The 57,671-nt window shown below is 60.1% G+C and carries 48 protein-coding genes and 1 pseudogene (1 of these 49 running past the window's edge); 31 read left to right on the top strand and 18 right to left on the bottom strand.

Annotated features, from left to right (window positions below):
* Positions 1–1,297, bottom strand: partial view of a heterodisulfide reductase-related iron-sulfur binding cluster gene (locus U9R81_RS03815; protein ID WP_322494192.1) — the 5' portion only. 854 nt of this gene lie to the left of the window's left edge; the window shows 1,297 of its 2,151 coding nt (coding positions 1–1,297); its start codon is at positions 1,295–1,297; its stop codon lies off the left edge, out of view.
* A 93-nt stretch (positions 1,298–1,390) separates the two neighbouring features.
* On the bottom strand, positions 1,391–2,425 hold the full coding sequence (locus U9R81_RS03810) for an ABC transporter ATP-binding protein (protein ID WP_322494191.1): 1,035 nt from the start codon (positions 2,423–2,425) through the stop codon (positions 1,391–1,393).
* A gap of 219 nt (positions 2,426–2,644) precedes the next feature.
* Between U9R81_RS03810 and U9R81_RS03805 the strand changes: the two genes are divergently transcribed.
* Entirely contained in the window at positions 2,645–3,292 is a 648-nt protein-coding gene (locus tag U9R81_RS03805) for a CBS and ACT domain-containing protein (RefSeq protein WP_322494190.1), read from the top strand.
* Between the two features lie 67 nt (positions 3,293–3,359).
* Here the strand turns inward: U9R81_RS03805 and U9R81_RS03800 are convergent, their stop codons facing one another.
* On the bottom strand, positions 3,360–6,206 hold the full coding sequence (locus U9R81_RS03800; protein WP_322494189.1) for an N-acetylmuramoyl-L-alanine amidase: 2,847 nt from the start codon (positions 6,204–6,206) through the stop codon (positions 3,360–3,362).
* A 229-nt stretch (positions 6,207–6,435) separates the two neighbouring features.
* Here U9R81_RS03800 and U9R81_RS03795 point away from each other — a divergent pair, with 229 nt between their 5' ends.
* Together U9R81_RS03795 and U9R81_RS03790 are read left to right on the top strand one after the other, a co-directional pair.
* Positions 6,436–9,063, top strand: coding sequence for an ATP-binding protein (locus tag U9R81_RS03795; RefSeq protein WP_322494188.1), 2,628 nt, complete (start codon positions 6,436–6,438; stop codon positions 9,061–9,063).
* On the top strand, positions 9,060–10,247 hold the full coding sequence (locus U9R81_RS03790; protein WP_322494187.1) for a hybrid sensor histidine kinase/response regulator: 1,188 nt from the start codon (positions 9,060–9,062) through the stop codon (positions 10,245–10,247). The genes U9R81_RS03795 and U9R81_RS03790 overlap by 4 nt, the downstream gene beginning before the upstream one ends.
* A 5-nt stretch (positions 10,248–10,252) precedes the next feature.
* Here U9R81_RS03790 and U9R81_RS03785 read toward each other — a convergent pair whose 3' ends face one another.
* Together U9R81_RS03785 and U9R81_RS03780 are read right to left on the bottom strand one after the other, a co-directional pair.
* On the bottom strand, positions 10,253–12,037 hold the full coding sequence (locus tag U9R81_RS03785; RefSeq protein WP_322494186.1) for an ABC transporter ATP-binding protein: 1,785 nt from the start codon (positions 12,035–12,037) through the stop codon (positions 10,253–10,255).
* Positions 12,038–12,090: 53 nt separating this feature from the next.
* On the bottom strand, positions 12,091–13,839 hold the full coding sequence (locus U9R81_RS03780) for an ABC transporter ATP-binding protein (RefSeq protein WP_322494185.1): 1,749 nt from the start codon (positions 13,837–13,839) through the stop codon (positions 12,091–12,093).
* Positions 13,840–14,143: 304 nt separating this feature from the next.
* Between U9R81_RS03780 and pufB the strand changes: the two genes are divergently transcribed.
* The 5 genes from pufB to U9R81_RS03755 all read left to right on the top strand — a co-directional run bounded on the left by pufB (position 14,144) and on the right by U9R81_RS03755 (position 18,400).
* Positions 14,144–14,305, top strand: a complete 162-nt coding sequence (gene pufB / locus U9R81_RS03775) for a light-harvesting antenna LH1, beta subunit (protein ID WP_298400567.1) — start codon at positions 14,144–14,146, stop codon at positions 14,303–14,305.
* 33 nt (positions 14,306–14,338) lie between these two features.
* Positions 14,339–14,512: a light-harvesting antenna LH1, alpha subunit gene (pufA, locus tag U9R81_RS03770; RefSeq protein ID WP_322494184.1), complete on the top strand. Its 174-nt coding sequence runs from the start codon at positions 14,339–14,341 to the stop codon at positions 14,510–14,512.
* A 249-nt stretch (positions 14,513–14,761) separates the two neighbouring features.
* Positions 14,762–16,006 carry a cytochrome c-554 Puf2C gene (puf2C, locus tag U9R81_RS03765; RefSeq protein WP_322494183.1) on the top strand — a complete coding sequence of 415 codons (1,245 nt, stop codon included), beginning with the start codon at positions 14,762–14,764 and terminating at the stop codon, positions 16,004–16,006.
* Positions 16,007–16,186: 180 nt separating this feature from the next.
* Positions 16,187–17,110, top strand: coding sequence for a chlorophyll synthase ChlG (gene chlG / locus U9R81_RS03760; RefSeq protein ID WP_322494182.1), 924 nt, complete (start codon positions 16,187–16,189; stop codon positions 17,108–17,110).
* A gap of 30 nt (positions 17,111–17,140) precedes the next feature.
* A complete protein-coding gene (locus U9R81_RS03755; RefSeq protein ID WP_322494181.1) occupies positions 17,141–18,400 on the top strand; it encodes a geranylgeranyl diphosphate reductase in 1,260 nt (419 codons plus the stop codon).
* A gap of 883 nt (positions 18,401–19,283) precedes the next feature.
* Here the strand turns inward: U9R81_RS03755 and U9R81_RS03750 are convergent.
* Both U9R81_RS03750 and nifJ read right to left on the bottom strand, forming a co-directional pair.
* A complete protein-coding gene (locus U9R81_RS03750; protein WP_322494180.1) occupies positions 19,284–20,351 on the bottom strand; it encodes a dihydroorotate dehydrogenase-like protein in 1,068 nt (355 codons plus the stop codon).
* Positions 20,348–23,926, bottom strand: a complete 3,579-nt coding sequence (gene nifJ, locus U9R81_RS03745; protein ID WP_322494179.1) for a pyruvate:ferredoxin (flavodoxin) oxidoreductase — start codon at positions 23,924–23,926, stop codon at positions 20,348–20,350. Before nifJ ends, U9R81_RS03750 begins: the two co-directional genes overlap by 4 nt.
* Before the next feature lie 240 nt (positions 23,927–24,166).
* Here nifJ and U9R81_RS03740 point away from each other — a divergent pair, with 240 nt between their 5' ends.
* The 11 genes from U9R81_RS03740 to U9R81_RS03690 all read left to right on the top strand — a co-directional run bounded on the left by U9R81_RS03740 (position 24,167) and on the right by U9R81_RS03690 (position 34,045).
* On the top strand, positions 24,167–24,724 hold the full coding sequence (locus U9R81_RS03740; RefSeq protein ID WP_322494178.1) for a DUF2064 domain-containing protein: 558 nt from the start codon (positions 24,167–24,169) through the stop codon (positions 24,722–24,724).
* A 136-nt stretch (positions 24,725–24,860) separates the two neighbouring features.
* Positions 24,861–25,991, top strand: coding sequence for a heat-inducible transcriptional repressor HrcA (gene hrcA / locus U9R81_RS03735; RefSeq protein WP_322494177.1), 1,131 nt, complete (start codon positions 24,861–24,863; stop codon positions 25,989–25,991).
* A 25-nt stretch (positions 25,992–26,016) separates the two neighbouring features.
* Entirely contained in the window at positions 26,017–26,592 is a 576-nt protein-coding gene (gene grpE / locus U9R81_RS03730) for a nucleotide exchange factor GrpE (protein ID WP_322494176.1), read from the top strand.
* Positions 26,593–26,786: 194 nt separating this feature from the next.
* Positions 26,787–28,628, top strand: a complete 1,842-nt coding sequence (dnaK, locus tag U9R81_RS03725; RefSeq protein WP_322494175.1) for a molecular chaperone DnaK — start codon at positions 26,787–26,789, stop codon at positions 28,626–28,628.
* Positions 28,629–28,691: 63 nt separating this feature from the next.
* Complete coding sequence (dnaJ, locus tag U9R81_RS03720; RefSeq protein ID WP_322494174.1) at positions 28,692–29,810, top strand: molecular chaperone DnaJ; 1,119 nt, start codon at positions 28,692–28,694, stop codon at positions 29,808–29,810.
* Between the two features lie 58 nt (positions 29,811–29,868).
* Positions 29,869–30,627, top strand: a complete 759-nt coding sequence (gene rlmB, locus U9R81_RS03715; protein WP_322494173.1) for a 23S rRNA (guanosine(2251)-2'-O)-methyltransferase RlmB — start codon at positions 29,869–29,871, stop codon at positions 30,625–30,627.
* A 103-nt stretch (positions 30,628–30,730) separates the two neighbouring features.
* Positions 30,731–30,883: a hypothetical protein gene (locus tag U9R81_RS03710; protein ID WP_172812265.1), complete on the top strand. Its 153-nt coding sequence runs from the start codon at positions 30,731–30,733 to the stop codon at positions 30,881–30,883.
* A 13-nt stretch (positions 30,884–30,896) separates the two neighbouring features.
* Positions 30,897–31,547 (top strand): GNAT family N-acetyltransferase, encoded by a 651-nt coding sequence (locus U9R81_RS03705; RefSeq protein ID WP_322494172.1) that lies wholly within the window; start codon positions 30,897–30,899, stop codon positions 31,545–31,547.
* Between the two features lie 44 nt (positions 31,548–31,591).
* A complete protein-coding gene (locus U9R81_RS03700; RefSeq protein ID WP_322494206.1) occupies positions 31,592–32,857 on the top strand; it encodes a Glu/Leu/Phe/Val dehydrogenase in 1,266 nt (421 codons plus the stop codon).
* A gap of 109 nt (positions 32,858–32,966) precedes the next feature.
* On the top strand, positions 32,967–33,335 hold the full coding sequence (locus U9R81_RS03695; protein ID WP_322494171.1) for a response regulator: 369 nt from the start codon (positions 32,967–32,969) through the stop codon (positions 33,333–33,335).
* Between the two features lie 23 nt (positions 33,336–33,358).
* On the top strand, positions 33,359–34,045 hold the full coding sequence (locus tag U9R81_RS03690) for an HAD family hydrolase (RefSeq protein ID WP_322494170.1): 687 nt from the start codon (positions 33,359–33,361) through the stop codon (positions 34,043–34,045).
* An 84-nt stretch (positions 34,046–34,129) separates the two neighbouring features.
* Here U9R81_RS03690 and U9R81_RS03685 read toward each other — a convergent pair whose 3' ends face one another.
* From U9R81_RS03685 to U9R81_RS03670, 4 genes are all read right to left on the bottom strand, one after another.
* Positions 34,130–34,387, bottom strand: a complete 258-nt coding sequence (locus tag U9R81_RS03685) for a hypothetical protein (RefSeq protein ID WP_322494169.1) — start codon at positions 34,385–34,387, stop codon at positions 34,130–34,132.
* Positions 34,388–34,515: 128 nt separating this feature from the next.
* A complete protein-coding gene (gene trxB / locus U9R81_RS03680) occupies positions 34,516–35,472 on the bottom strand; it encodes a thioredoxin-disulfide reductase (RefSeq protein ID WP_066782366.1) in 957 nt (318 codons plus the stop codon).
* 508 nt (positions 35,473–35,980) lie between these two features.
* Complete coding sequence (locus tag U9R81_RS03675) at positions 35,981–37,165, bottom strand: DUF58 domain-containing protein (RefSeq protein WP_322494168.1); 1,185 nt, start codon at positions 37,163–37,165, stop codon at positions 35,981–35,983.
* A 165-nt stretch (positions 37,166–37,330) separates the two neighbouring features.
* Positions 37,331–38,893, bottom strand: coding sequence for an ATP-binding protein (locus U9R81_RS03670; RefSeq protein WP_322494167.1), 1,563 nt, complete (start codon positions 38,891–38,893; stop codon positions 37,331–37,333).
* Between the two features lie 454 nt (positions 38,894–39,347).
* Here U9R81_RS03670 and U9R81_RS03665 point away from each other — a divergent pair, with 454 nt between their 5' ends.
* The 8 genes from U9R81_RS03665 (at position 39,348) to U9R81_RS03630 (ending at position 46,585) form a co-directional block, all read left to right on the top strand.
* A complete protein-coding gene (locus tag U9R81_RS03665) occupies positions 39,348–39,635 on the top strand; it encodes a helix-turn-helix domain-containing protein (protein WP_322494166.1) in 288 nt (95 codons plus the stop codon).
* A gap of 90 nt (positions 39,636–39,725) precedes the next feature.
* Entirely contained in the window at positions 39,726–40,091 is a 366-nt protein-coding gene (locus tag U9R81_RS03660; RefSeq protein ID WP_322494165.1) for a roadblock/LC7 domain-containing protein, read from the top strand.
* Positions 40,092–40,163: 72 nt separating this feature from the next.
* Complete coding sequence (locus tag U9R81_RS03655) at positions 40,164–40,658, top strand: roadblock/LC7 domain-containing protein (protein WP_015941405.1); 495 nt, start codon at positions 40,164–40,166, stop codon at positions 40,656–40,658.
* A gap of 66 nt (positions 40,659–40,724) precedes the next feature.
* A complete protein-coding gene (locus tag U9R81_RS03650) occupies positions 40,725–41,312 on the top strand; it encodes a GTP-binding protein (RefSeq protein WP_066782374.1) in 588 nt (195 codons plus the stop codon).
* Positions 41,313–41,360: 48 nt separating this feature from the next.
* Positions 41,361–42,161, top strand: coding sequence for a DUF4388 domain-containing protein (locus tag U9R81_RS03645; protein WP_322494164.1), 801 nt, complete (start codon positions 41,361–41,363; stop codon positions 42,159–42,161).
* 91 nt (positions 42,162–42,252) lie between these two features.
* Complete coding sequence (gene purH / locus U9R81_RS03640) at positions 42,253–43,770, top strand: bifunctional phosphoribosylaminoimidazolecarboxamide formyltransferase/IMP cyclohydrolase (RefSeq protein WP_322494163.1); 1,518 nt, start codon at positions 42,253–42,255, stop codon at positions 43,768–43,770.
* Between the two features lie 171 nt (positions 43,771–43,941).
* On the top strand, positions 43,942–44,559 hold the full coding sequence (gene hisIE, locus U9R81_RS03635) for a bifunctional phosphoribosyl-AMP cyclohydrolase/phosphoribosyl-ATP diphosphatase HisIE (RefSeq protein WP_322494162.1): 618 nt from the start codon (positions 43,942–43,944) through the stop codon (positions 44,557–44,559).
* A gap of 25 nt (positions 44,560–44,584) precedes the next feature.
* A complete protein-coding gene (locus tag U9R81_RS03630; RefSeq protein WP_322494161.1) occupies positions 44,585–46,585 on the top strand; it encodes a response regulator in 2,001 nt (666 codons plus the stop codon).
* Between the two features lie 7 nt (positions 46,586–46,592).
* Here the strand turns inward: U9R81_RS03630 and rimM are convergent, their stop codons facing one another.
* From rimM to ffh, 4 genes are all read right to left on the bottom strand, one after another.
* Positions 46,593–47,102 (bottom strand): ribosome maturation factor RimM, encoded by a 510-nt coding sequence (gene rimM / locus U9R81_RS03625; RefSeq protein ID WP_322494160.1) that lies wholly within the window; start codon positions 47,100–47,102, stop codon positions 46,593–46,595.
* A gap of 62 nt (positions 47,103–47,164) precedes the next feature.
* Positions 47,165–47,392 carry a KH domain-containing protein gene (locus U9R81_RS03620; RefSeq protein ID WP_066782385.1) on the bottom strand — a complete coding sequence of 76 codons (228 nt, stop codon included), beginning with the start codon at positions 47,390–47,392 and terminating at the stop codon, positions 47,165–47,167.
* A 21-nt stretch (positions 47,393–47,413) separates the two neighbouring features.
* The gene (rpsP, locus tag U9R81_RS03615) at positions 47,414–47,683 is read right to left on the bottom strand and encodes a 30S ribosomal protein S16 (protein ID WP_322494159.1); all 270 of its coding nucleotides are present in this window, start codon (positions 47,681–47,683) and stop codon (positions 47,414–47,416) included.
* 108 nt (positions 47,684–47,791) lie between these two features.
* Entirely contained in the window at positions 47,792–49,144 is a 1,353-nt protein-coding gene (gene ffh, locus U9R81_RS03610; protein WP_322494158.1) for a signal recognition particle protein, read from the bottom strand.
* Between the two features lie 180 nt (positions 49,145–49,324).
* On the opposite strand from ffh, the pseudogene U9R81_RS03605 reads away from it, so the two are divergent.
* From U9R81_RS03605 to U9R81_RS03590, 4 genes and pseudogenes are all read left to right on the top strand, one after another.
* Positions 49,325–49,738: pseudogene (locus U9R81_RS03605) on the top strand (PAS domain-containing protein); the annotation flags it as partial.
* A 49-nt stretch (positions 49,739–49,787) separates the two neighbouring features.
* Positions 49,788–51,386 carry a PAS domain S-box protein gene (locus tag U9R81_RS03600; RefSeq protein ID WP_322494157.1) on the top strand — a complete coding sequence of 533 codons (1,599 nt, stop codon included), beginning with the start codon at positions 49,788–49,790 and terminating at the stop codon, positions 51,384–51,386.
* A 58-nt stretch (positions 51,387–51,444) separates the two neighbouring features.
* Positions 51,445–53,892 (top strand): hypothetical protein, encoded by a 2,448-nt coding sequence (locus U9R81_RS03595; RefSeq protein ID WP_322494156.1) that lies wholly within the window; start codon positions 51,445–51,447, stop codon positions 53,890–53,892.
* A gap of 41 nt (positions 53,893–53,933) precedes the next feature.
* Entirely contained in the window at positions 53,934–54,494 is a 561-nt protein-coding gene (locus U9R81_RS03590; protein WP_322494155.1) for a hypothetical protein, read from the top strand.
* A gap of 85 nt (positions 54,495–54,579) precedes the next feature.
* Here U9R81_RS03590 and ftsH read toward each other — a convergent pair whose 3' ends face one another.
* The 3 genes from ftsH to tilS form a co-directional block, all read right to left on the bottom strand.
* Positions 54,580–56,550, bottom strand: coding sequence for an ATP-dependent zinc metalloprotease FtsH (gene ftsH, locus U9R81_RS03585; RefSeq protein ID WP_322494154.1), 1,971 nt, complete (start codon positions 56,548–56,550; stop codon positions 54,580–54,582).
* Between the two features lie 350 nt (positions 56,551–56,900).
* Positions 56,901–57,443, bottom strand: coding sequence for a hypoxanthine phosphoribosyltransferase (gene hpt, locus U9R81_RS03580; protein ID WP_322494153.1), 543 nt, complete (start codon positions 57,441–57,443; stop codon positions 56,901–56,903).
* A gap of 2 nt (positions 57,444–57,445) precedes the next feature.
* On the bottom strand, positions 57,446–57,671 hold a 226-nt coding region (gene tilS, locus U9R81_RS03575), incomplete at its 5' end, for a tRNA lysidine(34) synthetase TilS (RefSeq protein ID WP_322494152.1).

The raw sequence follows: 57,671 nt of genomic DNA, 5'->3' as shown, positions 1-57,671 counted from the left end.
TCCCCTCGAGCACCCGCTTGACGCCTTGCGGCACCTCGCTGGCGATCATGGTCAAGTGGCGGCGCATGTCAACGATGTCATCAACGTGCTCGATCATCGCCGGGCATTCATGGACGCAGGCATTGCAGGTGGTGCAAGCCCACAGCTCTTCGGCCTCGATCACCGTGCCGATCAGCGGCAATGTCTCGGCAGTTGCGCTGTCGCCGTTTAATTCGGCCAGCGTGCGCACCGTGCCATCTTTGAAATAGACCGGATCGCCGCGCTGCAAGTCGGCCAGCTTAGTAATGATGTACTTCGGTGAGAGCAACGCGCCGCTGGCATGGGCCGGGCAGACGCTCTGGCAGCGACCGCAGCGCATGCAGGCGTCGAGATCCATCCGCCGCTTCCACGTCAGATCGGCCAGCGCCGCCACGCCGAGACGCGGTTCGTCTTTCTCGATCTCAGCCTCAAGGTTGGGGATCGGATCAAGCGCACCTTTCGGTTGCAAATCGCGGAAGAACGTATTTAGCGGCGTGTAGACAATATGGCGGAACTTGCTGAATGGCAGCGAGGCCATAAACAGGCCGGTCGCGGCAGCGTGGGTATACCAGAGCACCGGATGGATGGCGAGCGCGACCGGATTGCCATCGCCGAGACCAATGGCGCGGAAGATGGTGGCCAGCGCAAAGCCAACATAAGCCAGCTTGGCCCACTCTTGCTCGTAGACCGGCACGCCGCCGATGGTCTGATTCGCGATCCGCAATCCCTCGATGAGAAAGCCGCCAATCCCCAAAAATAGCAGCACCCCTAACACCCAGCCATCGGTGCGCCGGTTATCGAGCCGGTCGGGCTTGGTGCGGTAGCGCCGCCACGTTGCCCACAGCAAGCCGGCGGCAAAGGCCAACCCCAGCGTATCGAGAATGAACTCGTAGCTCTTGTAAAAATCGCCGACCAAAATCTTGCCGGCCTGCTCACCCATGAGCGGAATGGTGAAATCTTCTTCGACCGCGATAATATCGGTGCCGATAAACAGGGTGAGAAAGCCAAAGAAGATCAAGGCATGCATCACGCCAGCCCGGCGGTCGCGCAGCACCTTCTTTTGGCCGAGACTCTGGCGGGTAAACTCAAGCAAGCGGGTGATCGGATTGCCGATCCGGTTGGCGGGCCGCCCACGCCGCCAACGGGCAATGTCGCGCAGGATGCCCCATGCCATCACCGCAGTGGTGATCAGTACCGTCAAGTAGAGGAACGTTGCGCCAATCGTATGGTCGATGTTCCAGTAGATCTCGCGGATCGCGATAATCTGCTCTTGCTCCATTGCTTTTCTCCGCACAAATGCCGGCGACCGGAACTGGGCCGATCATAGCATTCGTGCTGCGAAGCGTCAATGCGACAAGGATGGCATACGAACTTAATCGGCAAAGGCCACCAACGCACCCCGCACCACGACATTGACGCGCGCACCAACCGGCATATCGCGCCACGGGGCAAGGCGCGCAGTGAGCATCGTGCCGTCGCTCAGGAGCACTTCGTACCGCACATCGGCGCCGAAATAGTTTCGCTCGACGATCTGGTGCGGCGATTCATCATCGACCTCCAGTTCGATCGCTTCGGGCCGGATCATCACGCTGACCGGCCCGTGGTGCGGGGCCAGCAACGGTAAGCGCCCGATCACACTCTGCGCAACCAGACCGTGCGCTTCCGCCGGAATGAAATCGGCAGCGCCGACAAAGGCGGCGACGGCGCGGGTGGCTGGACGCTCGTACAATTCGCGCGGCGGCGCGACCTGCACAATCCGACCGTTAATCATCACCCCGACCAAATCGGCAATACTCAGCGCCTCTTCCTGATCGTGGGTGACGAAGAGGGCCGTCGCGCCTTCGCGGCGCAAAATCTGGCGCACTTCGTTGCGCACCGCCATGCGCAGACCGGCATCAAGGTTCGAGAAGGGTTCATCGAGTAAGATCAGAGCCGGACGGGGAGCCAAGGCGCGGGCCAGCGCGACCCGTTGCTGCTGCCCGCCCGACAATTCGTGCGGCATGCGCCGGCCAGCATCGGCCAACCCTACCAATGCCAACAACTCTTGCACCCGCGGCTCGCGTTCGGAACTGCGCGGCAAGCCGTAAGCGACGTTTTGCGCCACACTGAGGTGGGGGAAGAGAGCGTAATCTTGAAACACCATCCCGACCCGGCGCTGTTCAGGCGGGATGCCAGCGCCGCATGGCCCTACCACTGTGCGCCCGCCGATCATAATCACCCCGCTATCGGGTTGCTCGAAACCGGCAATCAGGCGCAACAGGGTAGTCTTGCCGCAACCTGACGGGCCGAGCAAGGCCATAAACTTGCCGGCAGCCAGATCGAGGCTGACTTCATTGACCGCCGTGAGCGATCCGTACCGGCAGCTGAGACGTTGGATAGTGAGCGCAGTTGTTTCGATAGAGATCATGGTTTACGGATGGCGTAGAAGGCAGAGCGTCGCCCTGCCCGTACGATAATGACGTAGGGGGCAAACCGACGCCCTGCCCGTACCGGTCTTCGATTCGGATTGTAACATACCCGTGAAAGTTGTTACCCATTTACTTCGTAAAATGCAGGCGCATGGTATAGTTGAAAATAGAGGGCAGCGAAGGCGCTGCTCGTGACGAGGCGTCAGGGAGGTAGCTTTATGTTTGTTGGCGAGCGGATGTCGCATCCTCCGATTACGGTAACTCCGGAAACATCGATCCACGATGCTATGCACCTGATGCGCACCGAACATATCCGGCGCGCGCCAGTGGTTTCCCATGGTCATCTGGTCGGTATTGTCTCGCTGAAAGACCTGATCAACGCCTCGCCTTCGCCGGCAACGACGCTGAGCGTGTGGGAACTGAACTACTTGCTAAGCAAGCTGACAGTTGACCGCGTGATGACCCGCAATGTCTATACGGTTTCAGTTGATACGCCGATTGAGGAAGCGGCGCGGATTATGGCCGACCGGCGGGTCGGCGGATTGCCGGTGATGCGCGGGAATGAGCTGGTCGGGATTATTACCGAGACCGATCTGTTCAAGATCTTCCTTGAGTTGATGGGGGCGCGCAATCCCGGCATCCGGGTGACGGTGAGCATGGCCGATGAGCCGGGATCGCTCGCCAAACTCACGGCGGCGATTGCCAATAGCGGCGGCAATATCATTGCGCTCGGCACCTTCGCCGGTGAAACGGCGTCCATGTCGGAAGTGACGTTCAAGGTGAGCGGGATGACAATGGATCAGGTGCGCGAAGTGATCACGCCGGTGGTGGCGAAGGTCATTGATGTGCGCGAGAGCCATCCGTAGCAGCACAGCAACGCTGTGCTGCGAGGGGCACAGCGTTGCAAAGGGCAAAGCAGCGCTGCGCCCGTATTTATCTTGTTAGCAGCGGCAACATTGTGCGATAAATCGTCATCTCGCTATCGACCCGCAATGGCAACGAGAGGATTTCGCTCTTGTTGCCGTTGCTGTCTATGGCCTGATAGCGTAAGCGGTATTCGCCATCGGCCAGCGCCCCGATCTCGATCACGTTATCGGTCGTGGTGATCCACGTCTCGCCATCCCACGAGTAGCGCAGCCGCGCGCTGCCGCCGCCCAAATCCGATGCGCTCAGCCGCAGACCGGCCAGCGTGCGGAAATGTGATCCAACCCCCTCGCCTTGGGCCAAGCCATCGCGCACCAGCTCGAAATCGTCAGCCTCCGGCGCTTTGACCCGGTAGCCCGCAGCCGCGCCGCCTTCCAATTCAAAATACTTGATCGCCAGCGTATGCAAACCGGCAGTGAGCGAGATCGTTCCGGTCACGGTCGTAAAGGGGTGGATACCGGCATTCGCAACCACCAGTTGCTCGTTCACCCACAGCCATGCCCCGTCGTCGCTGCTCAGCTCGAAGGTATATTCGCCACTGACTGGCGCGATAAAGGTACGGGTCTGTTCGATCAGGAAATGGTTGCTCAGGCCGGGCAGCGGCCCGCCGCTACCCCAATCGCGCAGGTCGCCGTGCCAGACGAAGCTGCCGAGCAAGGCGCCGCGCCGGATGCTGAGCGGGTTTTGGGTGCGGGCAAGCAGCCGCTCAGGAGTGTTGGCGAGTTCGTAAACCATGGCCAGCGGTTGCAAGCCCTCATTGTAGCGGGCCGGTTGCGGCGGTTGCCGTTCCGGCGTGATCGTGATCTGCTGCTCGGCCTGCGCAGTGGCAACGTATGCCACATACTCGTGGATCGCGCCGGCCCGCAGCGTCACCGTTCCCGGCGTCCGGAACCGCACATAGCCGACGATCGTCTGGGTTTGGCCGGGGTCGAGCCGCCCGCTGATTCCCCACCGCCACGGGTAGCCGCCAGTGGCGCCAGCGCAGCTTACCTCACGATCCGCCGGCCCCAACATGACCCGGAAGCGTCCGGCTTCTTTGGGAAAGGTCGGGTAACTCTGATTAACGGCGCCAAGGAAACACTCGCCTTCATCGTAAACGTACCCTTCGCGCTCGAACGTGCCGGCGCTGAGATCAAAGACGCTGCCTCCCGGCGGGTCTTGACCGTAGATCGGCGCGGCGCCGGCATTGCGCACCGTGAAGCGCACCGGTAATACCTCACCGGCGGCAACGGTTGTGGCACCATACTCCACCGATACCAGTTCAAGGCGCTGGTTAGCGGTATCAACCGGCTGCCATTGCACGGCGTCAAACAGCACGGCTCGCCGTGTATTTAACGGCTCGCCGGTCAGATCGGAAAGAGCTATGCTCGCAGTGCTGGCGGCAATGTTGTACGAACCGAGATCGACCCAACCTTGTTGGGTCGCTTGATTAACCACCCGTTCGACTACCCCGCCAGTAGTGGTAATCCGGTAGCGTGCTTGCCGGCTGGGGTTGAGATTGGCGCAATTGGCCGGGATATGCACCAGCACCCGGTAGACGCCGGAAGCCGGCAGATTGGGCCGCCACGTTGCCCAGTTGGTGCTTTTGGATGGTTGATCGGTAGCGTAGGTATAGAGCGCGCTGCCGCCATAGCCGCAGGCGCTCGGATACCACGTGGCGTTGCTGCGGGTAAAGCCGCTCTCGTGCTCTTCGATCACCAGATCGCCGTTGTCGGGTTGGCTTTCGCCGGCAAGACGGGCCTGCACTCGTTGGCGAACCAGCGGCAACAGGTTAAATAACCGGTCGCCGGGGCAGGTGGTGTAGCCGTTGGGAGTGACCTGCCGGTGGCCGCTGATGTGATCAATCACAGCGCCGGGATTGAAGGGAGCGCAGTAGCGCGAGATCGAGCAGCCGTAGTAGAAGCTGCGCCCCATCGGATCGATCCGCTTCTGGTCGGCTTTCCACGCTAACAGCGCTACGAGCGAGTCAAGCGCAGCCGCGGTCGGCTCCACCGTGCTGTAGGTGCCGATCAGTGATACCCCCATCGAACCGTAATTGGCCGTATCGTGAAAGCCGGCCACATCGTCGCCGCCGGCTCGCCCTTCGTAGATCACGCCGTTGGGGTCGATCAGATAGTTATAGCCAATATCGCCCCAGCCGCGGGTGTAGGTGTGAAACGACCAGATCGAACGCACCACATCGGCCCATGTCTGGCCTTCGGCCAAGGTATTTGAGCCGGCAGTATGGTGAACCACCAAATGACGCACCGGGTAATAGGCCGGCGGCGCTTGCGGGCTAGTCTGGCCTTGCGGATTGCCCCACGCTGTGCGGCTCACCACCGGCGGGCGCTCGATGGCGGCGACTCCCGCGGCTGGCGTTGCCACCGGAACGGCCGGGCCAAACCGGCTATCGACCGTGTTGATCGTAACCGAGCGGAACGTGGCAGGATCACTGGTTGCAACCCGCACCTGATACCAGTTCCGGTCTTCACCGGCGTAGATAATCTCGCTCCAGCGCCGATCATCACCCTCACCGGCCTGCCAGCGTTCCTCGTCCGCGGCCACAATGGCCCAATCGCTCCACGTCACGCCATCGCTGCTCACCCGCACCGCCACGACCGGCGCCGTAGCCGGATCAGCCGTCCAGTTCAGCAGCACATGGGTAAACGGGCGCGGCGCGCGGGTAGGAGCGGTTTGATAACCGGCAACAGCAGCCAACAGGGGCAGAGCGCCTGCCGGTGCGGTGGTCATATCGGCAGCAAAGAGCTGGGAATCGGGCCGGCCATCGGCAGTGGCAGCCGGAGCTGCCGGCGCCGGCGTCAACGGCAGAAGCAGCGCCCAGAGGATGCCGATGGAGATGAGAAGACGAATGCGCATAATCATCGCACACCTCGGCGACTATGATTCGGTATTTGCCCTGATTCTAACGATATGGTGTCGTACAGTCGATAGGCGGGGGTGACGAATCGATGACAGCCACCCTGTAAGCCATCCGTCATCTACGCCCAATTGCTGATTAGGGAAACTTCTGTTACCATACATAAAGGTTTAATAACCAGTCAACCAAACCGTGCTCTGAGCTTCGTCGCCATACTTGCCAGCGTTTATGAACGCCATTCGCTCAAGCATCCAACTCAAAATCCTGCTGTTGCTGCTCGGTCTTGCTTTACCCCCGCTGATTATCGTCGGCTGGCTCGGACTGAGCAGTTTGAATATTGCCCGCGAAACGGCGGTGGTCGAAGGGACGAACGGGCTCCGCCAGCAAGCCACCGCCAGCTTGCGCCAGCGCGCCGCCGACAAAGCGCAGTTGTACGATACGGCGTTGATGAGCGTGCAGCAACAAGTCGAGACGGTGGCAGGGTATGCGCTCGATCGCTACAATATGCCGGTTATGGTCTTCAGCAGCGACCGGGTGTGGATCGCGCCGCGGCCTACCGATGACCTGCTGCGCCAATACGCCAATCAAGCGGCCTACGTGCGCCAGATGATCCCCATCTTGCGCGAAATGGTCGCGAAGAATCCGCTCGTCAACATTGGGTACATTGCGCTAGAAGAGGGCGGAATCTTGGCGTTTGACAACGAAGCGGTCATTGACCAATTACTGACGCTCGAAGCCTTTGATCCGCGGGTGCGCCCGTGGTATCTCAAAGCGCGTGACGCCGGCGCAACAGTGTGGACGGAACCATACGTTGATGCCAATACCGGCTTGCTCGCCACAACCTGCGCCAGCCCGCTCTACGACCGGCAGGGCCGGTTTATCGGCGTCGTCGCGTTTGACCTCTTGCTCAAGACTATCCAGCAAGACCTGCTCACCGTTGATGTAGGTTCGAGCGGATATGCGCTGCTGATCAATGCCAATGGCGATGTGATTGTGCGCCCGGATATGCAGGCTGATGTGCGGTGGGATCAACCATACCGCACCGAGAACCTGCTCGAGTCGACCAATGCCGATCTGCGCGCTGTGGCGGAAAAGATGGTTGGCCGCCAATCAGGGGTGCAGTTGATCCAAGAGCAGAATCAGGCGAGCTACGTTGCTTTTGCACCGATCACCACTGCTGGCTGGAGCGTAGCCCTGATCGTTCCGGCGAATGAAATTGACGCCCCTGCGATCGCCACCGGCCAGCGCCTTAGCGAGAGCCAGAGCCGGCTGTGGAACCAATTGGTAGCTGTGCTGCTGATGATCATCGTCACCATCAGCATGCTTGGCCTCTTGCTTTCGCTCTCGTTCACCAACCGGATCAGCGTCCTGCGCGAGGGTGTGCAAGCGGTCGCTGGCGGCGATCTGACGCAACGCCTGCCCGCTGCCGGCAGCGACGAGATTGGGCAGTTGGTCGATGCCTTTAACCGCATGACCGACACGTTGCAAAGCAAGATTGCCGAACTCGAAGAAAACGCGCGCCAATTGGCCACCCTGAATGCCGTCTCGAACGAATTGAAAGGCATTCTCTCGTGGCCGGTCTTGCTCGAAACGATCCCCAAGGCCGTCTGCGAACGATTTGGCTTCGATCGAGCCGTGCTCTATCTGGTTGACGGCGATGTCTTGCGCGCGGTCAGCGCCTCGTTCGGCCCCGGCAACGAGTTGCAAGCGCAGCAGTTTCTGGCGGTAGCAAACGCCCAACAGCTGCGGCTCGATGGCAGCAGCGTCGAAGCGGATGTGGTGCGCAGCCGGAAGGCGATAATCGTTGATAATCCATGGGGGAATCCACGAGTTGATAAGACCAAGCAAGCTGCTTCGGCCAGCCGTTCGTATGTGCAAGCGCCGATTTTCGGGCGCAACGATACGGTGATTGGGATTATTTCCGCCGATTACAAACTGAGCCAGTGTCCGGTGCAGGCCCGCGACGCCGCCCAATTGTTGACGTTTGCCAGCATGGTCGGTCTGACGATTGAGAACGTGCAACTGTACAACGAGCTCGAACAACAAGTAGCGCAGCGTACCGAAGAGCTGCGCGCTGCGCTTGAACGGGCCCAATTCGCCGACCGGCGCAAGAGCGATTTCCTCGCCAGCATCAGCCATGAATTGCGCACGCCGCTGAACGCGATCATCGGCTTTTCGACCGTTTTGCTCGACGATACCGACCAGCCATTGACACCGACCCAGCGCGAAGACGTGCAGAGCATTAATCGCAACGGGCGCTTCTTGCTCCACTTGATCAATGAATTGCTCGATCTAGCCCGGATTGAGGCCGGTCACCTGAATCTTGAGATTAGTACTGTTGATCTGCAACAGGTGGCTGGCGAAGTGTGCGACACCGTGCAGACGCTGTTGCGCAACCGTCCGGTCACGCTGCGCAATGCCTTACCAGCGACGCTGCCCATGGTAGCGGCTGATAGTGACCGGTTGCGCCAAATCCTGTTTAATTTGCTCTCGAATGCGATCAAATTTACCGAACGTGGTACTATTACGGTAAGCGCGCAAATGTATGATGAGGTCAACGGCGATGGTAAAATTGAGCGGTACGTGGCGGTGAGCGTCTCTGACACCGGGATCGGCATTCCGCTCGAACGGCAACAAGATATCTTTGGCGAGTTCGTGCAGATCCATGGCCGGCGTTCACGCCTCGGCGGCACAGGGCTTGGGTTAGCGATTACCCGCAAGCTGGTGTTGGCGCAAGGCGGACGGATCTGGGTTGATAGCACACCGGGCATTGGGTCAACATTCACCTTTACCTTACCTGTCACCCAATCAGCGTTGCTTGCTGCGCCAGTTGGAACCAATGTCGTAATGCCATGAGCCAGCCAGCACAGATTTTATACATCGAAGATAATCCAGATAATCAACGTTTGGTGCAGCGAGTGCTCAGCGCTCGCGGCTATCAGGTGGTGATTGCTGAAGACGGGCCGAACGGGTTGGCGCTCGCCCGCACGAGCCATCCGTCGCTCGTGTTAGTCGATCTCGGCATTCCCGGCCTCGATGGCTACGAAACGACGACGCGCCTGCGCTCGCTGCCGCATATGCACGGCGTGCCGATTATTGCCTTGACCGCCGATGCGTCGCCGGGGTCGCGCGAGCGGGCCTTGGTGGCAGGGTGTGACGGGTATTTGAGCAAGCCGATCGATGCGCGTGCGCTGCCGGCCCAAATCGCCGAATTTATCGGTGGCAGACGTGAGCGGTTGCCGGAAACGATGGAGACGGTGCTGCTGCGGTCGTATAACCAAAAACTGGTTGAGCGGCTAGAAGCGCGGGTACGGGAGTTGACGATCGCCAATGCCCAACTGCAAGACCTCGACCGGCTCAAAGATCAGTTCCTCGCCACCCTCTCGCACGAATTACGCACCCCCCTCACCTCGCTGCTTGGCTATCTCGAACTCTTTGATCGCGGCCTGCTCGGCCCGCTTAACTCGCAACAAGAAGAAGCGGTGCGCGTCATGCGGCGCAGCGGCGAGATTTTGGCGCGCCAGCTCAACAATTTGCTCTATTTTCAAGAGATCCGCAGCCGCGCACTTAACTTTGTTGCCTTGCAGCCGCTTGATGTGTTACGGCCACTGATCGCGATGTTCCGCGAGCGTGCCGCGCAAGCGCAGTTGCAGTTCGATGTAGTGCTGCCGGACATCCAACCGATTGAGGTTGATCGATCAGCATTTGAGCATTTAGTGCGCAACTTGCTCGATAATGCCTTCCAGTACAACAAACCGGGCGGGAAGGTGCGCTTAATTGTGCGCGATGAGCCGACCCGCTTGATTATGCGGATAGAGGATACCGGGATCGGGATCGCGCCCGCCGAACACGAAAAGATCTTTCTCCCCTTCTATCAGGTTGACCATTCGCTGGCCCGCGGCCACCCCGGCAGCGGGCTTGGGTTGGCGATTGTGCGCCATATCGTCGAGGCGCACGGCGGCCAAATCGCGTTGCGCAGCGCACCGGGAGAGGGCAGCGCGTTCACCATCGCCATCCCGCGCCGGTCGGTCGGGGCATAGCGCCGCTATGCCCCTACGTCAGCAAATTGCAGTTGGTAGAGCCGGTAGTAGTAGCCGCGCCGGGCCAATAGCTCGTCGTGGGCGCCGTCTTCGACTACCCGCCCCTTGTGCAGCACGATGATCCGATCGACGTGGCGGATGGTGCTGAGGCGGTGAGCAATGATGATGCTGGTGCGGTTGCGCATCAAGCGGGCCAAGGCCTCTTGGATCAACGCCTCGGTTTCGGTATCAACACTGCTGGTCGCCTCATCGAGAATCAGCAACACTTCAGGGTTAAACGCAATCGCGCGGGCAAAGGCGAGCAACTGGCGCTGGCCGATTGAAAGATTCGCGCCGCGTTCGCGCACTTCGTGCTCGTACCCGCCGGGCAGCCGCTCGATGAAACGGTGCGCGCCGACCAGCTCGGCGGCGGCGCGTACCTGCTCATCGCTGATCGCATTGTTGTGCAGGCGAATATTGCTGGCAATCGTCCCGCTGAAACAGATCGGGTCTTGGGGCACAGCGGCGATATGGCGGCGCAACTCGGCTTGCGCAATTTCGCGGATGTCGATGCCGTCGAGCGTAATGCTCCCGGCTTGCACATCGTAGAAACGCGCCAACAGGCCGACTAACGAACTCTTGCCGGCGCCGGTCGCGCCGACGATTGCGACCGATTGACCGGCAGGAATATGTAAGTTGATCCCACGCAGCACCGGTTCTGCCGGATCGTAGCTGAACACCACATTGCGCAGCTCGATTTCGCCGCGCACCGGCGTAGGCAACGTGCGGGGATGGACCGGATCACGCACTTCGGCTTGGGTGTCGAGCACGGCAAAGATCCGCTCGGCGGAAGCCATCGCCGATTGCAAGACGGTATACCGCTCGGCGAGGTTGCGGATCGGCTGAAACGCCCGCTCAAGGTACTGGATAAAGGCCGTTAGCATACCGAGCGAAGCCCAACCGGCCAGCACGCCGTTACCGCCGCCCCACAGCAGCGCCGCGGTGCCGATCGCCGCCAAGAGGTTGACCGACGGGATAAAGATGGCAAAGATCAAAACCGAGCGAATGTTGGCCTGCATATAATCGTCGCTCAGGCGGGCAAACGCAGCGCGGCTGCGCCCTTCGCCGTTAAAGAGCTGCGTAACCAGAACACCGCTGATCTGCTCGCTCAGGAAGGCGTTGATGCGAGCCAGCCGCTGCCGCACCAGCCGGTAGGCCGAGCGCATAAACTGTTGGTAGATCGCAACGATCACCACCAGCACCGGCAAGGTGGCGATGCTGATCAAGGCCAACCGCCAGTTGAGCGCAAACATCACTACGATAATGCCGATCAGGGTGATTAAATCGGCCACGATCATCACCACGCCTTGGGTGAGAAACTCGTTGAGGGCATCGACATCATTGGTGATGCGGGTGATCAAGCGGCCCACCGGGTTGCGGTTAAAGAACGACAGGCTCATGTGCTGAATATGGCGAAAGATCGTCACCCGCAAGTCTTTCATCACCTGCTGGCCAACGCTATTGATGAAGTAGGAATGGCCGTACCGAAAGGCGAAGTTAGCCAACAGCACGCCAAGAAAGGCGACGAAATAGGGCCAGACGCCATCAACCGCACCGGCGCTGATGGGGCCGTCAATCGCCTGCTGGATAAGCAACGGCGGCAGCAAATCGGTCAAAATCGCGCCAATCAACAACCCAATGGCAACGCTCAACCGGCCCCAGTACGGGATCACATAGCCGGCCAACCGGCGTACCAGCCGGCCATCGTAGGCTTTGCCAAGGATGGTATCGTCATCAAACCCGTGTGACATGAGCAACTCCGATGTTTATGTCGTAGTCGTAGGGATACAGCGCCGCTGTATCCCTACTCCTCGCGTTCGAGCTCGGCGGCGAGCAACTCACGGCGATACATCGCGGCGTAGCGACCATTCAGCGCCAACAGTGCCTGATGCGACCCTTGTTCGACGATCCGGCCTTCATCGAGCACGATTATCTGATCAGCGTCGCGCACGGTGGCGATCCGTTGGGCAATGATAATTGTCGTGCGTCCGGCCATCTCGGCGCGCAAACCAGCCAAAATCTGGGCCGCGGTATGGGTATCGACACTGCTCAGCGCATCGTCGAGAATGAGAATGCGCGGATCGCGCATCAGCGCGCGGGCAATCGCTACCCGCTGTTTTTGGCCGCCCGACAGAGTCACGCCGCGTTCGCCAACCATCGTCTCCAACCCGCCGGGAAACTGGTCAAGATCGTTCACAAGGCGCGACACGGCAATCACGTGTTCCAGCCGGGCAGGATCGATCGTCTCGACGCCGAAGCCGACATTGTCGCGCAGCGGAATGCTAAACAGAAAACTCTCTTGCGGCACGTAGCCAATCATGCGGCGCAGCGCGGCCAGATCCAACTCCCGCACATCAACGCCGTCAACCACCACCTGCCCCACATCAGGGTCACACACCCGGCCCAGCAGATGCACCAGCGTCGTCTTGCCGGCGCCGGTGGCGCCGACAATCGCCAGTGTTTGGCCGGCGGGCAGGGTAAACGACAGATCGCGCAGCAACCAGCGATCGGCGGAATGATCGGCGCGGATGCCCACATTCCGAAACTCGATCGCGCCGTGGCCGGCGGGCTGGCGCGGCGCAGGAGGCGACGCAATCGCCGGTTGGCGGCGCAACACCTCACCGAGCCGTTCGAGCGAAGCGATTGCCTGCTGCGACAGATTGACCATCCACCCCAGAATAATCATCGGGAAGGCCAGCAGCGCCAAATAGGCATTAAACTGCACCAGTTCGCCAATCGTCAGCGTCCCGGCAGCTACCATCTGCCCGCCCACCAGCAAGATCAGCGCGGCAATCAGACCGAGGCAAAGGGTCATAGCTGGCCACAACAAGCCAGAGAGCAGCACATAGCGCAGATTCAGATCGCGGTAGCGTTCGTTATCGGCGGTAAAGACGGCAACTTCGGCCTCTTCTTGGGCAAAGGCTTTAATCGTGCGAATGCCGGCAAAATTCTCTTGGGCGCGGGTTGACAGCACCCCAAACTGATCCTGCACATGGTGAAAGATCTGGCGCATCCGGCTGCCAATCGCGACGAAGACTACGGTCGCGAGCGGCAACAGCAAGATGACAATCAACGCCAGCAACGGTTGGACAACCAGCATCAACACCGCCGCGGCCAGAAAGGTCAGCAAGGCGGTCGCAGCGCCATTGAGACCGGGGCCAAGAAACCGGCACACGGCGCTGAGATCGTTGGTCATGCGGGCCATCAAATCGCCGGTGTAATGCTGCTGGTAAAACGCCTGATCAAGACTGAGCAAGCGGTCAAACAGATCGGCGCGCAAATCGTTCTCGATATAATACGCAGTGACGGCAATCAACATCCGTTGGCGGAATTTCAGTACGCCGTCGATAACAGCCAAGCCAATCAATCCACCGCCAAACCAGAGCAACTGCTGCGGGGAGATATGGCCATTGGCGACCCTATCGACCGCTATGCGCAAGACGAGCGGGGCAAGGGCGCTAACCGCCGCGCCAAGCGCAGCGACCAGCACGCCAAGCAGCAGCCGGCGGCGGTAACGGCGCAAATAAGGAACCAGCAGGCGCAGGTGAGGCATAGCAACTCCTGACAAAGCAAATATCGTCCTTTCAGTATAAAAGATTGCCGGCAGGGTGTTGTCAGTCGCAAGGTGGAAGCAAGTTGCGCTACGCCACGCAAATCGCAACCTACAATTGTCTTTTTTCTTAAAAGCAACGGATTGACATTTTTCGTTGACTTCTATATAATTTAGACAACACACCACTGATGCATGGTCTTCACCAAACGCCGCTGAAGGGCGCAGAGGAGAGCGGAAGCTTTGTGGAAGACTAGCCGGGTGTCAAAGGAAGTCGTATTGGTAGCAGAAGAGTGGAGGTTCGCCCATGCGCGACGATGACGATCTGGTTCCACCGAAATGGCGTTCTCTGTTCAACAATCAGGACTGGCTGCTGCATGACATCGTGGTGAAGTCGTTCTACGGCTTCGGCGCCATCGCGGTGGTCGCGCACTTGCTGGTCTACCTCTGGAAGCCGTGGCTTCCCTAAGCAATGGCCGTATAGTGTGAGGAGGGACAATTCATGCAGCCTCGCAGCCCGGTGCGGACGAATATCGTCATTTTTACCATTCTCGGTTTCGTGGTGGCGTTGCTGATTCACTTCATTGTGCTAAGCAGCCCAGAGTACAATTGGCTGTCGGATACGGGTGGCGGCGCTCTGTTGTTGAGCACAGCGCGCGCGCTGTTCGGGATCTGATCGATGGCGGGCCGGCCACGGCTCGCGTGAGACGGCAACCGCCAGCAGCGTCTCTGCTGGCGGTTGTTGTTCGCAAGCGGCAAGGAATCTACGCTTTTTGCACATAGATAAAAAATTGACCTTCTAAACCAATTCGTGTATACTAAAGGTCAGGAATGAAGTGACGGGCGGCGTAGCCCTTCCGCCGCGATCTCACGTTTGCATCGGCGCCGGCCTCGTCGGGCAGCCGATCTGGAGCAGGAGAGACCCATGCAATCGTCACGACCAAGTGATCGGCAATTGGCGATCGTTGTCTCGATGGCGGTGGGAATTGTTGTCGCAGTCATTACCACGGCCACCTTCTGGTGGGTCTACGATCTGACCTTGGGCCGCGCGCAGCGGGAGGCAGCGAAAACGGCCGGCGCGCGCTGGAGCCCAAGCGATGGCATCAAGGTTATCACTGAATCGCAACCGGTTACTCCCACCGATGGCCGGCAGAATTGGTTGGGCCAGCAAGCGTGGAATGAAGGCGTGCAAGCCGGCCAAGCTTGGGTCCAACAGTTCCCCAACACGGTGAATGTGCAGGTGCTAGTCGGGATGAGCTCGGCGCAAATCTGGACGTACATGCAACAGTATGTATCGGGGGCGCTCGGCGTAGGCTGCCAGTATTGCCACAACATCAACAACTTCGCCAGCGATGAGTATCCGCAGAAGATTGCCTCCCGCAACATGCTGCGGCTCGTCCGTGACGTAAATGCACAGTTCATCGTCAACTTGCCCGCATGGAAGGGCAACTACGTCCAGTGCGCCACCTGCCACAACAACGCTCCCAACAACCTTGAGAGCTTTGGCGCACAGTTTATTAATTCGATCCCGCCGATTAAGGTGACCGTTGATCCGCTTGATGCCAATGGTCAAGCCATCCTTGATCCAGCCCTCAAGCCGGAAGCGATCCGCGAGCCGGTGCTGCTGAAGGACGCGGTGCTCTATTACGTCTACAATTATCAGGTCTGGAAGCCGTTTGATCCGGCTGATCCGGAAAGCGGGCGCGGTTCGCTGGCGTTGACCTACGATGGCGGGCGCACTCAGGATCAAGTGACCATCAACCAGAATGTGATGAACTACAATGCATGGTCACTGGGGGTTGGTTGTACCTTCTGCCACAACTCGCGCAACTTTGTCGCCTACGAGCTGGATCCGGCTGGCGACAACGTACTCAATCCCGAATACGCCTACAATAAGTTGAAGGCGCAGCGCATGCTGTTGTTGACCACATGGCTGGCCGAAAACTGGACGCGCTATGGCGCAATCGGCAAGCCGGAAGTGCCGACCGGGCGTGGCGCCGCTAGCCGCTATTCGTACCAGCGACTCGGTGACGGGCAGGTCTACAATGTACCCGGTTGCTACACATGTCACCGCGGCTATAACATTCCGCTGGCATCAATCGACCAAAAGAGCATTCCTGACAACGATGCTGGGGTGGTGATTTTGCCGCCACAGATCCGCGGACGCTGACAGGACAGCCGGGGGCGTACCAACGCTCCCGGCTGTCCCTACCTTCGCATTGGGTTGGCGCGAAGACGCAACGGCGCACAAGTTACGCATGCTGGCCGCTGCCGGTATGTAGGCTGCGGTATTGGTGAAGTATATCGCTAGCCGCAGCTTCTGAACTAGAGAGCACTCGTTATGAGCGACATGAGCGACCACACCGGATTGACTCCTCCACCGTCGTTGCCACTAACTGACCAGCCCAAACCGCGCTATGCGTGGTTGACCCGTTCTATCCAATTGATGAAGCCGGTCACGTGGTTTGCGCCGACATGGGCGTTTATGTGCGGCGCGATCGCGAGCGGCGCGCTCGGATGGAATGAGTCGATCGGGCGCTTGCTGCTCGGTATGTTTATGGCTGGGCCGGTGTTGTGCGGCTTGTCGCAGGTCGTGAATGATTACGCTGACCGCGAGGTCGATGCAATTAACGAGCCGCACCGGCTGATCCCTTCGGGCAAAGTCTCGCTGCGCCACGTCTATATTTTGACCGCCGTCTTGACGTGGATTGGGGCGAGCATCGCGCTCTTCCTTGGCCGGAATGTGGCGTTCTTTGTCGCTCTCGGCTTGGTCTTCGCGCTAGCCTATAGCCTGCGCCCGGTGCGCGGCAAGCGCAATGGTTGGATCGGGAATGCGCTGGTGGCGATTTCGTACGAAGGATTGGCGTGGATGGCCGGGCATGCCGCGTTTGCCCCGCTGACCGGCGAGAGCGTGACGATTGCGCTGCTCTATTCGCTCGGCGCGCACGGGATTATGACAGTCAATGATTTCAAGAGCATCAAGGGCGACACCCTGATGGGCATCCGCTCGATCCCGGTGCAGTACGGCAAGGTGATGGCAGCACGCATGGTAGTGACGACCATGGGCGTAGCCCAAATCGCAGTGATTGGGTTGCTCTACCATTGGGGCCACCCGGTTGCAGCTACCGTGGTCTTGATCTTGCTGGCGGCGCAGAGCATTCCCAATGCGCGCTTCATCCGTGACCCGGAAAACAACGAGGTCTTCTTCAACGCGACCGCCATTATGCTCTACGTCTGGGGTATGCTGGCGGCGGCGATCGGTCTGGCGGCGTGATGGGCGTAAGCCCCTAGAAGTGTGATGTGAATGGCACCACGAGTTCTCGTCGTTGGCGCATCGGTGGGCGGGGCGACCGCGGCAATTACGCTGCGGTCGTTTGGTATTGAGGCCATCATGATCGAGAAAGAGCTGGTAAAGGCCAAACCATGCGGTGGCGCAGTGCCGCCGGCGGCCTTCCGCGAATTTGATTTGCCAACCAGCTTGATCGACCGCAAGGTGCGCCAGTGTCTGATCGTATCCCCCTCTGGTCAAGAGACCCACGTCCCAGTGGCGGGAACGGTTCCGAGCGATGATGATTATGTGGCGATGGTGCGGCGCGAGGTGTTCGATAGCTTTTTGCGCCAGCGCGCTCAAGAACGCGGCGCTGAGCTGATCCACGCCCAATTGACCGGTCTGCGGGTTGACCGGCGCGGGGTGGTGGCGACGTACCGCACCCCGACCGGCCACGAGGGTTCGGTGTGGGCCGATGTGGTGATCGGGGCCGACGGCGCCTACTCGCCAACAGCCAAATTCCTCGGCCTGCCCAACTTGCCGCGGGCAGTGGCGATGCAAGAGCGAATCAAGTTGCCGCCCGCCAAGATGGCGCGCTGGGAAGAGACGGCTGACCTGTACCTTGGCCGTGAAGTCAGCCCTGACCTGTACGCATGGGCCTTCCCCAAACGCGACCATATTGCGGTCGGGATTGGCGCCGGCCCCGGCCACGGCTCGGCAGCCAAGCAGTTGCTGGCCAATCTCAAACGGCGACTTGGCCCGGCCCTTGATGGCGGGCAGGTGATTCTGCGCGAAGCCCATGCCCTGCCGATGGAACCGCGCCCGCATATGGCGTTTGACCGGGCAATGCTGATCGGCGACGCGGCTGGACTGGTGGTGCATACCTCCGGCGAAGGCATCTATTGGGCGATGAAGAGCGGCCAGATGGCGGCGCAAACGCTGGCCGAGCACCTCGACGCGCCGAGCGCAGCTAATTTGCGCCACTACGAACGGCGCTGGTGGAAGCAGTACGGCACGATGTACCGCTTCCTGCGCTTCTTGCAGATCTGGGGCTATGGCAACGAGCGGCAGATGGAGGTCTTTACCGAAATGTGCCGCAACTACGATGTGCAGCGGTTGACCTTCGATAGCTATATGCACAAAAAGATGGCCCCGGCGCCGTGGCTGGCCCAGTTGCGCATGACTGCCGAGATTATTGCCAGCGAGGTGCGCAATTATGCCCGCCCACGCACGCCGGTGCGCGAACAGCTCGGTTTGACGGTGGTTGAGAAAGCGCGAATGGTGACGGCAGATTGATGGAATGACAGCGAGGGGTACCGCACTGTGGTACCCCTCTGATTACCGGCTGCGTTCTTTGCAATGTGCCTACCATGCCAGCGGTGAATGCCATCCATTGGCATGAATGGCTCTATCACGCAAGACGACGAACCATCTGAGCGCGTGTACCAGCAAGCAAGGGCCGGCCAACCCTCACAACATCGCGCCTTTATCCTCCTTGCGATATGGGCAGAGTTACATCGAATACCAAATCAGGCGAAGATCAATAATCTTTATCGATCAGAAAAAACTGCCTTTTTGTTGCAAAAAAACATCTATTTTTGTTAATGCATAAATATGCAAAAGAGGGTGAGGGAAAGGCAGGTTTACTGCGGAGGACGCAGAGGATGATCCCCTTCGCAACCCTTTGCCTCCCTCTGCACCCTTAGCGTCGGTGCGTTCTACTTCTTTGCGGCTTGGCTCGCTTGGTGTCTTTGTAGTTGGCCCTTACCCCCGCCCCTCGCTCCCACCTGACGGCGGGCGAGGGGGAGCCACCGGATTAGCGACACAGACATAGCTGAATCGGAACTTAGCAGCGCCCCGCTCCCGCACCGCGGGGGCGGGGCTGGAGGTGCGGGTCGGTCATTGCGAGGGAGCGGCGGCCCCAGCCGCGCTGGGGGCTCCCGACCGAAGCAATCTCCCGTGTCAGCGAGAACGATACCTGCGGGGATTGCTTTGCATCATCGCAGGAGATTGCTTCGCCGCGCGGCGGGCAGAGCTGCGCTCTGCCCCTACCGCGCGGCGAAGCAATGACCACTGGGGGAGCGGGGATGCACGCTGGCAGAGGGCAGAGACAAGAGCGCAACGCCACGGAGGTTATCCGTGACGTTGCACTCTGCCCGTTTATCAGATCAGCACTGCGTTACGCCTCATCACCAAGGAAGGGGTACAACATCCGCCCAGTCAGGTCGTTATGGCTACCGAGGGCATAGGGAGGCCGGTAATCGTCGAGCACGCGAATATAGTTCGCCCGCTCGAAAGCCGCCGGTTCGGCGACCGCGCGCTGGCTCATACTGCCGCGCAACTGCTCGATCGATTCGTATTCGTGTTCGGTTAGCCACAACTCCATATCGCGCAGCACGTTGCGCACAATATCGGGGGCGCGCCCGCGCAGCAGCGCCGAGGCCATTGTCGCGACGCTTGTCCCTGCCATCAACCCTTTGAGCGCATCAATGGCGCTATGCACGCCGCCGCTGATAGCGAACTCGACCGGAATGCGCCCATAGAGCAACGCAATCCAGCGCAACGGCAAGCGTAGATCGCCTGAGGTGCTCAGTTGCAGGCTGGGCCGCACCGAGAGCTGTTCGAGGTCAAGATCAGGCTGGTAAAAGCGGTTGAACAGCACTAGCGCGTTCGCGCCGGCCTCCATCAAGCGCCACGCAAAATTGGGCAGGGCGGTGAAGTAGGGGCCAATCTTCACCGCCAGCGGGATGCTGATTTCGGCGCGCACGGCGCGCACCAGCTCGACGTAGATGTTTTCGAGTTCGGCGCTGGTGAGGTTGGTATCAATCGGCACAAAATAGATATTCAGTTCGATGGCATCAGCGCCAGCCTCTTGGATGAGCCGCGCGTAATGCACCCAGCCACCGGCCGAGACGCCGTTGAGACTGCCGATCACCGGAATGGTCAGCGCCTTCTTCAAGGCTGTGACCTGCTCGAGATAGCGTTCAGGGCCAACGCTATACGCGCCGTGTTCGGGCAAGTAGCTGAGCGCCTCGGCGAAGCTCTCGGCCCCGTGGCTGAGCATCCGATCGAGTTCGAGACTGTTGTGAATGATCTGCTCTTCAAAGAGCGAGTACATCACGATCGCGCCCAACCCAGCCTCTTCGAGCTGGCGGGCCAGCTCGACGTTACGGCTAATGGGTGATGCGGCAGCGACCAGCGGCGATCGGAGCCGCATCCCCAGATACGTGGTACTCAGATCGATCATCGCAGCCCCTCCTTCGTCTCGGCAGTCAGCTCATTGGCCATCCATTGCAAATGCGCCCACTTCAACGCCACTTGCCGGCGCAAGCTATTGAGCAATTGCTCGTAGCGAGCCGGGTTGGCCTGTTGCAGCATCTGGAAGCGACCCTCGCCGCGCACATAGACTTCGGGATCGATGCTGGGAGCTTTCGAGTCGATGGTCAGCGGCGAACCTTCGTGAATCGCCGGGTTGTAGCGGTAGAGCGGCCAGATGCCCGACTCAACCGCCAGCCGCTGCTGTTCAAGCCCGCGGCGCAGGTCGTAGCCATGGGCAATGCAGTGGCTATAGGCGATGATCAGCGAAACGCCGGGGTAGGCTTCGGCCTCTTGGAAGGCGCGCAAGGTTTGCACGTCGTCGGCCCCGAACGCGACCCGCGCCACATACACATCACCATAGGTCATCGCGATCTGAGCCAAATCTTTCTTGACCCCGCCTTTGCCGCTAGCGGCAAACTTGGCCACCGCGCCGGTCGGGGTTGATTTGCTGGCCTGACCGCCGGTGTTGGAGTAGACTTCGGTATCAAGTACGAGAATATTGACATCGCGGCCAGAGGCAAACACGTGGTCGAGACCGCCAAAGCCGATGTCGTAGGCCCAGCCGTCGCCGCCGACGATCCAGATGCTGCGCTTGATCAGCACATCGGCCAGCGCCAGCAGGTCGCGCATCTGGGCCGCTTCGGGCGGGTTATCGGCCAACAGTTCACGCAGACGCTGTTTGAGGATCGCCACCCGCTCGCGCTGCTCGCGGATGCCGGTTTCAGAATGCTGATCGGCACGGAGCAGGTCTTCGACGAATTCGGCGCCGAGGATGGGGCGCAGCCGGTTGAGCAGCATCTGGGCATGTGCGAGCTGCTGGTCAATGCTCAGGCGCATCCCCAGACCAAACTCGGCGTTATCCTCGAACAGCGAGTTGCACCACGCCGGCCCGCGCCCATCGGCGTTGGTCGTCCATGGCGTGGTCGGTAAGTTGCCGCCGTAGATCGACGAACAACCGGTGGCGTTAGCGATAATCGCCCGGTCGCCAAAGAGCTGGCTGAGTAACTTGAGGTAGGGCGTTTCGCCGCAGCCGGCGCACGCGCCAGAGAACTCCATCAACGGCACGAACAACTGGGTATGCTTGACGCTGCCCGCCGGGATGAGGGTGCGATCGACATCAGGCAGGCTGAGGAAGAAGTCCCAGTATTCGGCTTCGCGGGCGCGGATGGGCGGTTGCGGCTGCATATTGATCGCCTTGCGCCCCGCCGCGCGTTTGTCTTTGACCGGGCAAGCCTCAACGCAGAGACCGCAGCCGGTGCAGTCTTCGGGCGCGACTTGCAGCGTATAGCGCTGCTCAGGAAACTCTTTGAAGCGAGCCGGCGCACTGCGGAAGCCTTCGGGAGCGCCAGCCAGCGCCTCTTCGGGGTAGACCTTGGCCCGAATAGTGGCGTGCGGGCAGACAAAAACGCACTTGTTGCATTGGATGCAGATATTCGAATCCCAGACTGGCATCTCAAGCGCGATATTGCGCTTCTCCCACTTGGTGGTGCCAGTGGGGAAGGAGCCATCGAGCGGGATAGCGCTCACCGGCAAATCATCACCGCGACCGGCGATCATCGTGCCGAGCACGTCACGCACAAACTCCGGTGCGTTGGGCGCAACCGGCGGACGCATCGGCAAGCCGTTGTCTTCGCTTGGCGGCGGGATCGGCACCTCGTAGAGCCGGTCGAGCGTGCGATCGACGGCGGCCCAGTTTTGCTTGACCACTGCTTCACCGCGACGGCCATACGTCTTCTTGATCGACTGCTTGATGGCCGCAATCGCGTCTGCGCGCGGCAACACACCGCTGATGGCGAAGAAGCAGGTCTGCATCACGGTATTAATGCGCCCGCGCATGCCGACTTCGTTCGCTACCGCGGTAGCATCGATCACATAGACGCGCAGATTGAGTTCGCGGATCTTGCGCTGCACGACGGTTGGCAACTGATGCCAGACCTGATCGGGGCCGTAGGGGCTATTGAGCAAGAAGACGCCATTCGGCGCAGCGTACTGCAAGACATCGAACCGCTCGAGGAAGCTGAAGTGGTGGCAAGCGACAAACTGGGCTTGCCCCTTGCCGATCAGGTACGGCGTTGCCAACGGCGACGGGCCGAAGCGCAAGTGCGAGATTGTCACCGACCCCGACTTCTTCGAGTCGTAAACGAAGTAGCCTTGGGCGTAGCGTTCAGCCTCACCTTCGCTGCTATCGCCGATAATCTTGATGCTATTCTTGTTCGCGCCGACGGTGCCATCAGCGCCGAGACCCCAGAAGACACAGCGCACCGTACCGGGGGGATCGATGCAGAGATCGGGATCGTAGCTGAGGCTGCTGTGGGTCACATCGTCATTGATGCCAACGGTAAAGCGCTCTTTGGGATGCTCTTTGGCCAGCTCGGTGAAGACGGCAGCTGCCATGCCCGGCGTAAACTCCTTCGACGACAGACCGTACCGTCCGCCGATAATCGTGATCGGCTGCCCCCGCAGCGCATTGACCACATCAAGGAAGAGCGGCTCACCGGAAGCGCCGGGTTCTTTGGTGCGATCGAGTACGGCAATCGCCTTCACGCTCGGCGGCAACACGGCGCGGAACGCCTCGACGGCGAAGGGCCGGAAGAGGCGCACCTGCACCACACCCACCTTCTCGCCCTGCTGGTTGAAGTAGAAGGCGGTCTCACGCGCGGTTTCGCCGCCTGAACCCATGATCACGATCACCCGCTCGGCATCGGGCGCGCCAAAGTAGTCGAACAGGTGGTAGCGGCGGCCAGTGATTTCGGCGAAGCGATCCATCTGGGTTTGCACCACGCTGGGGAAAGCGTCAATAATCGGCTGGATACGCTCGCGGGCCTGAAAAGCGACATCGGGGTTCTGGGCCGTGCCGCGGATCACCGGATGTTCGGGCGAGAGGGCATGGGCGCGGTGCTCATGCACCCATTCGTCTTTGATCATCGCTCGAATCTCTTCTTCTTCGAGCAGCGTAATCGAGTTGACCTCGTGCGAGGTGCGGAAGCCGTCGAAGAAGTGGACTACTGGCAATTTGCCGGCCAGCGAGCTAGCATGGGCAATCAACGCCAAATCTTGCGCCTCTTGCACCGAGGCCGAGGCCAGCATACCAAGGCCAGTCGCGCGGGCCGCCATCACATCCGAGTGATCGCCGAAGATCGACAGACCCTGCGTAGCAAGGGCGCGAGCGGCCACATGAAACACGCCGGGGTTCAACTCGGCGGCCATCTTAAACCAGTTCGGAATCATCAACAGCAGCCCTTGCGAGGCGGTAAACGTCGTGATCAGCGCACCCGTCTGCATCGCGCCGTGCAACGCGCCGGCAGCGCCGCCTTCGGACTGCATCTCATATACGGTTGGCACGACTCCCCACAGATTAGTCTTGCCGGCGGCGGCCATCGCATCGGCCTGCTCGCCCATCGGGGTCGAAGGGGTTATCGGATAGATCGCTATCACTTCACTCAGTTGATAGGCAACGTTAGCAACCGCTTCATTGCCATCAAGCGTTACACGCTGTGATCCCATCGCTGCCTCCTTGGCTGTATGCAGGAAAAACACTGCCTGCTCCACTCAGTATAGAAGCAGAGCGGCAGCGCTTCAGATGAAACTCAGGCAACCTTCAGTGATAATTGCTTCATTCTGCGACCATTCCGACCGGAAAAGATTCATCGAATTTTTAACTTTATGGCGCCATTTCTGTCGCTCAAACCAATACGACATCCTATAATAGGCATGATTTCGCGCACTGCAAAAACGGAGCAGCGCATGCAGCGCACAACCCTGATCCTCGATCGCACCGCCGCTCTGCGGGAGACATTCGGCATTGAAGCGAGTTGGTGGTCAAGCGCGTTTCTAGCCGATACACAGGCATTAGTGATGCGCATCACCGGCGCCATCGCCATTGTCACTTTAACCATCCACATCACCGCTGAGACAACCGAGGGGCCGTTTGTCATCATCAGCAGCGATACGCCGCACATCCCGGAAACGCGGATTCGCGATGCGTTTACCTTGCTCGAGAGCGGATATGATGTGGTGGTCGGGCCATGCGATCGGGGCAGTTGGTACATCTTGGGCATGCGCCAAACGAGCTTAGCGGCCCACATCCCGCCCAACGGCGGCGGGTTGCTGCCGTGGATGGAACAAATGCACCAACGCGGCGTGCGCGTCATCCAATTGCCGCTCTGGTTCCGGATCATGCACCCAACTGATCTGGCAACGCTTGCGATAGCGTTACGCGCGATGCCGGCTGGGCATGCGCCGGCCACCCGCCATCTGCTCGGCGATAACGAGGGTTCGTTGGCGCGGGAGTGGGGGGCATAGGGGGGTGACAACCGCCATAACTTATGGTATACTCTTTATCGGCGTGCATCAGATGCACGCCAACCTTTTACGTTACAAGCCTTAGCACTCTTGCCTCACGAGTGCTAACCATCGACCAGCGAGGTAGGACACAGCGATGAGCGGACCTCTGACCGAACGCCGGCAGATGATACTCAAGCTGGTCATTCAGGAATTTGTTGACACGGCCACGCCGGTCGCATCCGAGACGCTGGTGCGCAAATATCGCCTGCCCGTCTCACCGGCGACGGTGCGCAACGATATGGCCGCGCTCGAAGAGTGGGGCTTTCTCACCCACCCGCACACGTCGGGCGGGCGGATCCCGACCGACGCCGGCTATCGCTTTTTTGTCGAAAATCTCATGGAGCGCGCGTCGCTGTCACCCGCCGAGCAGCGCATGATCCGTCACCAATTTTATCAAGTGCGCGGCGAACTTGATCAGTGGGTGCAACTCGCTTGTGCGGTGCTGGCCCGCACGGCGCACAACGCCTCGGTGGCAACCGCGCCGCGCGCCGAGCAGCTCCGCTTCAAGAGCCTTGAGCTGATCGCGATCCACGAGACGATGGCGTTGGCGGTGATGGTCTTCCACGGCGGGATTGTCAAGCAGCAGACGCTGCCGATCGAGCCGGGCCGTATGCCAGAGGATCTACGCCGCGCCGCCAGCATTGTGAGCGATCTGCTGGCTGACACGACCCTGAGCCGGGCCGAAGAGCTTGCGGCGACGGCAACCTTGAACGGCATTCCGCTCAGCGATTTTGAGCGCGGGCTGGTCGATCTAGTCGTGCGGGCTATGCAGGCGCTTGAAGAGCAAGCGCAAGAGCAAATCTATTCTGATGGCTTGCTCGAAATGCTCAGCCAACCGGAATTTTTGCCGGCGAGCGGGCGCGATGACGCCGAACGCGCGATTGAGCGGATGCGCCACACCCTCGAAATCCTGAAGAGCGGGCGTGGCCTGAGCCCGTTGATCCCGCAGGCGCTCGCTTCAGGCGGCGTGCAGGTGATTATCGGCGGCGAGCACGGCGAAGACGCGATGCGCGACTACAGCGTGATTCTTGCCCGCTATGGCGTTGAAGGCGCGATTGCCGGCGTGCTCGGCGTGATTGGCCCGACCCGGATGGCCTATCCGCGCTCGATCTCGACCGTGCGCTATATCGCGTCACTGATGAGCAATTTGTTGGCCGAACTTTATAACGTCAATGCGCGCCCCTCTGAGGTCGAGACCGATCCCAACGGTGATCAGCGCGCGTAACATATTGTCTATGAACGAGGAAGCTATGTCGAACCCGGAAGAAGTCAAACCCGACACAACCACCACGACCGGCAATGGCGCCGCTGCGACGACGCCAGACACGGCAACTGTCGAGACGCCGGCTGATCCGGCGGCGGTGATTGCCGATCTGCAAAACCGCTTGGCACAGGCTGAGGCGCAGGCGGCTGAATATAAAGATCAGTGGATGCGAGCGGTGGCCGATTATCGTAATTTCAAGCGCCGCACCGATACCGAACGGGCCGAACTGATCCGCAACGCCGGCGCGGCGTTGATTCTCAAGCTGCTGCCGGTGCTCGATGATTTCGAGCGCGCTATCGCCAACATTCCGCCTGAGATCGCCGGCACGCCGTGGTGGCAGGGAACGCAACTGATTGCTCAGAAGTTGCGTACTATTCTCGAAAGCGAAGGCGTGAAGCCGATCGAGGCGTTGGGGCAAGATTTTGACCCCAATCTGCACGAGGCGGTGATCTACGAAGAGGCGGAAGGGCAAGAGGGCAAGGTGATCGCCGAATTGCAGCGCGGCTACCTGCTGCACGATCGCGTGATCCGGCCGAGTATGGTCAAGGTTGGGCGCGGGTAAGGGTAGTGTTGGGGTGAGCGGGGTGGTATAGCGGTGTATACGTAAGGGCGGGTTTCAAACCCGCCCATACAACCGCCCCTCCATCCTGCCCGTACACCCATCCGTGCCGGCGGGTTTGAAACTCGCCTCTTCCTATGAGGCAACGGGAATCACGATAATACTCTGTGGCATCGCATATTGTAAAAGGTTTTTCCATGCCGAAGGTTATTGGGATTGATTTAGGCACAACCAACTCAGTGGTAGCAGTCGTCGAAGGCGGCGATGTGGTGGTCATCCCCAACGCCGAAGGCGCGCGCCTCACCCCCTCGGTCGTGGCGATCACGAAGTCAGGCGAACGGGTGGTCGGCCAAGTCGCTCGCCGGCAGGCCGTCACCAACCCCGAAAATACGGTCTTCTCAGTCAAGCGCTTTATCGGGCGCAAATTCACCGAGCCGTCGGTGCAGCGCGACAAAGATCTGGTGCCATACCAGCTTACTGCGGCGCCGAATGGTGATGTGCGGGTCTTGATGGCAGGCCGCGAGTATGCCCCGCCGGAGATTTCGGCGATGGTGCTGCAAAAGCTCAAGGCTGATGCGGAAGCCTATCTGGGCGAGCCGGTCACGCAGGCAGTGATTACGGTACCGGCCTATTTCAACGATAGCCAACGGCAGGCCACCAAAGATGCCGGCAAGATCGCCGGCCTTGAGGTGCTGCGCATTGTCAATGAGCCGACTGCTAGCGCGCTGGCCTACGGCCTTGACAAGAAAGGCCAAGATGAATTGGTGGTCGTCTATGATATGGGCGGTGGCACCTTCGACGTGAGCATTCTTGAACTCAGCGAAGGCGTCGTTGAGGTGAAGGCGACCAGTGGCGATACCCATCTCGGCGGCGATGATTTCGACCAGCGGATTATTGATTGGCTGGCCGAAGGATTTAAAAAAGAGCACGGCATTGATTTGCGCGATGACCGGGTAGCCCTGCAACGTTTGAAAGAAGCGGCAGAGAAGGCAAAGATGGAGCTCAGCTCGCTGATGCAAACTGAGATTAGCTTGCCCTTTATCACCGCCGATTCCAGCGGTCCCAAGCACCTCAGCGCAACCCTGACCCGCGCCAAGCTCGAACAGCTCTGCGCCGATCTGATCGAGCGCAGTATGGGGCCGGTGCGGCAAGCTCTGCGTGATGCCGGCGTGCAACCGAACCAGATCGACGAGATTATTCTGGTCGGCGGCCAAACCCGGATGCCGGCCATTCAGGCGGCGGTGCGCAACTTCTTTGGCAAAGAACCGAACCGCAGCGTCAACCCCGATGAGGTGGTTGCAATTGGCGCGGCCATCCAAGCCGGTGTGCTCGGCGGCGAGGTGAAGAATGTGCTGCTGCTCGATGTCACACCGCTGACGCTCGGCATCGAGACGCTCGGCGGCGTGATGACGCCGATCATCGAGCGCAATACCACCATCCCCACCCGCAAGAGCCAAATCTTTTCGACCGCCAGCGACAATCAGAGCAGCGTCGAGATTCACGTCTTGCAGGGTGAGCGGGCCGAAGCACGCTACAACAAGAGCCTTGGCCGCTTCGAGCTAGCGGGCATTCCACCGGCGCCGCGCGGCGTGCCCCAGATCGAGGTGACGTTCGATATTGACGCCAATGGCATCGTGAGCGTGAGCGCGCGCGATAAGGCCACCGGCAAAGAACAGCGGATCACGATCACCGCTTCGTCGGGCCTCTCGCACGCCGAGATCGAGCAGATGGTGCGCGACGCCGAGCTGCACGCCGAAGAGGATCGCCGGCGGCGCGAGTTGATCGCGGCCCGCAATCAGGCTGACAGCGTGTTGTACGCTGCCGAAAAAGCCCTGCGTGAAGCCGGCGACAACCTTGACCCGGCGCTCCGCCGCAATGTGGAAGAGAAGGCAATGGCCCTGCGCAGCGTGCTCGCTGACGATGACGAGCAGGCAATTCGCAATCGGATTGCTGAATTGACGGTGGCATTGCAACATGTAACAACCGCCGCACCCAATGGCACTGCCGGCGTCGTTGATGGCGAAAAGGTCGAAGAGTAGGTCTGATGGCGGGCCGGTAGCGATCGGGACACCGGCCGGCAGCGTGCGTAACGAGGAAACCGTATGACAGCGGGAGCCAAACGTGACTACTACGAGGTGCTCGGGGTGAGTCGCAGCGCGACGCCCGACGAGATCAAGAAGGCATTTCGCCGGCTGGCCCGCCAGTATCACCCCGATGTCAATAAATCGCCTGAGGCTGAGGCGAAATTTAAAGAGATCAACGAAGCCTACGAGGTGCTGTCTGACGAGCAGAAGCGGGCGATGTACGACCGCTTCGGCCACAACCCGCCCGGTTTCGGCGGGATGGGTAGCGACCCATTTAGTGGCGTTGATCCGTTCAGCTCGATCTTCGACGCCTTCTTCGGGGGAGCCAGCGCGGGGCGCAGCACCCGCGGGCCATTGCGCGGCGCCGATCTGCGCTACACGCTGCGCCTGACCTTTGAAGAAGCGGTGTTCGGCGCCGAAAAAGAGATCGAGTTCCGCCGATTGGAAACCTGCAGCGCGTGCCAAGGTTCCGGCGCCGAACCGGGTACCGAGCCGGCGCGCTGCCCGCGCTGCGGCGGCACTGGCGAGATCCGCCAGCGCGCACCGATTTTCAATATGGTGACGGTGACGACATGCGACACCTGCGGCGGCACTGGCTATGTCATTCCCATTCCCTGCCGCGAATGCCGCGGCGAAGGGCGGGTGCGCAAGTCGCGTAAGATTACCGTCCGCGTGCCCGCCGGCGTTGATGGGTCGCAACAGATCCGGATCAGCGGCGAGGGTGAAGCCGGGCCGCGTGGCGGTCCGCCCGGCAATCTCTACGTGGCGCTCGATATTCAACCGCATCCGATCTTCGAGCGCGACGGCAATGACATTATCTTGCCGTTGACGATCAATGTCGCCCAAGCGGCCCTAGGAAGCGATGTCAGCGTTCCTACCCTCGAAGGCACCGAGAAGCTGCGCCTGCCACCCGGCACCCAGCACGGCCAAACCTTCCGCATCCGCGGCAAGGGGGTGCCTCACCTGCGCCAACAGGGTCGCGGCGATCTGATCGTGGTCATCCGGATCGAGGTGCCAACCAAACTCACCGATCAACAGCGCCGCCTGTTCCAAGAACTAGCGCAAACTTTTGCCCACGATGGCGACCACGGCGATAAAGGGTTGTTCGGCCATATCAAAGACGCGCTAGGGTTGTAGCTGGATGGAAACGACCCTGCCACGGTTGCGACCGTCTGTAACAGCGAGTGAGTAGATTATGACGACCGAGTTGCTCTATGGGCGCAACGCGGTGCGTGAGGCTCTCCGCGCTCGCCGCCGCGTGTTGCGCCGTTTAGTTATCTCGCGCAGCGTGCAAGAGAGCGGCATTATCGCCGATATCATCCGGCTGGCCGAACAGGCTGGCGTGCCGGTGGAGCGGATTGAGCGGCAGGCGCTCGATCGCCAGTTGCGCGACGCGAACCATCAGGGGGTGATGCTCGAAACCGGCCCCTATCCGTATGTCGAACTCGAGGAATGCTTGCAAGCAGCGGCTGACCGGCGCGAGCCTGCGCTCCTCTTGTTGTTAGATCATCTGCAAGACCCGCAAAACATCGGCACCCTGTTGCGCACCGCCGAAGCGGTTGGCTGTCATGGCGTCGTCATTCTGGGACGGCGCGCCGCCGACATTACGCCGGCAGTGGTCAATGCCAGCAGCGGCGCAGTTGAACACCTGCGCGTGGCAATGGTGACGAATTTGGCCCAAACGATCGAAGAATTACAACGCACCGGCATCTGGGTGGCCGGACTTGAGCAAGATGAAGCGGCCAAAGATATCGACACGGTCGATCTTGATCTGCCGCTCGCTCTCGTCATAGGGGCCGAGGGCACGGGTATGGCCCGCTTGGTGCGTGAACGGTGCGATTTTCTCGTGCGGTTGCCGATCGTTGGCCAAGTAGGATCGCTCAACGCCGCCGTGGCCGGCAGCATTGCTATTTACCACGCATGGCGGCAACGCTTCCGTTCGGTGGCGGAATAATCGTGCCAGCGATAGCGAAAACGGCTGACGTGGACTTTATCATCCTACTTGAAGCCTCGCCGAGCCTGAGCTAGAATACAGGGCGGTAGAGCAAGGAGGAACTATGCGTTGGGTAACACTGGTGGCGCTGTTGGCAGCTCTTGGCTATATCGTCTTTTTGCAGCGAAAGTTGGCCGTTGCTGAGCGGCGCGGTGATATGTACCGTGATATTGCCAGCCGGCTGGAATTGCGCGTGGCCGAGCTAACGGCGCGCTAAGCAGGCGTAGGCAATGTACGCCGTCGCAGCTCCTCCAATTGGTGTGCCGGCCGAGGATGTGGTGATTCGACCGGCCCGCCTGAGCGACATTGAAGCGATCGTCGCCCTCCACCGCGAAGCATTCGCCGACACATTCGACGCGGCGTTTGACCCGCGCGATCGGGAACGCGGCGCGCAAGCGTTGGCGACCGGCTGGCGGCGGCAAGGGCCAGCGGCGCTGCGCGGCATGCTGGTGGCGGAATACGCCGGTCAGCTCATCGGCACGACCAGCTTGCGCACCCGCGATATGATCGGTGATGGCGGTGGGTTTGCCAAGTCAGCCTTTTTTGAGACATTAGGCGTCTGGGGAGCGTTACGTTCGCTCTTTGCTCTTTCGCTGCTCGACCATCAGATCGAACGCGGTGAAGGGTTTATCGCCGATGTCGCCGTTGCCACAGAATGGCGGCGGCGCGGCATCGCGCGCGCGCTGCTGCAACGCGCCGAAGATGATGCCCGCGCCCGCTCCCTTGCCTATCTAGGGTTGTACGTGCGCGAGAGCAATCACGGCGCTCGCGCGCTCTATGAGCGGCTTGGCTTTCAGCCACTGTATATCCGCCGCTCGCTGTTCGCCCGGTTGTTCTTCGGTCAGGACGGTTGGATCTATATGCGCAAGAATCTGGCCTGATCGAGAGGAGATACAGCTTGAAGATCAATGAAGAGGGGAAGACAATGACGTCTCACCAGATCAACCCGTTTCACGTCGCTCAACAGCAGTTCGATCAGGCCGCTGATATGTTGCGCCTGCCCGCTGATGTGCGGGCGATTCTGCGCGTGCCCCAGCGCGAATTGACGGTCAATTTTCCGGTGCAAATGGATAACGGTACAACCCGTGTTTTCACTGGTTATCGCATTCAGCACAATCTGGGTCGCGGTCCAGCGAAAGGCGGCATCCGCTACCATCCTAGCGTTGACATTGATGAAGTGCGCGCGCTAGCAATGTGGATGACGTGGAAATGCGCGCTGGTTAATATTCCCTACGGTGGCGCGAAGGGCGGCGTGATCGTCGATCCCAAGCAGCTCTCGCCGGGTGAACTTGAGCGGCTGACGCGGCGCTTTGCCACCGAAATTAGCATCTTGCTCGGCCCCGAAAAAGATATTCCGGCGCCCGACGTCGGCACTAATGCCCAAACGATGGCGTGGATTATGGATACGATCTCGATGCACCGCGGCTATACCGTGCCAGCAGTGATCACCGGCAAACCGGTGAACATCGGCGGATCGCTGGGCCGCGTCGAGGCGACCGGACGCGGGGTGATGCTGATGGTGCGCGAGATGGCGCGCAAGCTCAATTGGCCGCTGGCGGGGTTGCGCGTCGTGGTGCAAGGGTTCGGCAATGTCGGCAGCACAGCGGCCTATCTGCTCCATCAGCTCGGTTGTGCGATCATCGGCGTGGCTGATGCGTCAGGCGGCTACTACTGCGCGCATGGGCTTGATATTCCGGCCATGCGCGCCTACGCCGACCGCCATCCGTTCCGCCTGCTGGAAGGCTATAGCGCACCCGGCGTTGAACGGATCAGCGGCAGCGAGTTGCTCGAACTCGAATGCGATGTCTTAATCCCGGCAGCGCTGGAAAACCAGCTCACCGGTGCAAACGCTGAGCGCATCCGCGCCAAGCTGATTGTCGAAGGCGCTAATGGGCCAACGACGCCGGAAGCGGATGCGATTCTGGGAGAACGCGGCATTATCATCGTGCCTGATATTCTGGCCAATGCCGGCGGCGTGATTGTCTCGTATTTTGAATGGGTGCAGGGCCTGCAAGAGTTTTTCTGGGACGAACAAGACATCAACGAGAAGCTGGAACGCATTATCGTCGGCGCCTTCCAGCAGGTGACAACCATGGCCGAGCAGCGCCGGGTCCCGCTGCGCCTTGCAGCCTATTTGCTGGCCGTGCAGCGGGTGGCTGATGCAAATACGACCCGTGGGGTGTATCCGTGATGAATGCCAAGCCGCTGCGATGCTCAGTGAAGACCGGCACTAGCGCGTACAGTCGTTGCCAACGACGCTGAGCATCGTAGCAGTTTGAGCCGATAGCGCAGGAGACCGTATGCAGATTGTGCTCGTTGAGGATAATCCGCTGATGCAACAATTGTTTGCGATCTTCCTGCGCGGGCAGGGCTTTGAGGTGACAGTCGCCGCTACCGGTGCGGCTGCATTGGCCGCACCGGTCTCATCACCAGTCCTTTTCCTCATCGATCTGCGGTTACCCGATTGTGATGGGTTTGATCTCTTGCGCCAATTGCGCGCCCACCCTGAGCTGCGCCACTGCCCGGCCATCGCGCTCAGCGGCCTTGGCGAAAGCGATCGGCGATCGGCGCTCGCGGCCAGTTTCGATCGCTTTCTCACCAAACCGACCGATCTCGATGAATTGATCCTGACGATCACCGAGTTGTTGGGGGGCGCGCCGGAACGTTAGGCTGCGCCTCAGCAGGAGTGACGATGAAGCGGTTAGTGTTGTGGGATGTTGACGGCACCTTGCTCTCGACCGACGGGATTGCCGCGAACGCGATGCGCACCGCGTTGCGGCAGTTAGTTGGGCCAGAGGTTCGGATCGAACGCACCTCGTATGCCGGCAAGACCGATTGGCAAATTGTGCGCGATAGTTTACCTTCGTTGGACGAAGCAACGATTCAAGCCCGGTTGCGCGAGTTTATTGACCTATACATCTCCGAACTCAGCGCCCAACGCGAGGCATTGATCGCGCGTTCGACCGTCTTTGCCGGCGTGATGGCTGCACTCAGCGCGCTGACCGACTATGCGTACCAAGCCCCGCTTACTGGCAACGTCGCCGCCGCGGCCCGGATCAAGCTCGAATGCACCGGCCTATTGCCGTGGCTCGATATCGAAGCCGGCGCGTATGGCGATGACCACTTCGACCGGCTGGCCTTGCCTCCCATCGCTGCGCGCCGCGCCGAATCCCACTACCGGCGCGCCTTCACCCCCGCCGAAGTGGTGATTATCGGCGATACACCGCGTGACATCGCCTGCGGCAAGGCATTCGGCGCACGCACGATCGCAGTGGCCACCGGCCCCTTCTCATTGGCCGAATTGGCCGATCACCGTCCTGATGCACTCTTGCCCGATCTGAGCAATACTGACGCAGTACTAGCGGCGGTGTTGGGCTAAGTGCATGAGTTGGCGGCACAACACGAAGGGAGGGCATTAATAGCAAACGTGCCCTCCCTTTCGCTGCGAACCGGCAATCACACCTTACAATGCGCGCGGTCCGCCATGGAGTTCCTCAACCAAATGCGCGCGCGCCTCGACCGTGGCCATCTGGGTTGAAGCGTAAAGTGAAGCGGCGCGCATAATCTCCTTCGCCTGCTCTGCTGGCATAGCACGCACTTGCTCAAGCGTAAGCCCTTGGCTGCGCAAATACTCAAGGATGTAAGCCTGCTCGAGATGTTCGTAGCCTTCACGAGCGCCAGAGTCGGTCAGCTCAACGTTCGTGGGGGGCGTCGTTGCCATAGCGCACCTCCTCGCGTGGATTGATGTTTTTACTATAACATGCCCGTACGCTACGGATAGAAAAAAGTTCACAACTATCTGTAAAGTAACGGCGAGTTTCAAACCCGCCGTTACTGGCTACCCGCTCGTTACGCCGTGGCGGTTGCGGTCGCCTTGGCGCGGGCATGCTCCTGCTCAGCAAGGTACCACGTCGCTTCCATTGCAGCGCGGCAACCATCACCGGCAGCGGTGATCGCCTGCCGGTAAATGTGATCGGCTACATCGCCGGCAGCAAAGATGCCGGGGATATTGGTGCGGGTGCGCCCGTCGGTCACGATATAGCCGCCCTCGTCGAGCTCAAGGATCCCGCGGAACAGCTCGGTGTTTGGCACGTGGCCGATGTACGGGAAGACGCCATCAACCGCCAGCTCGCTGATTTCGCCGGTTTGCAGGTTGCGCAGCGTCACCGACTCGACCTTGTCTTTACCGTTGATCGCCACAACCACCGAATTCCAGATGAAGCGCACCTTGGGGTTGCTGAAGGCGCGCTCTTGCAAGACCGGATCGGCCCGCAAGCTGTCGCGGCGATGCACGATGAACAGCTCATCAACGTAACGGGTGAGGAACAGACCCTCATCGAGCGCGCTGTTGCCGCCGCCAACGACCACCACCTTCTTGCCGCGGAAGAAGAAGCCGTCACAGGTGGCGCAATAGCTGACGCCACGATTAGCCAGCTCTTCCTCGCCGGGAACACCCAGCTTGCGCGGCGACGCGCCGGTGCTGACGATGATGGTATCAGCCGTGATGGTCTGGCCGCTGTCGGTATGGATTACGAAGGGGCGTTGATCAACCTCAACCTTCGTCACCATCGTTTCTAGATATTGAGCGCCAAAACGGGCAGCTTGCTTCTCCATCGCCTCGGCCAGCTCAAAGCCGCCAATGCCTTCGGGAAAGCCGGGGTAGTTCTCTACTTCGCTCGTAGTCGCAATCAGACCACCGGGTTGCATCCCGCGGATCACCAACGGCTCAAGGTTGGCGCGCGCCGCGTAGAGGGCAGCCGTCAGACCGGCTGGACCCGAACCGATGATAACAACTTTGTGATGCATAATGAATAATCTCCTCGCCTTTGCGCAATCACACACAGATCAAGCTGGCGGCGCGGCAGGCGTCGCGTCGCTCACAGCAGGGAGTATACCATACCCCGGTACCGTCTGTCTGTAATCTAGATTACCCCCCGAGGGTATGGGGGTTCAAGGATAGACAGAACCCATGAGGGTAAATGTAGTTGATGGCTTTGAGATGCGCCGGTGTGCCCTCACCCCTGGCCCCTCTCCCGCTAGCGCGGGTTCACGGGCAGACAGCCCACCTGATCCGGCGCCCGGCTCTGAAGGGCCGGGCTAAGGGTACGAAGCCCGCGGCGCGGGCTAATGGCCCCCACCCCTTGCCCCTCCCCCGCTGGGGGAGGGGTGATGAGGAGCGCAGCACGAGGCTTTCCGGCATCGCACAGCGATCAACGGTTGCACTCGATCAGATGTTCTACAAAGGTGTGGGGGGTGAAATAGGACAAGGATACAAACAAATTTCATGGATTCGCACGGTTGCCCGAACCTCCGCCTACCCGCGTTCATCACCTTCACCCCTCCGCGGCGCCCAATGCGTCTGCACACCGGGCACTGCCGGCGGCGGCGTAGCGCCGCAGTAGATCCACACCACCTGGAAGCCCAATTCCCGCAAGCGCAGGAGCGTCGCGCAGATCGGCTCGGCGGCTACGGCGCCGATCAACACAATCGTCGCGCCGGGGTGGAGTTCGGGGGTAATCAGGCGGAGCAAGCGCGCGCCGGGTAACACCGAGTAGGCCGTCAGCCGGGCGAGCGTTTCCATGATCTGGCTCAGTTGGTTGGGGCTGCGCCCGGGTGGCAGCCGGACGAGATGTTCATCGGCGGCAGGCGCACCGTTGGCGTAGAGACCAACCGCGTGACCGGCGGCAAGGCTGCTGCGGGCCAGCGTTGCCGTCACGCTGATCAGATGCTCCACCAGTTCGGGATCGATGCCTTGAAAATAGAACTCGAAGGTGTCGAGATCAAGTACGAGGGCTAACGTATGCGATGTCGCCGGCTCGTAGACACGGGTCTGCAACGTGCCGGTGCGCGCTGTCGCCGCCCAATGCACATCCTTGAGCGGATCAGAGGGTGCGTAGTCGCGCACGCCTATCACTCGCAGGGGGTCGCGCAGCAACGCCGGCGCGCGCATCAGCCCTAGCGGGTCGCGGGCCGGCAGACCGAGATCGGCCAACTCTAACAGGCGCGGGTAGACGAACAGCGTCGCATCGGCTGGGAAGGTCGCGTCACTGCGGTAAAGACCAAACGGATCACCGCTCTGGGCTTGGGCTGGCCCTAAGTGAAACACGCCACGCCGCTCGCACCGCAGCCGGTAACGCCAGATCACCCGTTCGTACCAGTGCAGGCCGGTGCTGCGGCGGAGCAGGCTGGTCTGGCGGCTGCCGCTGAAGATGAGCGGGGCATCGAGCGCACGCAAGCCGTTGGGAAGAGCGTCGAAGATTTGGATTTGGGCGAGCGGTAATGGCTTACGGTTCGTGATGGTGATGGTCAGCGTCACCTCATCGCCGGGAAAGGCGCGGGTATGGCTCAGCTCACGGCGGTAGTCAACCCGGCGCAACGCCCAACGCTGCCAAAGGCGGGCCGCGCCGAGGCTGGTTAACAAGGTGACGGCCAGCAGCGCCAAGGCCGCTTGGCGCGCGAGCACGGCGAGAATCAGAATGGCGAAGAGGGCAAGGATCATCGTGCGACAACGTTATTGCGCGGCTGCGCAGCGAGAGAAGAGGACACAAATTGGCACGGATTGGCGCAAGCGGAGCGAGCAGCCTCTCATCACCATTCCCAAACTGTGCTCATTGGTTTCATCTGTGGATATCCGTGTCCCATTCCCCAAACCTATGCTCATCCGTCACTCTCCCGGCAGACGGCGTCGACTCAGGGGCAAGGTAAAGAGGAAGCGTGAACCGCGCCCGACTTGGCTTTCGACCCAAATCCGGCCACCGTGGGCCTCGACAATGGCGCGGGTAATAAAAAGCCCCAACCCGCTGCCCGGCTGATCGCGGCGCAGGCGGGTATCAACGCGGTAAAACCGCTCGAAGATCAACTCTTGCTCTTCGGGCGGAATCCCGATCCCCTGATCAGAGACATAGACAATCGCCATCTCACCCTCAGCGCGAGCGCCGATCCGGATCGTGCCGCCATTGGGGCTATACTTGACCGCATTCTCGATCAAATTGGTGAACACTTGCCGCAGCCGCTCGTAATCGGCATACACCGGCGGCAGATCATCAGACACCCGGATCTCAAACTCAATCCGTTCTCCAACCTGCGCGGCAAAGCGGCGCACCACCTCTTCGACTAGCAGGCGCAGCGACACATCACTCCGTTCGAGGCGCAAGCCACCGGCGGCAATCCGCGACACATCAAGCAAGTCTTGAATTTGACGGGCAAGCCGGTCGGCTTCTTCGCCAATCACCTGCAACGCCTCGCGGTACCGTTCAATCGTAAACTGGCCATCGGGGCGCAGCATCGTTTCTGCAAAGCCCTTAATAATGCTCACCGGCGTGCGCAACTCGTGTGAAATCACCGAAATAAAGGTATTCTGGCGCTCTTCCTCAACCTTCTGGGCCGTAATATCGCGCACATTGGCGATTGCGCTAAGCAACGAGCCATGCGCGCTGCGCTGCGGCGCGTAGCGGTTTTGAATAAACAGCTCGCGCCCGTCGCGGGTGGTGATGCGGCCCGCGACCACGGGGTTCGCCAGTTCAGGATAGCGTTGCAACGGGCACTCATTGAGACAAATATTCACCCCTTGGGCATTGCGAATCCCGAGCACCTCGGCGCAGGGCCGACCAATCGCCTCTTCACGCGACCAGCCGGTCAGTTGTTCCATCGTATGGTTAAAGGTCGTAATCCGCCAGCGGCCATCAATAATCATCACCCCATCGGCAGACTGCTCGATCAGCGCATTGAGATACTGCTTCTCGCGCAACACACTCTGGAAGAGGCGAGCGTTGCCGACCGCAATCGCCGCCTGATCGGCGAAATCTTGCAATATCTGGCGATCATCAGCCGAAAACGCGACATTGAGCGCGGCGCGAAAGACATAAATCACGCCTAGCGGCGTCTCGCGCACTGTCAGCGGCAGCGCGATCATTTGGCGGAGGGGGATGCCGGTGTCGAGCGAGATTTCGCGCAGCGCCTGCGGGCCGAAGCGGCTAAGGTCAGCGATAGGGATGCGCAGCAACGGAGTAAAGGCCGGCCAATTCTCGCGTGGCAGTTGCGCGGAAGCCCGGATGCGCAACATCCCATCTTCTTCGTCGAACAGGGCAATGAAACCGAGCGTGCCGGCTAGCAGCTCGACCGCGTAGGTGATGACCAGATTGAGCACGCTGCCCAGATCGAGCTGGGCCGTCAGCGCGCGGCTAATCTGCAACAGATATTCGCGTTGGCGCAGGCGGAGATCAGTCATCGCTGGGTATTGTACCACAGCCGGTATGGGTTAGGGTCATCACCGCCCAGTGTAAACTTTTACACTCATCAGCATGCATTTTCGTGCTGGCTGTCAAGGATTACTCAAGATCAAGCAAGCGTAGATTACCGCGACCACAGCAGCGAGCTTGATCTCATGCGCTATCCCAAGGCAGAGATTGCGCCGGCGAAGCAAGATAAGATTGTTACTATTTACACCCCGACTCGACAATCCCAGTTATACATGATATGATAAAAAAAATTACACCCCAATACGGAAAATTGGTTTCGCGCACAGTTCGTTGATGGCACGAACAACGCCAAGCGATTGGGAAGCGCAGCAAGCGATTGCCTACCCCATCGCCGCAGCAACAGTGCAACCCGTGCCAAGCTGAGCAAAATCCGGTGGCGATGCCGCGAAACGGGCGCCATCGCCTAGCACGAGGAGAGGCGGTATGAAGTTGGACCTGAGCGGCAAGCGCGCACAGAAGCTGATTCGCGAGCACAATCTCACCCCCGAGGAGATCCAGCAGATTGTGGCGGCTGCCCGGATCAACCTCGCCACCTTTGACCCCGGCTACCGGGCGAATGTGACCCAGATCGCCGACGAATTGCGCAAGAGCCGTCCGACCATTTACGGTTGGGCCGATCGGGCGCTGGCCGCGACTATCGACTCGTTGCGCAACATTCGCACTGGCCGGCCACCCAAAGATCGCGATCGCACAAGCCCGCTCAGCGAGTGATAGGGTACTTTGGAAATAGCATGGTTCCACGACAGTGTATAATAGGCATTGATGCGCAGCGGGGGAATCCCGGCGCGAGAGTGAGGCAGCATGAGCAGTGGGCTGAAAGAGCTTCTCACCCGGTTTCGGGCGGTCGAGAGCGTAGAAGCAGCCGCCGTGGTCGCTACCGACGGGTTATTGATCGAAAGCGTGGCTCGCCCCGGCGTCGATATCGATGCCGTTGGCGCCGTAGCTTCCAATGGGCTGGCGATGGCTGATGCGTTGGGGCGTGAAGTAGCTAAAGGCAGCACCATTCAGGCGGTGTTGGAATACGATGACGGGTTGGTCTTGATCGAGCCGATCAGCGATGACGCTATGCTCTTGTTGCTGACGAACTCGCGCGATGATCTTGGCTTGATCCGGTTTCTCGCCGCCAAACATCGCGACGAGATGATCGATGCGCTGAGCGCAATCTGACAACGGGTGTGCTATAATTTTGAAAAGCGACGCATCGACTCTCGCCACTCTCAGACGTGAAGGTAGGCTGCGATGGATCCTCAGCTGACAAGTATCATCGTGCCCTCAGAAGAAATCGCTCAGATTGAAGAGTGTCTGGCCCGTTTGGTGGAAGACACCGGCAGCGATTACGCCCTTTTGCTCGACAAGAGCGGTCAGGTTATCTCTTCCAAGGGTGATGGCGACCGGCAAGACATTACTGCGCTCGGCGCGCTGATTGCCGGCGTGTTCGCTTCCTCGCGCGAAGTTGCCAAACTGCTGCGCGAACGCGATTTTCGCGCCTCGTTCCAACAAGGCGTGCGCGAAAACATCTTTATCGCCCTGATCGAAGAGCAGTGGATTCTGTGCATCATCTTCAATAAAGGGACGCATATTGGTTTGGTGAAGGTCTTGACCAAGAAGGCGACCGATGAGTTGGCCGCCGTGCTCGAGCGGGTGCGCCAACAGCACAAGGCGCGCGATGAAGTGCTTGGCTCGGCGTTCCGCACGTCAATGGAAGACACGATCGATCTGCTGTTCCGCGATTAGCCGCGCTCCTGCCCTGCCGATTGGCCGTGTCGGCGCTCGCGTTCGACCGGCTACGCGAGAGAATGTATGGCTCTGATTAATGTCGCTGCGCGTGAAATACACTGCAAGATCGTCTACTACGGCCCCGGTATGTGCGGCAAGACCACTAACTTGCAGTACATCCACAGCCAAGTGCCGAAAGAAGTGAAAGGCGATCTGCTCTCCATTGCGACTGAAACGGAACGAACGCTGTTCTTTGACTTCTTGCCGCTTGACCTTGGCAAGGTGCGCGGGTTTCAGACCCGTTTTCACCTATACACGGTGCCGGGGCAAGTGCTCTATGAACGCACCCGCGTCGCGGTGTTGAATGGTGCCGATGGCGTGGTGTTTGTGGCCGATTCGCACAAGGGCAAAATGCAAGAGAATATCAATAGCTTGCGCGAGTTGGCGCAGAACATTACGCGCCAAAATAAGCGATTTGCTGATTTCCCGATCGTATTGCAATACAACAAGCGTGATTTGCCGCCCGATGTGTTGGCTCCGGTGGCGATGATGGATCATTTCCTCGGCGTGAACAAGATGAATTGGCCGCGAATTGAGGCGATCGCAACTAAAGGGGTGGGAGTGTTCGAGACGTTGCGTGCCATTAGCCGGGTGGTGATCAGTAAGCTGTAGCGCTGGCCAAAGCAGCGTGGCAGCCGGTAGATGAGGTGAGGCGCAGCTATGGCGCTGGCAGGCGATCTGAGTGAGTTCTCACTCACCGACATTATCCAATTGTTACAATTGAGTAAAAAGACCGGCGGGGTTGAGATTGATGGCCGCCGTGGCGGGCAAAAGCTGACCGGCTGGATCTTTTTTCGCGATGGCAAGATTGTCGATGCGAAATTGCCCGGTCTCGAGCCGCTCGAAGCAGTCTATGCCTTCTTTACGGTCACGAGCGGCCCCTTCCGCTTCCACGAAGGGGTGACGTCGCCCCAGGTCACCATTACCGCGAGCAACGAGTCGATCATTATGGAGGGGGTGCATCGCCAAGAGACGTGGTCTCAGCAACAAGAGGCTAGGCCAACGTTGGCGATGGTGCCCCGGCTCGTTCCCAACCCGGCCTCCGGCAGTGTGGAGATTAGCCTCGGTGCGGAAGAGTGGCGTGTGCTGACGATGATTAACGGCAAGCAGACGGTTGGCCAGATCGCCCAGCGCAGCGGCCTTGGCGAAGTGCGTACGTGCGAAATTATCGCCAAGCTGATGAAGAGCGGATTGATCGAGCGGCGCGAGACCGCTGCCGGCGAATCGTTGGCGCCGGAGTTTGAACAGATCGCTGCCGGCTACCTCGGCGCTGGCGCAAATGTGCTGTTGCAAGAAGCGTACCGGATCGCTGGCGTGACTGACCCCTCCCGCGCTTCGGCTGCCGAAATGCTCGCCGCTGCCGATGCTTTTGAAGCGGAAGCGCGCCGGTTGATCGGCGCCGATCGGGCTGGTCAAGCCGCTGCTCAACTCCGCGAGCGCGCTCGCGAGTTGCTCGTTTGATCTATGGTACAATGGCAAGGCGCGACCCTGCCCGTCGCTTCGGGCAGGTTTTTGATTCTGGATGCCGCAGTTGTGTATTGAGGAGCGTATCGTGCGCGCATTAATGAGCGTCTACGATAAGTCGGGCATCGTTGCGTTTGCGCAGGCCTTACACGCATTGGGTGTTGAGATCATTTCTACTGGCCAAACGCAGCGTGTGCTCCGCGAAGCCGGCATTCCGGCGCTGGCAGTGAGTGAGGTCACTGGGTTCCCCGAAATTCTCGATGGTCGCGTCAAGACGCTGCATCCGGCTATCCACGCCGGCCTGCTCGCCCGCCGTGATCTGCCGGCGCATATCGACGAACTGGCTGCTCACGGCCTCAAACCAATCGATTTGGTGGTAGTCAATCTCTACCCGTTCGCGGCAACGATCGCCCGGCCCGGCGTCACGATGGCCGAAGCCCAAGAGCAGATCGATATCGGCGGCGTGGCGTTGTTGCGGGCAGCCGCCAAGAATTTCCCCGCGGTGCTGGTGCTGGTTGATCCGGCTGACTATGACGCTGTCTTGGCCGGATTGTGCGCCGGCGAGGTGCCATTGGCTGAACGGCAACGACTGGCGGCCAAAGCTTTTGCCCACACCGCCGAGTACGATGCCGCCATTGCCGCGTATCTCCGCACTGAACCGTTGCCCGCCGTGCTGCCGCTGGCATGGCGCAAGTACCAGCCGCTCCGCTACGGCGAGAATCCGCATCAGGCCGCTGCGCTCTACGGCGATTTCGGCGCATTCTTCCAACAGTTGCACGGCAAAGAGCTGAGCTACAACAACATTCTCGATACCGCCGCAGCCCAAGAGTTGATCGAGGAGTTCCCCGCTGCCGAAGGTGCAGCCGTGGCGATTATCAAGCATACCAACCCGTGCGGCGTGGCCATCGGTCGCGATCTGCGCAGCGCGTGGGAGGCGGCGTTTGCCACCGACCGCGAAGCGCCGTTTGGCGGGATTATCGCCGTGAACCGCCCGGTTGACCTTGCCTTCGCTGAAGCAGTGAATGAGATCTTCTCGGAAATTATTATCGCGCCGGAGTTTCTGCCTGACGCGCTCGAACTGTTGCAGCGCAAGAAGAACCGGCGTTTGTTACGCAGCCTGCGCCCTGTCACTAGTGCTGGGAACTGGCAGATCCGCAGCGTGCCCGGCGGGGTGCTGGTGCAAGAACCGGATCACGCGCCGCTCGCTCAGGAAGAGTGGCGGGTTGTGACCAAGCGCGCGCCGACCGATGCTGAAGCGGCAGCATTGCGCTTCGGCTGGCGAGTGGTGAAGCACGTTAAATCGAACGCGATCGTCTATGCCGCCGCCGATCGCACACTGGGCATCGGCGCGGGCCAGATGAGCCGGGTCGATAGCTCACGCTTGGCAGTGTGGAAGGCGCAACAGGCTGGGCTCGATTTGCGCGGCAGCGTGGTGGCAAGCGATGCCCTCTTCCCCTTTGCCGATGGGGTCGAAGCAGCGATTGCCGCCGGCGCAACCGCTATCATTCAACCCGGTGGCTCCGTGCGCGACGAGGAGGTTATTGCCGCCGCCGACGCCGCCGGCGCCGCGATGGTCTTCACCGGCCGCCGCCATTTCCGCCACTAGTAGGGGCGCACGGCGGTGCGGCCAACACCCACGGCCGTGTGCCCCGCCAGCACAGCGGCGCGCGAGACAAACCGGCGGGCCAACCACGGCGCACCCGCCCCACCCACTTGGCGGTGCGCCCGCCTACACGAGCGGATCATCCGCCACACTATGGAGGATTGCGACTCTATCATGGTACAGATGCGCGACAACGAACTCTTACCGGTCATCGTCCAACATGCTCGCAGCGGCGAAGTATTGATGCTCGGCTATATGAACGCGGAAGCGCTGGTCGCAACGCGCGAAAGTGGCTTCGTTACCTTCTACAGCCGGTCGCGCCAGCGCCTGTGGCGCAAAGGGGAAACCAGCGGCAATACCCTCCGCGTCGTCGAAATGCGGCAAGATTGTGATGGTGACGCGCTCTTAGTGTTGGCAGAACCGGCCGGCCCAACATGCCATACGGGCCGGCCAAGTTGTTTCTTCCGCGATCTCGACGAAACCGAAGTCGCCGGCCCAGTACCGCCGGTTGCAATCGTGGCCCGGCTGGCCGACCGTATCCACGATCGCCGTAACGCGGCCCCGACCGAGTCGTATACGGCTAAGCTGTTGCGCGGCGGCGTTGACCGGATCGGCAAAAAGATCGGTGAAGAAGCGGCGGAGGTGATTATTGCCGCCAAGAACGGCAATCCGGCCGAAGTTGCGTATGAGCTGGCCGATCTGATTTATCACAGTCTGGTCTTGCTTGAGAACCAAGGCATAACCGCCGAGGCGGTGTGGGCCGAACTGGCCCGCCGCTACGCTTCCTCGTAATCAACGAAGATTGCGGGCTAATGCTATGAATAGTTGGGCTGGGCGCGTATTAGTCGTAGACGATGATCCGCAATTGCGCGATCTGTGCCGGCAGACGCTGGCGCGGGCCGGGTTTGTCGTCACAACTGCGGCTAATGCGCCAATGGCCCTCGAAGTGCTCGATCAGTCGAGCTTCGATCTCGTCATGGTGGATCTCGCCATGCCAGAGATGAATGGGCTGCAACTCCTCGAACAGATCCGGTTGCGTGACATTAGCGTGCCGATTCTGATCGCCAGCGGGGTAGCCTCGGTTGAACAGGTCGCCTACGCAATGCGGCTCGGAGCGCGCGGTCTGCTCATCAAGCCCTTCCGCCCGCATGAGCTAGCCGAGATTGCCCGCGAGCTGGTCGCAAAACGGCAAGCAGTGCGAGTGAGCGACCGGGTCGCCGCACTGCGCCCCGTCTTGCAGATCAGCCAGCATCTCTTGGCCGAATTGGATCTGGCCCGGCTCTATGCCCTGATCATCGAGACGGTGCGAGTGGAGATAAGCGCTGAGCGCGCCTCATTGATGTTGCTGGAGCCTGATGAACAGGCGTTGCGAATCGTTGCTTGCACCGGTTTACCTGACAAAGTGGGCATCGGCACGCTTGTGCCAGTTGCGCACAGCTTATCAGGATGGGTGATCCAGCATCGCCAGCCATTACTGATCGATACGCAAGTAGCGGCATCACCGTGGTTTGCTGATCTCCGCCAACGCTTGCTCGCGCCGGAATTGACCACGGCGCTATCAGTACCGATTATGGCCGGCGAGCGAGCGCTTGGGGTGCTAAATGCGGCCAAAGCCACCTCGCACGCCGCTTTTACCATCGCCGATCAGGAACTATTGCAGCTTTTGGCCGGTCAAGCAGCGGTCGCACTGGAAAATGTGCGCCTCTATAGCAAAGTATCGCGTTCAGAGGCGCGCTACCGTGCCCTCTTGCGCCATGCCAGCGATGCGGTGCTCTTGCTCGATGCCACCGGCACGACGGTTCTCGACGCTAATCTGGCACTGGCGCGCCTGTCAGGGTATAGCAGTGAAGAGTTGTTGGCGCTCGATCCGCGCCGTTTCTTACCGACCTTGCCCCAATTGCTGGCTACTGCCGTCAATGGCCGGAGCGAGCAGAGCGAGATGGAGACAATGCTCTGCACCGCCGCCGGCCATGAGACAGCGGTTGCCGTGAGCGTGAGCGTTGTTCCTGATGGCGATCAACGGCTGTTTTTGGTGATTGCACGCGACATTAGCGAACGCCAACGTATGGCGCGCGAGCTGGCCCAAGCCGAAAAATTGGCCGCCATCGGGCGCTTGTCAGCCTCAATGGCGCATGAGATCAACAACCCGCTCCAAGCTCTCTCGAATACGGTGCGGTTGTTGCGCAATCACGATCTGCCCCCCGATCGCCGTGATCTCTACCTGACCAAAGCGGCTGCCGAACTCGATGGCCTGATCCACCGCGTGCAGCGCATTCTCGACCTTTCGCGCCCCAATCTCGACGGGCGGCGGCCAGTGGATCTCAATCAGGTGGTGAATGATGTGATTGCCACCTATCGCGCCACGATGACGGCCCGTGGCATCAAGTATATCGGTGAATTAACTTCAGCGCTGCCATGGGTGACAGCCGTGATTGGGCATCTCAAACAGGTTTGCCAAACGCTGGTGCAAAATGCGATCGAAGCCATGCCCGACGGTGGTACGCTGCGCATCCGCACCTACCTGCGACCGCCTGACGGCGAGCCGGATCGGACGCTCTTTTGGCGAGCCGGCGGCGGAACGCGCCAGCCACTCCCCGATCCGGCCGTCGTTCTTGAGATCAGCGACACCGGCGTGGGCATTGCGCAAGAAGAGGTGCCAAAGATCTTTGAACCCTTCTACTCAACGCGGTTTGACGGGCTAGGGCTAGGATTGCCGCTCTGCTATAGCATCGTTGATTTTCACGGCGGCGAGTTGCTGGTGCACTCCCAACCGCATCAAGGCACCACCTTCCGGGTGGTGCTGCCCGTAGCGCAATAGGATGGCTTTAGTCAAGCAAGCCGTCAATCGGGCGAATGACGAGCTGGCGGCCAACGAGGTCAATCGCGATGATAAAATTGCGCACCATGGGCACGAGGGCATCAGGACGACCATTGCGCGCAATCACGGCAATCTCGCCCGCGCCGGTTTCGAGAATCTCGCGCACCTCACCGATCGCATCGCCGGTATCAGTCACCGCTTGCAGCCCAATCAGATCGTGGTAAAAGAACTCATCCGCCGCCAGCGGCGCGGCATCGGCAGCGGCGATGTAGACTTCGGCGCCGCGCAGATCGGCAGCCGCATCGCGATCGGTAACGCTCTGCAATTGGATGATCAGCAACCCCGGTTTGTGTAAAAAGAGGTGCGTCACCTGATGCGGGATGCGCTTGGGGCCGATGAAGACGGTGCGCAGATGGCGGATCAGGTGTTCGGGATGGCTCGAAATCGAATGGAGTTTAATCTGACCGCGAACGCCAAACGGAGCGCCGAGCGCACCGATGTACAGAAGATCATCCATATTTCGACATGCCAAAACAGCCGGCCGGTCGCTTGCGCCGGCCGGCTGCCTGCTAAGTACCGCTATTCAATATCAACATGAACCCGCTTCTTCTGGCGGGCCGCTGCCACACCCATCAAGTCGCGGATCGCTTTGGCCACCCGCCCGTTGCGCCCGATCACCTTACCGGTTTCCGAAGGAGCGACGGTCAATTGGTAGGTGACAGTAAAGCGACCGGTACGCTCTTTGATGCGCACGGCTTCGGGGGTATCAACCAGATTACGGGCAATATATTCGAGGAGCGCCTTCATCGAGCTCTCTCCCGCAAACGATTAGGCTTCCGCCGTAACCTTGCCCTGCTCATCAAGCAGGTTAACGCGCTGGAACAGCTTGACCACCACCTCGGTCGGCTGCGCGCCGACGCCGAGCCAGTAGCGAGCGCGGTCAGCATTTACCTCCAGCACCTTGGGCTGGCGAGTGGGCAGGTAATAGCCAATGGTCTCAATAAACTTCCCATCGCGCGGCGAGCGCGAATCGGCGACGACAATGCGATAGCTGGGCTGCTTGGTTTTACCAGTGCGGCGCAGACGAATTTTAACCATAGAGCGTATCGTTCCTCATTCGTAGACCAATATCACACACTAGCCACACAGTATAGCATAAATTGGCGCGAGCGTTGCAAACAGGCGCGCAGGCGAAACTGAGCGCCCTTAGCGCAACCGGCGCAGCAGCTCGTTGGGATCGATGCCGCCGCGGCCCTTGCCGGCTTTGCCGGCGATCTGCTTCATCATGCGCTGCATCTGTTGGAACTGCTTAACCAACTGGCTCACCTCTTCTTCCGACGTGCCGCTGCCGCGGGCAATCCGCTTGCGCCGGCTGCCCTTGATAATTTCCGGACGGCGCCGTTCTTCCGGCGTCATCGAGAAGATGATCGCCTCGACCCGCTTGACATGCCGCTCATCGAGCAATTCTTCGTTGCGGGCCAACTGGTTCAGGCCGGGGATCATCGCAATAATCTGTTGCAACGGCCCCAACTTGCGCATCTGATGGAGCGAGGTGAGGAAGTCTTCAAAATCGAACTCACCCTTGCTCAGCCGTTTCTGCATCTTCTTGGCCTGCTCGGCGTCATAGAGCTGTTCGGCCCGTTCGATCAGCGAGAGCACATCACCCATGCCGAGGATGCGTGATGCCAACCGGTCGGGGTGAAAGACCTCCAGCGTATTGCCATCAACCTTCTCACCGGTCGAGAGAAACTTGATCGGCACCCCCGTCACGGCGCGCACCGACAACGCCGCGCCGCCGCGGGCATCGCCGTCCATCTTGGTCATCACCACACCGGTCAGCTTGACGCGCTGATTAAACGTCTCGGCGACGCGCACCGCCTCTTGACCAGTCATCGCATCGACCACCAGCAACCGCTCGATCGGATGGACGCGATTCTCGATCTGCTCCAATTCTTGCATGAGCGGTTCGTCGATCTGCAACCGGCCAGCGGTGTCGATAATCACCACATTAAACAGCTCTTTGCGGGCATGTTCAAGCGCATGTTCAGCAATATCAGGCGGGCTGGCCTGCGTCCCCTCGCTATAGACTGGGATGTTGAGCTGGCGGCCCAAGGCCTGCAACTGGGTAATTGCCGCCGGGCGATACACGTCGGCGGCAACCAGCAACACGCGCTTGCCCTTCTTGCGCAGATGCAGCGCCAGCTTCGCAGCGAGGGTCGTCTTACCGGTGCCTTGCAAACCGACCAGCATAATCACCGTCGGGCCGGGGCGCGCCTCTTGCAAGGGCGCGTTTTCGGCGCCTAACAGGTTGATCAGCTCTTGATGGACAATCTTGATCACCTGCTGGTGCGGGGTAAGGCTCTTCGTGACCTCTTCGCCAATCGCCTGCTCGGTCACTCTGGCGACAAAATCTTTGACCACGCGGAAGTTGACGTCAGCTTCGAGCAGGGCCAAACGCACCTGCTTCATCGCCTCACGCACATCTTCCTCGGTAAGGATGCCTTTGCTGCCCAGTTTTTGAAAAACGGCTTGCAATCGATCGGAAAGGCTCTCAAACATAGTTCATGCTCGTTTCGTGATAGCCGCTAGTTATGCTGCTTGCATTGTACGAGCGAGCGGCGCTGGCGTCAATGGCAGGCGAGAGCGGGACTGCATAATGACCAGCGGAGGCAGCCATAGTTAGCACTGCCGAAAGCGGGCTAACCCAGCATACCTTTGACGTATAGTTTACCCTTTGTTATGCTTAGCTATGTCTTTGGCCATGCGTGCCGACCACTCTTTGCTGCTCCTTTCCCCGCCGCGTCGCGTTCATTTGCTCTCTGCTTCCCAACCCCACCAGACAGGAGTATCGTCATGACGCCAACCGACCTTACCACATTGCAAGCTGAAAACGAGCATTTGCGCGAGCGCGTGGCCCAGCTTACGCGTTTTCAACGCATCGTCGAGACGACCGATCAACTCATCACGGAAGTAGACGCGCAAGGAGTGTTTACGTATGTCAATCCGGCGGCGGCCTTCTATTTTGGCTACCCGCCCGAAGAGATGATTGGCCGGCAATCGCTTGATGTTCTTCACCCCGATGATCGCGAACGAGCGCAGCAATCCTTTGTTGAATGGGCGCAACGCAGGCAACGCACTGCCACCATCGAAAACCGCATTCTGCACCGAGATGGCCGGGTGTTCTACGCAATGGGCCATCACTTTGCACTACGATGCGCAAGGGCAGGTCTGCGGAGCCACTTCGATTTCGTTCGACATCGGCGAATTACAAGAGGCTCGCCGGTCGATGGCAGAGAGCCGGGCAATGCTCCAACTGGTGATCGACAACCTCCCGCAGGCGGTGTTTTGGAAAGACCGCGAAGGCCGGTTTCTCTGCTGCAACCGGCAGTTCCTTAAGGATGGAGGGTTGCAGACGGTAGAAGAGATTATCGGTCGCACCGATTTTGATATGCCATGGCGCGATCGGGCAGCCGAATATCGGGCTGACGATCAGATGGTGATGGAGCACGGCCCCAAGTTGAACATCGAGGAACCGCTGCGGCGGAGCGACGGCTCGGTGATCTGGCTGCGCACCGGTAAAATGCCGTTACGACGCGATGGCGACGTGATCGGGATGATCGGCTTTTATGAAGATGTCACCGCGCTCAAACGCCAAGAAGAGGAGCTGCGCACTTTTAAGCTGTTGGTTGAGAATGCGCCGGATGGGATTGCGATCGCCGATCGAAACCTCATCATTACGTATGCCAATCCGGCCCTCTGCACTATGTTGGGACGCGAACGACTGATCGGGGCATCGGTTGCCGAGTTTATGTACTCACCTGATTTGGATGTACTGGCCAAGGTAGCCGAACAAGTCAACCAAGGGCAGACACCGCGCGAGACGGTACGCTACGTGCGCAGCGATGGAGCATTAGTGACTGTGCAAGCTTCAGCCTTGGCCTTGCGCGATCACCATGGCAATCTGACCGGCTACGCTTCGATTAATCGCGACGTTACCGAGCAATTAGCCGCCGAAGAGGAACTGCGCGCCAGTGAGCGGCGCAATCGGGCGTTGCTTGAGGCAATGCCCGATCTGATGTTCTTGCTCAGCGCCGATGGCGTCTTTCTTGATTGCAAAACAGATCGCAGCGGCGCCCTTCTCGTACCGCCAGAGGTATTCTTGGGTCGGCGGGTCAGTGATGTATTACCGCCAGAACTGGCCGAACAGGTGCTCTACCATATCGAGCAACTGCGCCGCACCGGTGAAATGCAATCGTACAGTTATCACATCCAATTGGGCGATCAGCTTGAAGAATATGAAGCGCGCATGGTCGCGAGCAACGATGATGTGCTCGTGCTTGCGCGCAACGTAACCGAACAGCGCCGAATTGAACGCGAACGGGCAGCAATGCAAGAGCAGGTGATCGCGGCCCAGCAGGCGACATTGCGTGAACTGAGCACACCACTGATGCCGATTGCCGATGGCGTGGTGGCTATGCCGCTGATTGGCGCAATCGACAGCGCTCGCGCCCAACAGATTATGGAAATGCTGCTGTATGGAGTAGTCGAACATCACGCGCATGTGGCGATTATTGATATTACTGGCGTGAAAGTGGTTGACACCCAAGTCGCCGGCGCGTTAATGCGGGCAGCACAGGCGGCGCGCATGTTGGGAGCGCAAGCCATCTTGACCGGGATTAGCCCGGAAATCGCGCAGACCTTGGTGCATATCGGCGTAGAATTGCGCGAGGTGATCACCAAAGCGACGCTGCAAGAAGGGATCGATTATGCCCTGAAGCGGCGCATGCTGGCAGCGCGCTAACCCGTAGCGAGTGAAAAACCGGTAGCGGTTGCATTTCTTCTGGTATAATTGCCATGGTATGCAACCGCTTGAGCTACAAACAGGTCAGCGCGTCGCGGTGGCCGGCACGATCCTCAATAACAGCGCGCGGATACTGGTAGTAACTCCCGCGCTGTACCAGCCTGTGGCAATCACCCGCGGGCAATTGTTGGTGTTGTGTGAACCGGTGGGGCCAACCGAGCGCGCTGAACATGCTTGCCGGATTGTCACCAAGACTATCCGCCAGACCTTCTACGAAAGCGGCGCCACCAGCGCCGCATCGGCGCTGCGACTGGCGATTGTCGCCGCCAATAAAGCGTTGTATCAGGATAATATGCGCTGCGCGCCAGACCGCCGGATTACCGCCGGTGTAACGGCGGTAGCGTTGTTGAACAACGATCTCTTTATTGCCCAAGTGCAGCCGGCGCAGCTCTTCTTACGCACCGGCAACAAATTGCGCGCCATTCCAACCCATCCGAGTTGGGATCCGGCCCAAGTGAATGTAGCACACGTGGCGTTGACCGGCGCGCTAGGCGCTAGCTTGTTTGTCGAACCGGAGTTCTTCCGGGCCGTGGTGCAACCGGGAGACGCGCTGTTATTGAGCAGCAGCGCGTTAGTAACCCGATTTGACCCGCCAACGATGGCGGCCATATTAGCCAGCGGCGACCCAGCGGCGATACTAGACGCTGCTTATGAGCGGGCAAGCGAACTGGCGGCCATCGAACTCCTCGCGTTAACCTTCCAAGCGCCACAGCCGCAACCGGTTGCCCCACCGCCACCGGCGCCTGCGCGCCGGTCAACGAGCTGGTTCCGACGCGCGCCCGATCTGCCAGCCCGCCAACCCACACCGGCGCCTGATCCGCTGGCAGCGCCACCGCCACAACCCACTTTCTCACCCAACCCGTTGCCACGCCCGGCCCCGATCGATCTCGGCGAGCCGCTCGCTGAACGGATTGCCCAACGGGCCGCGCCTTTGCCGCCCTCAAGCATGCTCGGCGAAGACCCGCCATCGCCGCCGATTGATCTTGGTGATACATTCACTGATGCCCGCCCGTATGGCTTACACCATCCCTTGCGCCCGCCATCTGCCATGACATGGCATGAGCGGCTGGCATGGCCATGGTTCGTGCTCAGCGACATGGTGCGCGAATGGCGGCGCGAGCGCCAACTGCGCCGGAAATCGCTCACGATCAGCAGTTACGTTCCACGGGGACGTGGGCTCACTTACCGGCGTACAGCGCCGCCCTTCCCGTGGCAATTGTTGTTGATTACGGTGTTAGTGGTGGCTGGGGCCGTGCTCTATGGAATGAATCTGTCGCAGCGCAATAACCTGCAATTAGCCACCGAATATCTGGTCGCCGCAGAAGAACGAGTGGCGGCGGTGCGCACCGCTGCCGACGAAGCCGCAGCGCGTGAGGCATTGCAAATAGCCCAACAGGCGATCGAAGCGGCCCGCGCTAACTCCGAGATCACAACAACCAATCCGGGGTTATGGCTGCGCTTTAGCGAACTCGAACGCGAGTATGAACGATTGCTGGCCGCAGTGGATCGGGTTTCGTTCCTTGAACCCGTTGTGCTCGCGCGCCACCCGTTACCGAATGGTGTGTTTACCACGGTGATTGCGCCGCCAGCCCTTAGTGGCGTGAGCGATCCCAACCGGCTCGAAGTTGTGCGCTACCTCTACGCGCTCGATAGCGATCGCGATGCGGCGCGCTTGTACCGGATCCCCCGCGATGGTGGCACACCAGAACCATACCTCGAACCCGGCCAACCGGCCGGCGCAGCAATTGTCGGGTCGCTGCGCGCGGCGCTCTGGCGGATCGATCAAGTAGTAGCGATCGATCAAGCGCCGAACGGATTCGGCTACTATTTCCGCCAGAATGACACGTGGAACTACTCGAAGTTGGGGAGTTCGGAAATCTGGCCGACTCCAGAGCGGCTAGATGTGGAAGAGTACGCCGGCAACCTCTATGTGTGGGGGGCGCAAGTAGGTGAGGTATTGAAGTTTGCTTCGGGACGTTACGGTGATACGCCCGAATTTTGGCTCAATCCCAGCGTCACCCGCGATGCTGCCGTGTTGTCAGCCGTTGATATGGCCGTGGATGGCAGTATTTATCTGTTGCAAACCAACGGGACAGTATTGGTCTTTAGTTTCGGGCAACTGTTTGGTCAGATTGTGCCGGCCAACGTCTCACCGCCCATCGCGGAAGTGACCCGCTTTGTGATCACTGGCGCACCCGATGCCGGCTTTATCTTTATGCTCGAACCGGCCAACGAACGTATTTTACAACTTGACAAACGCACCGGCGCGCTGATTCAACAACTTCGCGTGCGGGCAGAGGGCGAGATCAACCTGAGCCAACTCACCGCGTTGAGCGTCGACACCAGCGGCGCGCGAACAGTGATCTACTTTGCCAGCGGCAATGTGATTGCGCGAGCGGAATTGCCGTCGCCACCGCGAAATTTTCGAGACGAAGCGCAGCCATAAGTTGAAAGCACCGGCGCACAGAGGTGATGGGGTTCAATCGGATGACACAGAGCGACCTTTGGCGGAAGACAGCCAGCAGAGCAACGGTGCTCTGGCTGGCGCTTGGGCTAGTGCTCGGCGGTTGCGGCGCGGCGGCGCTCGAAGAGAATGTTGGCCTAGGTGGCGTGACCCCCGAAGCGGTGGTTGAAAGTTTTCTCGAAGATATGAATGCTGCGCTAGCTGACCCCGCGCTCAACGAGGCAGCGACGCGACAGAAGTGGGCCAACCGGCTCGCGAGCTATTTTGCCCCTGGCGAGCGCGCTGATCAACGGCAGGCAATGCGCGAGATGCTTGATGGGTTTGCCAGCGCGAACACCCGCCCGGCGCGCGGCAGCCGGGCCGAGGTAACGATCAGCTATGATCGCACCCGGCTGCTGCGCGCCGATGAGCGAACCGCGCTGGTTGAGATCGTGAATGCCGTCATGACGGTGCGCTGGCGCGATAACGAAGGGAACTTGCTGCTTGAGCGCAACGGCGCTTTATTGCGGCTGATCGGGCGGGAAGAAAGCGGCTTGCCGGTCATCCGGGTAGATGGTCGCTGGTATCTGACCGAGGCGGGATAAGACAGTCATTCCGAGAGAGATCAGTAAGGGCGGGTTTCAAACCCGCCCTTACTCTTACATCCAAGTGGCATCTCGCGCGTGCCCGTCACGCCGGCAGCGGATTGGGGCCGCCCAACCCCATCTGCGGCGCATCAGGCTGGGCCGAGCGCTCGTCGCTGCGACCGTTTGGCGTTGTGCCGCCGGTCTTGCTCAGATCAAGCGCCAGCGGCTTCACCCTCCGGATCAGCTCTTCGAGCTGTTCGCCATCGAGCGTCTCGTACTCGATCAGGGCATTGGCCATATCATCGAGCACAGCCCGGTTCTGGAGCAGGATCTGCTGCGCCGTCTCGTAGGCTTCGCTGACGATCGCATGCACCTCTTCGTCAATCTGGCGGGCCACCTCATCGCCATAATTGCGCTGCTCACTGATCTCGCGGCCAAGGAAGATCAACTCTTCCTTCTCGCCGAAGACAATCGGGCCGAGGCGCTGGCTCATACCGTAGCGCGTCACCATTGCGCGAGCGATGCGGGTCACCTGCACCAGATCGCCGGAAGCGCCGGTCGTCACCTCTTCATTCCCGAAGACGATCTCTTCGGCGACCCGGCCACCCAGCGAGACGGCCAGCCGCGCCTTGAATTGCGAGACGGTGCGCAGGCTGAGGCTATCTTCATCGGGCAGGAAGAGGGTATAGCCACCGGCCTGCCCACGCGGAATGATCGTCACTTTCTGCACCTTATCAGCCTTCGGCATCGCCGCACCGACAATCGCATGCCCGGCCTCGTGATAGGCCACCACCAGCTTCTGGCGGTCGGTCATCACCCGCGAGCGGCGCTCAGGGCCACCGATCGCGACACGCTCAACCGCGTCTTGGAATTCGGCCATGCTAATCTTGCGCTTCGAGCGCCGCGCGGCCAGAATCGCCGCCTCATTCACCACGTTCATCAGATCAGCGCCAGAGAAGCCGGGGGTCTGGCGAGCGATCACTTCGAGGTTGACATCCTCGGCCAGTGGCTTACCCTTGACGTGAACCTTCAGGATATCGATCCGGCCCCGCACATCGGGCGCATCGAGCACAACCTGCCGGTCGAAGCGGCCGGGGCGCACCAACGCTGGGTCGAGCACGTCAGGCCGGTTGGTAGCGGCAATCACGATCACATTGGTATTGGTATCGAAGCCGTCCATCTCAACCAGAATTTGGTTGAGCGTCTGCTCACGCTCATCGTGCGAACCGCCCAAGCCAGCGCCGCGCTGGCGGCCCACGGCGTCGATTTCGTCAATGAAGACGATGCAGGGAGCGTTGCGCTTGGCCTGATCAAATAGATCGCGGACGCGAGAAGCGCCAACACCGACGAACATCTCGACAAACTCCGAGCCAGAGATGCTAAAGAAGGGCACCCCCGCTTCACCGGCGACTGCGCGCGAGAGCAACGTCTTACCAGTGCCGGGCGGGCCAACCATCAGCACGCCGCGCGGAATGCGCGCACCGAGAGCGGCAAACTTATCCGGGAACTTGAGAAACTCGACCACCTCGGCCAAATCTTGCTTCGCCTCTTCTTGGCCGGCAACATCGGCGAAGGTAATCGTCGGCTTATCGCCGGCGAACATCCGCGCCCGGCTCTTGCCGAACGACATCGCCTGATTGTTGCTGCCCTGCGCTTGGCGCATAAAGAAGACAAAGAAACCGATCAACAACAGGGTTGGCAAGAGAATGGTAAAGATACTCAATAAGCCGCCCCACGCCGGCGCCGGCTGCACAATAACGTTAATCGTGCGCTGGCCCTGATCGTTCCGCAGCGGCACGCCGTAATCGGCCAGCAACCGCATCACGCTGTCAGCCGACTCAAGGCGCGAGCGGTACTTCTTGCCATCGTTATACGTCACCACAATCTGCTCATCGCCGGCTTGGGCTTGAATTTCGCGCACCAGACCGGCCTGAGCATCGGCAATCACATCAGCAATGCCTTTTTCTTCAGTCTGGCTCGCGCCCGGCCCTAAATACTGGAAGAAGAGCGCCAGCGCAGCGACCAGAATGATGAGGTAGACAAAGCTATTCTTCAACCAACGGTTATCTCCCATACGTCATCTTTCTAGAGGGGTTGCCTCAGTACCCGATCCTGATGCCATACTGGATCAGCCGCTGCAGAGGGGCATGCCCCGACTACGAGGAATTTTAGGTTGCACGTGACAACATGGCGTTGCGCATGCCATCCGTATTGGAATTATAGCATCAGCCGATCGGCAGAGGCAAGGGAACAGATCACAGTCAAAATGTGATCTGGATCACATGCATACGGATGCGCGGCCCGGTTGGTGAACAAACGTGTTTCGTTGTCAGGAGCCGCACAGCCGGGCGGCTCGACGGGTTGGAATTGCGGCGATTCACCACAGGAGCCGCACAGCCGGGCGGCTCTACATTTTGCGGCGGTTTACGATAGGTACACTTCGGGGCGCAGAACGCCGATGAACGGCAAATTGCGATACCGTTCGGCATAATCAAGGCCATAGCCCACCACAAAGGCATTGGGAATATTGAAACCGACGTAATCAACCGGCACATCGGCGGTGCGGCGTTCGGGTTTATTGAGCAAGGTGCAGATGCGCAAGCTAGCCGGGTTCCGGCGCAATAATTGGCCACGCAGGTAGGCGAGGGTCAGACCGCTGTCGATAATATCTTCGACGATCAGCACATGGCGATTGGTAATATCGGTGTCAAGGTCTTTGATCAAGCGCACGACGCCAGATGATTCGGTGCTGGCGCCATAGCTGGCAACAGCGATAAAGTCGATGGCTAAGGGCAAATCGATCGCGCGAGCGAGATCGACCATAAACATCGTACACCCCTTCAACACGCCAACTAAGAGCAGGTCGTGGAGTGGGCGATAAGCGGCGGTGATTTCGGCGGCAAGCTCGGCGACGCGCTGCTTGATCTGTTCCTCGGTAATCAATACGTAGTCAATGTCTTTGCGCATACTTACTCCTGTTGAGTGGCTGGGGCAACCATTCCAATCCACATTGTAGCCTGTTTCGGTTCACCTGCGGCAATCCCGGCGGCAACGCGCAACCCGGCCAGCCAGAGGATCTGGCCGTCGGCGGCGACCAGCAACGGCCAACCATCACGTAAGGAGCGCGGCACGTGCAGATCGACGAAGATATCTTGCAGGCGACGGCTGCCGGGCGCGCCAGCGGGGCGCATGCGG

It is taken from the genome of Chloroflexus sp. (genome assembly GCF_034435895.1).
Taxonomy (GTDB): domain Bacteria; phylum Chloroflexota; class Chloroflexia; order Chloroflexales; family Chloroflexaceae; genus Chloroflexus.
This window is presented reverse-complemented; position numbering and strand designations above follow the sequence as displayed.

What these genes read in the sequence shown, in the direction of transcription:
- U9R81_RS03810 (WP_322494191.1), bottom strand. Translation starts at nt 2,425, where the DNA reads ATGATCTCTATCGAAACAACTGCGCTCACTATCCAACGTCTCAGCTGC.
- U9R81_RS03805 (WP_322494190.1), top strand. Translation starts at nt 2,645, where the DNA reads ATGTTTGTTGGCGAGCGGATGTCGCATCCTCCGATTACGGTAACTCCG.
- U9R81_RS03800 (WP_322494189.1), bottom strand. Translation starts at nt 6,206, where the DNA reads ATGCGCATTCGTCTTCTCATCTCCATCGGCATCCTCTGGGCGCTGCTT.
- U9R81_RS03795 (WP_322494188.1), top strand. Translation starts at nt 6,436, where the DNA reads ATGAACGCCATTCGCTCAAGCATCCAACTCAAAATCCTGCTGTTGCTG.
- U9R81_RS03790 (WP_322494187.1), top strand. Translation starts at nt 9,060, where the DNA reads ATGAGCCAGCCAGCACAGATTTTATACATCGAAGATAATCCAGATAAT.
- U9R81_RS03785 (WP_322494186.1), bottom strand. Translation starts at nt 12,037, where the DNA reads ATGTCACACGGGTTTGATGACGATACCATCCTTGGCAAAGCCTACGAT.
- U9R81_RS03780 (WP_322494185.1), bottom strand. Translation starts at nt 13,839, where the DNA reads ATGCCTCACCTGCGCCTGCTGGTTCCTTATTTGCGCCGTTACCGCCGC.
- pufB (WP_298400567.1), top strand. Translation starts at nt 14,144, where the DNA reads ATGCGCGACGATGACGATCTGGTTCCACCGAAATGGCGTTCTCTGTTC.
- pufA (WP_322494184.1), top strand. Translation starts at nt 14,339, where the DNA reads ATGCAGCCTCGCAGCCCGGTGCGGACGAATATCGTCATTTTTACCATT.
- puf2C (WP_322494183.1), top strand. Translation starts at nt 14,762, where the DNA reads ATGCAATCGTCACGACCAAGTGATCGGCAATTGGCGATCGTTGTCTCG.
- chlG (WP_322494182.1), top strand. Translation starts at nt 16,187, where the DNA reads ATGAGCGACCACACCGGATTGACTCCTCCACCGTCGTTGCCACTAACT.
- U9R81_RS03755 (WP_322494181.1), top strand. Translation starts at nt 17,141, where the DNA reads ATGGCACCACGAGTTCTCGTCGTTGGCGCATCGGTGGGCGGGGCGACC.
- U9R81_RS03750 (WP_322494180.1), bottom strand. Translation starts at nt 20,351, where the DNA reads ATGATCGATCTGAGTACCACGTATCTGGGGATGCGGCTCCGATCGCCG.
- nifJ (WP_322494179.1), bottom strand. Translation starts at nt 23,926, where the DNA reads ATGGGATCACAGCGTGTAACGCTTGATGGCAATGAAGCGGTTGCTAAC.
- U9R81_RS03740 (WP_322494178.1), top strand. Translation starts at nt 24,167, where the DNA reads ATGCAGCGCACAACCCTGATCCTCGATCGCACCGCCGCTCTGCGGGAG.
- hrcA (WP_322494177.1), top strand. Translation starts at nt 24,861, where the DNA reads ATGAGCGGACCTCTGACCGAACGCCGGCAGATGATACTCAAGCTGGTC.
- grpE (WP_322494176.1), top strand. Translation starts at nt 26,017, where the DNA reads ATGTCGAACCCGGAAGAAGTCAAACCCGACACAACCACCACGACCGGC.
- dnaK (WP_322494175.1), top strand. Translation starts at nt 26,787, where the DNA reads ATGCCGAAGGTTATTGGGATTGATTTAGGCACAACCAACTCAGTGGTA.
- dnaJ (WP_322494174.1), top strand. Translation starts at nt 28,692, where the DNA reads ATGACAGCGGGAGCCAAACGTGACTACTACGAGGTGCTCGGGGTGAGT.
- rlmB (WP_322494173.1), top strand. Translation starts at nt 29,869, where the DNA reads ATGACGACCGAGTTGCTCTATGGGCGCAACGCGGTGCGTGAGGCTCTC.
- U9R81_RS03710 (WP_172812265.1), top strand. Translation starts at nt 30,731, where the DNA reads ATGCGTTGGGTAACACTGGTGGCGCTGTTGGCAGCTCTTGGCTATATC.
- U9R81_RS03705 (WP_322494172.1), top strand. Translation starts at nt 30,897, where the DNA reads ATGTACGCCGTCGCAGCTCCTCCAATTGGTGTGCCGGCCGAGGATGTG.
- U9R81_RS03700 (WP_322494206.1), top strand. Translation starts at nt 31,592, where the DNA reads ATGACGTCTCACCAGATCAACCCGTTTCACGTCGCTCAACAGCAGTTC.
- U9R81_RS03695 (WP_322494171.1), top strand. Translation starts at nt 32,967, where the DNA reads ATGCAGATTGTGCTCGTTGAGGATAATCCGCTGATGCAACAATTGTTT.
- U9R81_RS03690 (WP_322494170.1), top strand. Translation starts at nt 33,359, where the DNA reads ATGAAGCGGTTAGTGTTGTGGGATGTTGACGGCACCTTGCTCTCGACC.
- U9R81_RS03685 (WP_322494169.1), bottom strand. Translation starts at nt 34,387, where the DNA reads ATGGCAACGACGCCCCCCACGAACGTTGAGCTGACCGACTCTGGCGCT.
- trxB (WP_066782366.1), bottom strand. Translation starts at nt 35,472, where the DNA reads ATGCATCACAAAGTTGTTATCATCGGTTCGGGTCCAGCCGGTCTGACG.
- U9R81_RS03675 (WP_322494168.1), bottom strand. Translation starts at nt 37,165, where the DNA reads ATGATCCTTGCCCTCTTCGCCATTCTGATTCTCGCCGTGCTCGCGCGC.
- U9R81_RS03670 (WP_322494167.1), bottom strand. Translation starts at nt 38,893, where the DNA reads ATGACTGATCTCCGCCTGCGCCAACGCGAATATCTGTTGCAGATTAGC.
- U9R81_RS03665 (WP_322494166.1), top strand. Translation starts at nt 39,348, where the DNA reads ATGAAGTTGGACCTGAGCGGCAAGCGCGCACAGAAGCTGATTCGCGAG.
- U9R81_RS03660 (WP_322494165.1), top strand. Translation starts at nt 39,726, where the DNA reads ATGAGCAGTGGGCTGAAAGAGCTTCTCACCCGGTTTCGGGCGGTCGAG.
- U9R81_RS03655 (WP_015941405.1), top strand. Translation starts at nt 40,164, where the DNA reads ATGGATCCTCAGCTGACAAGTATCATCGTGCCCTCAGAAGAAATCGCT.
- U9R81_RS03650 (WP_066782374.1), top strand. Translation starts at nt 40,725, where the DNA reads ATGGCTCTGATTAATGTCGCTGCGCGTGAAATACACTGCAAGATCGTC.
- U9R81_RS03645 (WP_322494164.1), top strand. Translation starts at nt 41,361, where the DNA reads ATGGCGCTGGCAGGCGATCTGAGTGAGTTCTCACTCACCGACATTATC.
- hisIE (WP_322494162.1), top strand. Translation starts at nt 43,942, where the DNA reads ATGGTACAGATGCGCGACAACGAACTCTTACCGGTCATCGTCCAACAT.
- U9R81_RS03630 (WP_322494161.1), top strand. Translation starts at nt 44,585, where the DNA reads ATGAATAGTTGGGCTGGGCGCGTATTAGTCGTAGACGATGATCCGCAA.
- rimM (WP_322494160.1), bottom strand. Translation starts at nt 47,102, where the DNA reads ATGGATGATCTTCTGTACATCGGTGCGCTCGGCGCTCCGTTTGGCGTT.
- U9R81_RS03620 (WP_066782385.1), bottom strand. Translation starts at nt 47,392, where the DNA reads ATGAAGGCGCTCCTCGAATATATTGCCCGTAATCTGGTTGATACCCCC.
- rpsP (WP_322494159.1), bottom strand. Translation starts at nt 47,683, where the DNA reads ATGGTTAAAATTCGTCTGCGCCGCACTGGTAAAACCAAGCAGCCCAGC.
- ffh (WP_322494158.1), bottom strand. Translation starts at nt 49,144, where the DNA reads ATGTTTGAGAGCCTTTCCGATCGATTGCAAGCCGTTTTTCAAAAACTG.
- U9R81_RS03595 (WP_322494156.1), top strand. Translation starts at nt 51,445, where the DNA reads ATGCAACCGCTTGAGCTACAAACAGGTCAGCGCGTCGCGGTGGCCGGC.
- U9R81_RS03590 (WP_322494155.1), top strand. Translation starts at nt 53,934, where the DNA reads ATGACACAGAGCGACCTTTGGCGGAAGACAGCCAGCAGAGCAACGGTG.
- ftsH (WP_322494154.1), bottom strand. Translation starts at nt 56,550, where the DNA reads ATGGGAGATAACCGTTGGTTGAAGAATAGCTTTGTCTACCTCATCATT.
- hpt (WP_322494153.1), bottom strand. Translation starts at nt 57,443, where the DNA reads ATGCGCAAAGACATTGACTACGTATTGATTACCGAGGAACAGATCAAG.